The organism is Rhodoferax sp. SPJ21, assembly GCF_058216335.1.
Genome location: NZ_JBYZMO010000002.1, coordinates 1,127,856 through 1,184,066, shown reverse-complemented (window position 1 = coordinate 1,184,066; position 56,211 = coordinate 1,127,856). Strand labels below are relative to the sequence as shown.

General features: G+C 60.0%; 55 protein-coding genes and 1 tRNA gene (2 of these 56 running past the window's edge). 17 read left to right on the top strand and 39 right to left on the bottom strand.

Going from position 1 to position 56,211, the window contains the following annotated elements:
• Positions 1–1,369, top strand: the 3' portion of a protein-coding gene (gene lysS / locus AC4BBN_RS13435; protein ID WP_490592468.1) for a lysine--tRNA ligase. 182 nt of this gene lie to the left of the window's left edge; the window shows 1,369 of its 1,551 coding nt (coding positions 183–1,551); its start codon lies beyond the left edge, outside the window; the stop codon is at positions 1,367–1,369.
• A gap of 197 nt (positions 1,370–1,566) precedes the next feature.
• On the opposite strand, the gene nagZ is transcribed toward lysS, so the two are convergent.
• The 21 genes from nagZ to AC4BBN_RS13330 form a co-directional block, all read right to left on the bottom strand.
• Positions 1,567–2,628, bottom strand: coding sequence for a beta-N-acetylhexosaminidase (gene nagZ / locus AC4BBN_RS13430; RefSeq protein ID WP_490592467.1), 1,062 nt, complete (start codon positions 2,626–2,628; stop codon positions 1,567–1,569).
• A gap of 79 nt (positions 2,629–2,707) precedes the next feature.
• Positions 2,708–3,106 (bottom strand): holo-ACP synthase, encoded by a 399-nt coding sequence (gene acpS / locus AC4BBN_RS13425; protein WP_490592466.1) that lies wholly within the window; start codon positions 3,104–3,106, stop codon positions 2,708–2,710.
• Positions 3,103–3,870, bottom strand: a complete 768-nt coding sequence (locus AC4BBN_RS13420; RefSeq protein ID WP_490592465.1) for a pyridoxine 5'-phosphate synthase — start codon at positions 3,868–3,870, stop codon at positions 3,103–3,105. The genes acpS and AC4BBN_RS13420 overlap by 4 nt, the downstream gene beginning before the upstream one ends.
• Positions 3,867–4,616 carry a DNA repair protein RecO gene (recO, locus tag AC4BBN_RS13415; protein ID WP_490592464.1) on the bottom strand — a complete coding sequence of 250 codons (750 nt, stop codon included), beginning with the start codon at positions 4,614–4,616 and terminating at the stop codon, positions 3,867–3,869. Before recO ends, AC4BBN_RS13420 begins: the two co-directional genes overlap by 4 nt.
• Before the next feature lie 3 nt (positions 4,617–4,619).
• The gene (era, locus tag AC4BBN_RS13410; RefSeq protein ID WP_490592876.1) at positions 4,620–5,564 is read right to left on the bottom strand and encodes a GTPase Era; all 945 of its coding nucleotides are present in this window, start codon (positions 5,562–5,564) and stop codon (positions 4,620–4,622) included.
• Between the two features lie 86 nt (positions 5,565–5,650).
• On the bottom strand, positions 5,651–6,352 hold the full coding sequence (rnc, locus tag AC4BBN_RS13405) for a ribonuclease III (protein ID WP_490592463.1): 702 nt from the start codon (positions 6,350–6,352) through the stop codon (positions 5,651–5,653).
• Between the two features lies 1 nt (position 6,353).
• Positions 6,354–6,710, bottom strand: a complete 357-nt coding sequence (locus tag AC4BBN_RS13400; protein ID WP_490592462.1) for a DUF4845 domain-containing protein — start codon at positions 6,708–6,710, stop codon at positions 6,354–6,356.
• Between the two features lie 24 nt (positions 6,711–6,734).
• A complete protein-coding gene (gene lepB, locus AC4BBN_RS13395) occupies positions 6,735–7,700 on the bottom strand; it encodes a signal peptidase I (RefSeq protein ID WP_490592461.1) in 966 nt (321 codons plus the stop codon).
• Entirely contained in the window at positions 7,700–9,508 is a 1,809-nt protein-coding gene (gene lepA, locus AC4BBN_RS13390; RefSeq protein ID WP_490592460.1) for a translation elongation factor 4, read from the bottom strand. The genes lepB and lepA overlap by 1 nt, the downstream gene beginning before the upstream one ends.
• A 507-nt stretch (positions 9,509–10,015) precedes the next feature.
• Positions 10,016–11,443, bottom strand: coding sequence for a DegQ family serine endoprotease (locus AC4BBN_RS13385; protein WP_490592459.1), 1,428 nt, complete (start codon positions 11,441–11,443; stop codon positions 10,016–10,018).
• A gap of 90 nt (positions 11,444–11,533) precedes the next feature.
• Positions 11,534–12,565 (bottom strand): MucB/RseB C-terminal domain-containing protein, encoded by a 1,032-nt coding sequence (locus AC4BBN_RS13380; protein ID WP_490592458.1) that lies wholly within the window; start codon positions 12,563–12,565, stop codon positions 11,534–11,536.
• A gap of 25 nt (positions 12,566–12,590) precedes the next feature.
• Positions 12,591–13,259 (bottom strand): sigma-E factor negative regulatory protein, encoded by a 669-nt coding sequence (locus AC4BBN_RS13375; protein ID WP_490592457.1) that lies wholly within the window; start codon positions 13,257–13,259, stop codon positions 12,591–12,593.
• Between the two features lie 42 nt (positions 13,260–13,301).
• Positions 13,302–13,946, bottom strand: coding sequence for an RNA polymerase sigma factor RpoE (gene rpoE / locus AC4BBN_RS13370; protein ID WP_490592456.1), 645 nt, complete (start codon positions 13,944–13,946; stop codon positions 13,302–13,304).
• Between the two features lie 500 nt (positions 13,947–14,446).
• A complete protein-coding gene (gene fabF, locus AC4BBN_RS13365; protein ID WP_490592455.1) occupies positions 14,447–15,691 on the bottom strand; it encodes a beta-ketoacyl-ACP synthase II in 1,245 nt (414 codons plus the stop codon).
• A 134-nt stretch (positions 15,692–15,825) separates the two neighbouring features.
• Positions 15,826–16,065, bottom strand: a complete 240-nt coding sequence (gene acpP, locus AC4BBN_RS13360) for an acyl carrier protein (RefSeq protein ID WP_490592454.1) — start codon at positions 16,063–16,065, stop codon at positions 15,826–15,828.
• 117 nt (positions 16,066–16,182) lie between these two features.
• Positions 16,183–16,929, bottom strand: coding sequence for a 3-oxoacyl-ACP reductase FabG (fabG, locus tag AC4BBN_RS13355; RefSeq protein ID WP_490592453.1), 747 nt, complete (start codon positions 16,927–16,929; stop codon positions 16,183–16,185).
• A complete protein-coding gene (gene fabD, locus AC4BBN_RS13350; RefSeq protein WP_490592452.1) occupies positions 16,926–17,900 on the bottom strand; it encodes an ACP S-malonyltransferase in 975 nt (324 codons plus the stop codon). The genes fabG and fabD overlap by 4 nt, the downstream gene beginning before the upstream one ends.
• 51 nt (positions 17,901–17,951) lie before the next feature.
• The gene (locus AC4BBN_RS13345) at positions 17,952–18,932 is read right to left on the bottom strand and encodes a beta-ketoacyl-ACP synthase III (protein WP_490592451.1); all 981 of its coding nucleotides are present in this window, start codon (positions 18,930–18,932) and stop codon (positions 17,952–17,954) included.
• Positions 18,929–19,981 (bottom strand): phosphate acyltransferase PlsX, encoded by a 1,053-nt coding sequence (gene plsX / locus AC4BBN_RS13340; RefSeq protein WP_490592450.1) that lies wholly within the window; start codon positions 19,979–19,981, stop codon positions 18,929–18,931. The genes AC4BBN_RS13345 and plsX overlap by 4 nt, the downstream gene beginning before the upstream one ends.
• 107 nt (positions 19,982–20,088) lie before the next feature.
• Positions 20,089–20,271: a 50S ribosomal protein L32 gene (gene rpmF / locus AC4BBN_RS13335; RefSeq protein WP_005794249.1), complete on the bottom strand. Its 183-nt coding sequence runs from the start codon at positions 20,269–20,271 to the stop codon at positions 20,089–20,091.
• A gap of 222 nt (positions 20,272–20,493) precedes the next feature.
• Positions 20,494–21,042 (bottom strand): YceD family protein, encoded by a 549-nt coding sequence (locus tag AC4BBN_RS13330; protein WP_490592449.1) that lies wholly within the window; start codon positions 21,040–21,042, stop codon positions 20,494–20,496.
• Between the two features lie 26 nt (positions 21,043–21,068).
• On the opposite strand from AC4BBN_RS13330, the gene AC4BBN_RS13325 reads away from it, so the two are divergent.
• Positions 21,069–21,674, top strand: coding sequence for a Maf family nucleotide pyrophosphatase (locus AC4BBN_RS13325; RefSeq protein ID WP_490592448.1), 606 nt, complete (start codon positions 21,069–21,071; stop codon positions 21,672–21,674).
• Positions 21,671–22,432 (top strand): SAM-dependent methyltransferase, encoded by a 762-nt coding sequence (locus AC4BBN_RS13320; protein WP_490592447.1) that lies wholly within the window; start codon positions 21,671–21,673, stop codon positions 22,430–22,432. The genes AC4BBN_RS13325 and AC4BBN_RS13320 overlap by 4 nt, the downstream gene beginning before the upstream one ends.
• Positions 22,433–22,438: 6 nt before the next feature.
• Here the strand turns inward: AC4BBN_RS13320 and AC4BBN_RS13315 are convergent, their stop codons facing one another.
• The 5 genes from AC4BBN_RS13315 to ppc all read right to left on the bottom strand — a co-directional run bounded on the left by AC4BBN_RS13315 (position 22,439) and on the right by ppc (position 28,935).
• Positions 22,439–23,431: a S49 family peptidase gene (locus tag AC4BBN_RS13315; protein ID WP_490592446.1), complete on the bottom strand. Its 993-nt coding sequence runs from the start codon at positions 23,429–23,431 to the stop codon at positions 22,439–22,441.
• A gap of 2 nt (positions 23,432–23,433) precedes the next feature.
• A complete protein-coding gene (locus AC4BBN_RS13310; protein WP_490592445.1) occupies positions 23,434–23,796 on the bottom strand; it encodes a Rieske (2Fe-2S) protein in 363 nt (120 codons plus the stop codon).
• A 19-nt stretch (positions 23,797–23,815) separates the two neighbouring features.
• Positions 23,816–24,475, bottom strand: coding sequence for an HAD family hydrolase (locus AC4BBN_RS13305; protein WP_490592444.1), 660 nt, complete (start codon positions 24,473–24,475; stop codon positions 23,816–23,818).
• Complete coding sequence (locus tag AC4BBN_RS13300) at positions 24,465–25,901, bottom strand: mannose-1-phosphate guanylyltransferase/mannose-6-phosphate isomerase (protein ID WP_490592443.1); 1,437 nt, start codon at positions 25,899–25,901, stop codon at positions 24,465–24,467. The genes AC4BBN_RS13305 and AC4BBN_RS13300 overlap by 11 nt, the downstream gene beginning before the upstream one ends.
• Before the next feature lie 91 nt (positions 25,902–25,992).
• On the bottom strand, positions 25,993–28,935 hold the full coding sequence (gene ppc, locus AC4BBN_RS13295; RefSeq protein WP_490592442.1) for a phosphoenolpyruvate carboxylase: 2,943 nt from the start codon (positions 28,933–28,935) through the stop codon (positions 25,993–25,995).
• Positions 28,936–28,992: 57 nt separating this feature from the next.
• On the opposite strand from ppc, the gene hemC reads away from it, so the two are divergent.
• Genes hemC through AC4BBN_RS13275 form a run of 4 tightly spaced genes read left to right on the top strand, consistent with a single transcriptional unit; the run spans position 28,993 to position 33,036 of the window.
• Positions 28,993–29,916, top strand: a complete 924-nt coding sequence (gene hemC / locus AC4BBN_RS13290; protein ID WP_490592441.1) for a hydroxymethylbilane synthase — start codon at positions 28,993–28,995, stop codon at positions 29,914–29,916.
• Positions 29,913–30,719, top strand: a complete 807-nt coding sequence (locus AC4BBN_RS13285; protein WP_490592440.1) for a uroporphyrinogen-III synthase — start codon at positions 29,913–29,915, stop codon at positions 30,717–30,719. The genes hemC and AC4BBN_RS13285 overlap by 4 nt, the downstream gene beginning before the upstream one ends.
• A complete protein-coding gene (locus AC4BBN_RS13280; RefSeq protein WP_490592439.1) occupies positions 30,716–31,759 on the top strand; it encodes a uroporphyrinogen-III C-methyltransferase in 1,044 nt (347 codons plus the stop codon). Before AC4BBN_RS13285 ends, AC4BBN_RS13280 begins: the two co-directional genes overlap by 4 nt.
• 2 nt (positions 31,760–31,761) lie before the next feature.
• Positions 31,762–33,036 (top strand): heme biosynthesis HemY N-terminal domain-containing protein, encoded by a 1,275-nt coding sequence (locus AC4BBN_RS13275; protein ID WP_490592438.1) that lies wholly within the window; start codon positions 31,762–31,764, stop codon positions 33,034–33,036.
• A gap of 198 nt (positions 33,037–33,234) precedes the next feature.
• Here AC4BBN_RS13275 and AC4BBN_RS13270 read toward each other — a convergent pair whose 3' ends face one another.
• On the bottom strand, positions 33,235–36,291 hold the full coding sequence (locus AC4BBN_RS13270; protein WP_490592437.1) for an Rne/Rng family ribonuclease: 3,057 nt from the start codon (positions 36,289–36,291) through the stop codon (positions 33,235–33,237).
• 556 nt (positions 36,292–36,847) lie between these two features.
• Here AC4BBN_RS13270 and AC4BBN_RS13265 point away from each other — a divergent pair.
• From AC4BBN_RS13265 to AC4BBN_RS13235, 7 genes are all read left to right on the top strand, one after another.
• Positions 36,848–37,843 (top strand): RluA family pseudouridine synthase, encoded by a 996-nt coding sequence (locus tag AC4BBN_RS13265; RefSeq protein WP_490592875.1) that lies wholly within the window; start codon positions 36,848–36,850, stop codon positions 37,841–37,843.
• An 82-nt stretch (positions 37,844–37,925) separates the two neighbouring features.
• Positions 37,926–39,659 carry a type IV-A pilus assembly ATPase PilB gene (gene pilB, locus AC4BBN_RS13260; RefSeq protein WP_490592436.1) on the top strand — a complete coding sequence of 578 codons (1,734 nt, stop codon included), beginning with the start codon at positions 37,926–37,928 and terminating at the stop codon, positions 39,657–39,659.
• Positions 39,660–39,694: 35 nt separating this feature from the next.
• Entirely contained in the window at positions 39,695–40,912 is a 1,218-nt protein-coding gene (locus AC4BBN_RS13255; RefSeq protein ID WP_490592435.1) for a type II secretion system F family protein, read from the top strand.
• Positions 40,912–41,754, top strand: a complete 843-nt coding sequence (locus AC4BBN_RS13250; protein WP_490592434.1) for a prepilin peptidase — start codon at positions 40,912–40,914, stop codon at positions 41,752–41,754. The genes AC4BBN_RS13255 and AC4BBN_RS13250 overlap by 1 nt, the downstream gene beginning before the upstream one ends.
• A gap of 4 nt (positions 41,755–41,758) precedes the next feature.
• Positions 41,759–42,367: a dephospho-CoA kinase gene (gene coaE / locus AC4BBN_RS13245; RefSeq protein WP_490592433.1), complete on the top strand. Its 609-nt coding sequence runs from the start codon at positions 41,759–41,761 to the stop codon at positions 42,365–42,367.
• A gap of 21 nt (positions 42,368–42,388) precedes the next feature.
• Positions 42,389–43,144 (top strand): cell division protein ZapD, encoded by a 756-nt coding sequence (zapD, locus tag AC4BBN_RS13240; RefSeq protein ID WP_490592432.1) that lies wholly within the window; start codon positions 42,389–42,391, stop codon positions 43,142–43,144.
• A 2-nt stretch (positions 43,145–43,146) separates the two neighbouring features.
• Positions 43,147–43,359: a DNA gyrase inhibitor YacG gene (locus AC4BBN_RS13235; protein WP_490592431.1), complete on the top strand. Its 213-nt coding sequence runs from the start codon at positions 43,147–43,149 to the stop codon at positions 43,357–43,359.
• Positions 43,360–43,401: 42 nt separating this feature from the next.
• Here the strand turns inward: AC4BBN_RS13235 and AC4BBN_RS13230 are convergent, their stop codons facing one another.
• From AC4BBN_RS13230 to secA, 4 genes are all read right to left on the bottom strand, one after another.
• Entirely contained in the window at positions 43,402–43,878 is a 477-nt protein-coding gene (locus AC4BBN_RS13230; protein ID WP_490592430.1) for an NUDIX domain-containing protein, read from the bottom strand.
• Positions 43,875–44,753, bottom strand: coding sequence for an ATP-binding protein (locus AC4BBN_RS13225; RefSeq protein WP_490592429.1), 879 nt, complete (start codon positions 44,751–44,753; stop codon positions 43,875–43,877). The genes AC4BBN_RS13230 and AC4BBN_RS13225 overlap by 4 nt, the downstream gene beginning before the upstream one ends.
• Positions 44,750–45,979 (bottom strand): bifunctional glutamate N-acetyltransferase/amino-acid acetyltransferase ArgJ, encoded by a 1,230-nt coding sequence (argJ, locus tag AC4BBN_RS13220; protein WP_490592428.1) that lies wholly within the window; start codon positions 45,977–45,979, stop codon positions 44,750–44,752. The genes AC4BBN_RS13225 and argJ overlap by 4 nt, the downstream gene beginning before the upstream one ends.
• An 81-nt stretch (positions 45,980–46,060) precedes the next feature.
• The gene (secA, locus tag AC4BBN_RS13215; protein WP_490592427.1) at positions 46,061–48,808 is read right to left on the bottom strand and encodes a preprotein translocase subunit SecA; all 2,748 of its coding nucleotides are present in this window, start codon (positions 48,806–48,808) and stop codon (positions 46,061–46,063) included.
• 215 nt (positions 48,809–49,023) lie between these two features.
• Here secA and AC4BBN_RS13210 point away from each other — a divergent pair, with 215 nt between their 5' ends.
• Positions 49,024–49,335, top strand: coding sequence for a hypothetical protein (locus AC4BBN_RS13210; RefSeq protein ID WP_490592426.1), 312 nt, complete (start codon positions 49,024–49,026; stop codon positions 49,333–49,335).
• Positions 49,336–49,339: 4 nt separating this feature from the next.
• Here AC4BBN_RS13210 and AC4BBN_RS13205 read toward each other — a convergent pair.
• The 6 genes from AC4BBN_RS13205 to petA all read right to left on the bottom strand — a co-directional run bounded on the left by AC4BBN_RS13205 (position 49,340) and on the right by petA (position 53,480).
• A tRNA-Thr gene (locus AC4BBN_RS13205) sits at positions 49,340–49,415 on the bottom strand.
• Between the two features lie 51 nt (positions 49,416–49,466).
• Positions 49,467–49,949 carry a ClpXP protease specificity-enhancing factor gene (locus AC4BBN_RS13200; RefSeq protein ID WP_490592874.1) on the bottom strand — a complete coding sequence of 161 codons (483 nt, stop codon included), beginning with the start codon at positions 49,947–49,949 and terminating at the stop codon, positions 49,467–49,469.
• A gap of 22 nt (positions 49,950–49,971) precedes the next feature.
• On the bottom strand, positions 49,972–50,583 hold the full coding sequence (locus AC4BBN_RS13195; protein WP_490592425.1) for a glutathione S-transferase N-terminal domain-containing protein: 612 nt from the start codon (positions 50,581–50,583) through the stop codon (positions 49,972–49,974).
• A gap of 101 nt (positions 50,584–50,684) precedes the next feature.
• A complete protein-coding gene (locus AC4BBN_RS13190; protein ID WP_490592424.1) occupies positions 50,685–51,443 on the bottom strand; it encodes a cytochrome c1 in 759 nt (252 codons plus the stop codon).
• Between the two features lie 16 nt (positions 51,444–51,459).
• The gene (locus AC4BBN_RS13185; protein ID WP_490592423.1) at positions 51,460–52,869 is read right to left on the bottom strand and encodes a cytochrome b; all 1,410 of its coding nucleotides are present in this window, start codon (positions 52,867–52,869) and stop codon (positions 51,460–51,462) included.
• 11 nt (positions 52,870–52,880) lie between these two features.
• The gene (gene petA, locus AC4BBN_RS13180) at positions 52,881–53,480 is read right to left on the bottom strand and encodes a ubiquinol-cytochrome c reductase iron-sulfur subunit (RefSeq protein WP_490592422.1); all 600 of its coding nucleotides are present in this window, start codon (positions 53,478–53,480) and stop codon (positions 52,881–52,883) included.
• Between the two features lie 150 nt (positions 53,481–53,630).
• Between petA and mscL the strand changes: the two genes are divergently transcribed.
• Complete coding sequence (gene mscL / locus AC4BBN_RS13175) at positions 53,631–54,059, top strand: large conductance mechanosensitive channel protein MscL (protein ID WP_490592873.1); 429 nt, start codon at positions 53,631–53,633, stop codon at positions 54,057–54,059.
• 86 nt (positions 54,060–54,145) lie between these two features.
• Here mscL and pdxA read toward each other — a convergent pair whose 3' ends face one another.
• Together pdxA and AC4BBN_RS13165 are read right to left on the bottom strand one after the other, a co-directional pair.
• Positions 54,146–55,195: a 4-hydroxythreonine-4-phosphate dehydrogenase PdxA gene (gene pdxA / locus AC4BBN_RS13170; RefSeq protein WP_490592421.1), complete on the bottom strand. Its 1,050-nt coding sequence runs from the start codon at positions 55,193–55,195 to the stop codon at positions 54,146–54,148.
• Positions 55,192–55,953, bottom strand: a complete 762-nt coding sequence (locus AC4BBN_RS13165) for a Nif3-like dinuclear metal center hexameric protein (protein ID WP_490592420.1) — start codon at positions 55,951–55,953, stop codon at positions 55,192–55,194. The genes pdxA and AC4BBN_RS13165 overlap by 4 nt, the downstream gene beginning before the upstream one ends.
• Positions 55,954–56,130: 177 nt before the next feature.
• On the opposite strand from AC4BBN_RS13165, the gene AC4BBN_RS13160 reads away from it, so the two are divergent.
• On the top strand, positions 56,131–56,211 hold the start of the coding sequence (locus tag AC4BBN_RS13160; protein WP_490592419.1) for a S1C family serine protease. The gene runs 1,062 nt beyond the window's last position; the window shows 81 of its 1,143 coding nt (coding positions 1–81); it begins with the start codon at positions 56,131–56,133; its stop codon lies off the right edge, out of view.

Sequence of the window (56,211 nt, the reverse complement as noted above, 5' to 3'; positions counted from 1 at the left end):
CAAGACCGCAGAAGAGCTGCTGCCCCTGGGTGCCACCGCCAAGGTCGCCGGCCGCATGATGCTCAAGCGCGTGATGGGCAAGGCCAGCTTCTGCACGTTGCAGGATGCGTCGCTGGGCGGCACCGGTGGCCGTATCCAGATCTACGTCAAGGGTGAGGACGTGGGTGCCGAGCTATACGCCAGCTTCAAGCACTGGGATCTGGGCGACATCGTCGCCGCCGAGGGCACGGTGTTCAAGACCAAGACGGGTGAGCTGTCTATCCACGCGACCAGCGTGCGCCTGCTGACCAAGAGCCTGCGCCCCATGCCCGACAAGTTCCACGGCATGGCCGACCAGGAAACCAAGTACCGCCAACGCTATGTCGATCTGATGACCGACGTGGAGGCCCGCCAGCGTTTCATGGCGCGCAGCAAGGCCGTCAGCGCATTGCGCGAATTCATGGTGGCCAACGACTTCCTGGAAGTCGAAACGCCCATGCTGCACCCGATTCCCGGTGGCGCCAATGCCAAGCCCTTCAAGACGCACCACAACGCACTGGACCAGGAAATGTTCCTGCGCATTGCGCCCGAGCTGTACCTGAAGCGCCTGATCGTCGGCGGCTTTGAGCGCGTGTTTGAAATCAACCGCAGCTACCGCAACGAAGGCATCTCGGTGCGCCACAACCCCGAGTTCACCATGATGGAGTTCTACGCGGCCTACTGGAATTACCAGGACCTGATGGACTACACCGAGAAGCTGATCCGTGACGCCGCCCAGCGCGCCACCGGCTCCTTGCAGCTGACCTACGCCGGCAAGCCCGTCGATCTGAGCCAGCCGTTTGAACGCCTGACCATCGTCGAAGCCATCCAGAAGTACACCGAAGCCGGCGACAACGTGTTCGACGCCACCTGGCTGACCAACGCAGTGAAGAAGCTCGGCCTGACGGAAGCCAAGAACAAGCTCGCCGGCCGCAGCCTGGCCAGCCTGCAGGTGCTGTACTTTGAAGAAACCGTGGAAGAAAAGCTCTGGCAGCCGACCTTCATCATGGAACACCCCACCGAAATTTCGCCGCTGGCCCGCGCAAACGACGACCGCCCGGAGGTGACGGAGCGCTTCGAGCTGTACATCACCGGCCGCGAATTCGGCAACGGCTTCAGCGAGCTGAACGATGCCGAGGACCAGGCCGCGCGCTTCCAGGCCCAGGTGAATGCCAAGGACAGTGGCGACGACGAAGCCATGCACTTCGACCACGACTTTGTGCGCGCCCTGGAATACGGCATGCCCCCCACCGGAGGCTGCGGCATCGGCATAGACCGCCTGATGATGCTGCTAACCGACAGCGCCAGCATCCGTGATGTGATCCTGTTCCCTGCCCTGCGCAGAGAGTAAAAAGTTCCCCCCCCAGGCTACAGCGCTGCGCGCTTTCCGCCCACCCCCTGCAGGGGGCGATACCAGTGGACCGGCGGAGCCGGATCCACGGTATTTCTGGAAGGGGCGTGTCTTTCGTGGATTTATGCCGTTTAGGCCGCTAGCGCTTATAAATTCTGCGGGGGCAGCTATCAAAAGCGTAGCGGGCTAGATTTTCCTCAAGGCACCAGCCAAAGCGCCTGCATATAAGCCGGGTGGGTCATCAGCTTGTCCCAGTCCAGCGTGGGCGTGGTGGGCAGCAGGCTTTGGCGACGGTCTTCGCTGGCTTCGTTGGGTTCCCACTGACCCTTGAGCTGGGCCTCGGTCAGGCCTTGCAGCAGGGCATCCACGGCCAGGCCCTTGTCGACCAGGCTTTGATTGCACAGCAGCACCATATCGCAACCGGCCTCCAGAGCAGCCACGGCTGCTGCGGTATAGCTCACGTCCTTACCGTCGATGCGACGCGCGCCGGCCATGCTCAGGTCGTCGCTGAAGATCGCGCCATGGAAGTCCAGCTGGCCACGCAACACGTATTGCAGCCACTTGCTGGAGAAGCCCGCGGGCCGGCTGTCCACCTTGGGGTAGATCACATGGGCCGGCATGACGCTGGACAAGCTGGTGTTCAGGCTGGCGTAGGGCAAGGCGTCTTCGGCCAGGATGGCTTTCAGGCTGCGCTTGTCCACCGGGATCTCGGTGTGCGAATCGGCTTTCACAAAGCCGTGACCAGGGAAGTGCTTGCCGCAGTTCGCCATACCGGCCTGCAGCAGGCCGTGCATCAGGCTCTTGGCCAGCAGGCTGACCACACGCGCGTCGCTGTGGAAGGCACGGTCGCCAATCACGCTGCTCTCGCCAAAGTCCAGGTCCAGCACCGGGGTGAAGCTGAAGTCCACGCCGCAGGCGCGCAACTCGGTAGCCAGCACATAGCCGCAGGCGGTGGCGACATTGGTGGCCTGCAGCGCGTCGCCCATCCACATTTCGCCCAGCACGCGCATGGGTGGCAGGTGGGTGAAGCCATCGGTCTTGAACCGCTGGACCCGGCCACCTTCATGGTCCACGCAGATCAGCAGGTCTTTGCGGACCTTTTTGATGTCCTGGCACAGGGCGGTGAGCTGGGTCCGGTCTTGCCAGTTGCGCGCAAACAGGATGATGCCGCCGGTCAGCGGGTGTTTCAGGCGCTGGCGGTCGGTGCGGGTCAGCGTGGTACCGGCAATGTCAATGATCAGGGGGGCGTGTTGGGACATAGGAAGAATTTATAAAACAAATGGCCCTGGCGCAGGTAATACGTGCGCGAGCAGCTATTAATACTATAGCGGCTACCAATCAAGCTGGCAAACGCTCTACGACCACAAAGCTGGCGGCGTAGTCGGTTTCGTCGGTCACGGTGACGTGGGCAGTCAGCCCCTGCCCTTCAAACCAGGTTTTCAGTGCCGCGTGCAAAACAATGCTGGGCTGGCCGCTGGGCAAATTGACGATCTCGCACGAGCGCCAGGTCATAGGCATGCGCATGCCCATGCCTATGGCCTTGCTGAACGCCTCCTTGGCGCTGAAGCGCGTGGCCAGGTAGCGCACGCCCCGCTCGGGCCAGCGCGTGCCGCGCTTGCGCCAGATCTCCAGCTCGGCATCGCTCAGCACCTTCTCGGCAAAACGGTCACCGTGGCGCTCCAGGCTGGCGCGGATACGGCGCACGTCACAGATGTCGGTGCCTATGCCGTAAATCATGGCCGGGCGGCGTCGGCGATACAGCGCAGGTAGTCGCGCACCGTGGCGGCGTAGCCCAGCTCCAGCGCGTCTGCCACCAGCGCGTGGCCTATGGACACTTCTTGCACCTGCGGGCAGGCACGCAGAAAGGCTGTGAGGTTGTCACGGCTCAGGTCGTGGCCGGCGTTCACTCCTAAATCGATAGCTGCCGCCGCTTGTGTTGTCTGCGCGAACTGGCTTAAAACCTCTTGAAACTGGGGCTTTCCGTAGGCGCTGGCGTAGCTCTCGGTATAGAGCTCGACGCGGTCTGCACCCACAGCCTTGGCCAGGGCCATGGCCTCGAGCACCGGGTCCATGAACAGGCTGACGCGCACGCCCAGGCTCTGCGCCTCGGCGATCAGCGGCCGCAGGCGGTCGCCGTCCTGGGCCAGGTTCCATCCGTGGTCGCTGGTGAACTGGTCTTCGCCGTCGGGCACAAAGGTGCACTGGTGGGGGCGGCAGCGGCGCACAAAGTCCATCAGGTTCTGGAACGGGTTGCCTTCGATGTTGAACTCGCGGTCGGGCCAGGCAGTCAGCAGGTCGGACAGCTCGTATACGTCTTCGGTGCGGATGTGCCGCGCGTCGGGCCGCGGGTGCACGGTAATGCCCTGGGCACCGGCCTCCAGGCAAAGGGTGGCGGCACGGGCTACGCTGGGGATGCCCAGATGCCGGGTGTTACGCACCAGTGCGACCTTGTTGACGTTGACCGAGAGGGCGGTTCGCACCGCAGCGTGGGGGGAAGTCATAGGGCTTGCAGGTCCATCATCAGTTGCCGCGTATGCAGCGTTGCCATGCCGCAATGGTAGTGCAGCACGGCACGCAGTTGCGGCTTCAGTCCATTCAATACCTCGGCGCAGGCGCGCAGGGTGGCGGTGAAATGCGTGCCCGGTTGCAGCGACTGCTGCAGGGCCATCCATTGCGCGCCGCTCAGGCTGGCACGGTCCTCGGCCTGGCTCTGGCGCAGTCCGCCCTCGGCCACCAGGCTGTAACGGCCCTCGGGCTGCAGCGGGGTGAAAGTCATGGTCTGCACGTCCAGCAGCGGCAGCAAGCCCACCTCGCGCAGCAAAACCAATTCAAACGCACGCAGCGCCGGCTGCAGGGCTTCCCCGTGCTCGGAGGCCAGCACCTGTACCGCCACCGCATAGGCGTCAAACAAGGCCTGGTGCGGGTCGTCACGCGCCAGCAGGCGCATCAAAAGCTCATTCAGGTAGTAGCCCGACAGCAAGGCGTCGCCGGTAGGCATTACATGCCCGCCCACCCATTCCGCAGCCTTGAGGGTGCGGATCTCCGCCTCGCCACCAAACGCGATGCGCAAGGGCTGCAACGGCAGTAGGATGGGACGGAAATTGGAGGTCGGCTTCTTCACCCCCTTGGCCACGATTGCCATGCGGCCATGGTGGCGGGTAAACACCTCCAGGATCAGGCTGGACTCGCTCCAGTCGTAGCGATGCAAAACATATGCAGGCTCGTCATGGAACCGTTTTGGAGCCACGAATCACTCGTAGCCAAAGGAGCGGACTCTTGCCTCGTCGTCGGCCCAGCCGGAGCGCACTTTCACCCAGACTTCGATGAACACCTTGGCATCCATCAGCTTTTCCAGTTCGACACGGGTTTCCATGCCAATGCGCTTGATGCGCTCGCCCTTGTCGCCGATCACCATGGCCTTGTGGCCATCGCGCTCGACCACGATGGTGGCGGCAATCTTCAGCAGGCGCTTCTGGCCCTTGCGCGTAGGCGGCTCTTCCTCGAACTTGTCGATGATGACGGTAGAGGTATAGGGCAGCTCGTCGCCGGTCAAACGGAACAGCTTTTCGCGCACGGTTTCGGCGGCCTGGAACTTCTCGCTGCGGTCGGTCAGCTCGTCTTCGTCGTACCACCAGGCCTGCTCGGGCAGGTATTTGGCGCAGATGCCGAACAGACGCTCGATGTCCTTGGCGTTCTTGGCCGACATGGGCACGAACTCGGCAAACGGATGGCGCTCCTGCATGCTTTGCAGCCAGGGCGCGATCTCGGCACGGCGGTGCACGTTGTCCAGCTTGTTAGCAATCAGCAGAACAGGGATGTTGGGCTTGAGCAAAGACAGCACCTTGGCATCGGCCAGGGTAAAGCTGCCGGCTTCGACCACGAACAGCACCAGGTCCACATCGCTCACGGCGCCCTGCACCGTCTTGTTCAAAGAACGGTTCAGCGCGTTGTTGTGCAGGGTCTGGAAACCGGGCGTATCGACAAACACGAACTGCGTGTTGTCGCGCGTGCGGATGCCGGTAATGCGGTGGCGCGTGGTCTGGGCCTTGCGCGAAGTGATGCTGATCTTCTGGCCTACCACCGCGTTAAGCAAGGTGGACTTGCCCACGTTGGGCTTGCCGACGATGGCCACGAGACCGCAGCGCTGGCCGGTCGTTGGCACATCAGAAGAGGCTTTTTTCAAATCGGCCAGCATGCCCTCCAGGGACGCCAAGGCATCGTCTGGTGCGTCTGTGGGCTCGGTGGAGGACTCAGGAGGATTGGGAGGGATAGAGCTTGCTGTCATTTGGAGGCTTTCACGGCGACGGCTTTGGATTCAAGTTTGACCAGCATGGCAGCGGCCGCCGCCTGTTCGCCAGCACGGCGCGAGCCGCCAATGCCGCGCTCGGCCAGGCCCAGCTCAACAATTTCACATTCCACATCAAAGGTCTGCCGGTGGGCCGCCCCCAAGGTGCTGACCACGCGGTAAGCGGGTAACTTCATTTTGCGGCCTTGCAGCCACTCCTGCAACTCGGTCTTGGGGTCCTTGCCAATCGCCTGCATCTGCGGGTTGATTTCTACCGTCTTGAACAGGCGGTGCACCAAGGCCTCGGCAGCGCCGTAGCCGGCATCGAGAAACACCGCGCCAATCACCGCTTCCAGCGCATCGGCCAAAATGGACGGGCGTTTTTGCCCACCCGAACGGGCCTCGCCCTCACCCAGGCGCAGCACGCCGGGCAGGTCCAACACCACCGCCAGTTGGTACAGCGTGTCCTGCTTGACCATGTTGGCGCGCACGCGCGACAAATCACCTTCGGGCAAGGCACTCAAACGGGTATAGAGCAGGCCGGCAACGGCCAGATTCAATACCGAGTCGCCCAGAAATTCCAGACGTTCGTTGTGGTCCGCCGAAAAGCTGCGGTGCGTGGTGGCACGTACCAGCAGTTTTTCATCAGAAAACACATGTTGCAGACGTTGCTGCAACGCAAGGAGACCATCGTTCACGCTATTTGCTGGAGCCAGAGTACTTGATCAATAAAAATGCCGGACCAAAGAGTTCGATCTCTTTGTTGTAGGCCACCGAGACGACAACCTTGTCGCCGTTTTTGCTGACTTCCAGGTCCTTGGCCGTGACCGAGGAGATCAAATCAATGCTGGCTGCCTTGTCAAAAATGACGCGCACTTCCGACACGGTGTTGCCTTCTTTGGCCTTGTTCAGGGCTTTCAGAATAGTCTGGTATTCGATCACGGTTGGCACCACTTTGGCGCCGACGATGAATACCGAAATCACCAGCGCCATCGTGAGAACCAGCCCGATAAAGGACAGGCCACGTTGCTTGGATTTGAATGCAGATGTGTTCATACGGTAACTTTGCATCGATTACGGTTAATGGAACGAGCCAATGCGCTTGGGACTACTGAAATTCATCCATACGAAGAAGGCCTTGCCGACGATATTCTTGTCCGGCACAAAGCCCCAGTAGCGCGAATCGGCCGAATTGTCGCGGTTGTCACCCATCATGAAATACTGGCCTTCAGGAACCTTGCACACTACGCCTTCAACGCTGTACTGGCAGTTTTCCTTGAAGGGGAAGTCGTCTGTGCCCTGCACAAAAGCTGGGCGGCTGTCGTCATTCAGCAAACGGTGGGGTTGGTCACCCAGGTTTTCTTCGAATTGCTTGAAGTAACGCATCTGGTCTTCGTCAAAGAAGTCTGCGGTGGGTTTGGTGGCAATTTCCTTGCCGTTGATGGTCAGGCGCTTGTTGACGTAAGCCACCTCGTCACCGGGCACGCCCACCACACGCTTGATGTAGTCCATGCTGGGCTTGGGTGGGTAACGGAACACCATCACATCGCCACGCTGGGGTGGCGTACCGGCGGTAATCTTGGTGTTCAGCACCGGCAAGCGAATGCCGTAATGGAATTTGTTCACCAAAATCAAGTCGCCCACCAACAGGGTTGGAATCATGGAACCGGACGGAATCTTGAAGGGCTCGAACAAAAACGAGCGCAACAAAAAGACAGCAATGATCACTGGGAACAAGCCAGCAGTCCAGTCCAGCCACCAGGGCTGCATCAACAGCCGAGCCTTGGCATCCGGCACTACCTGGTCCACTTGGGTGATGCCCATCTTGTTCAATTCAGCCAAACGCTGGGTGGAGGCCTCTTCCAGTCGCACCACGGCCAACTTGCGTTGCGGCAGAAAATAAAACCGTTCAGCCAACCAGTACAAACCGGTCACCAGGGTTGCCAAAAACAAGAGCAGCGCAAAGTTGCCTTCGACCACACCCATGTACCAGGCACCGCAGTAGCCTACAAAGGCCGCCAAAATTACCGAAGTCAGAGCTTGCATCAATCTTCCACCTGCAGAATTGCCAGAAAAGCCTCTTGCGGGACTTCTACCGAGCCGATTTGCTTCATACGTTTTTTACCGGCTTTTTGTTTTTCGAGGAGTTTCTTTTTGCGCGAAATATCTCCGCCGTAGCACTTGGCGATCACGTTCTTGCGCAGCGCTTTGATTGTCTCACGCGCAATAATGCCGGACCCAATGGCAGCCTGGATCGCCACGTCAAACTGCTGGCGCGAAATGATCTCGCGCATTTTGGCCACCACTGCACGGCCACGGTACTGCGACTGGCTGCGGTGCACGATGATCGACAAGGCATCGACCTTTTCGCTGTTCAGCAAGATGTCCACCTTCACCACATCCGCAGCGCGGTACTCTTTGAACTCGTAGTCCATAGAGGCATAGCCGCGGCTCACCGATTTGAGCTTGTCAAAGAAGTCGAGCACGATCTCGGCCAGCGGCATCTCGTAGGTAAGAACGACCTGGCGCCCCTTGTAGGCCATGTTCATTTGCACGCCGCGCTTCTGGTTCGCCAGCGTCATCACCACGCCCACGTACTCTTGCGGCATGTACAGGTGCACGGTCACGATGGGTTCGCGAATTTCCTCCATGCGGCTGGAGTCCGGCATCTTAGAGGGATTCTCCACCATGGTGATGGTGCCGTCAGAACGCGCAACTTGGTACACCACGCTGGGTGCGGTGGTGATCAGATCCTGGTCGAACTCGCGCTCCAGGCGCTCTTGCACGATTTCCATGTGCAGCAGCCCCAGGAAGCCGCAGCGGAAGCCAAAGCCCAGCGCCTGCGACACCTCGGGCTCGTAGTGCAGCGATGCGTCATTAAGCTTGAGCTTTTCCAGCGCGTCACGCAGCGAGTCGTACTCGCTGGCCTCGGTCGGATACAGACCGGCAAACACCTGGGGCTGGATTTCCTTGAAACCCGGCAAGGCCTCGGCAGCAGGACCCGCATTGTTGGGCAGCTTTTTCTCCAGGGTGACGGTGTCGCCCACCTTGGCCGCTTGCAGCTCCTTGATACCAGCAATGATGAAGCCCACCTCGCCAGCCTCCAGCGATTGGCGCACTTCAGTAGCCGGCGTGAACACGCCCAGGTTATCGGCGTTATAGACCGCGCCCGATGCCATCATGCGGATGCGCTCACCCTTGCCCAGCCGGCCATCGACAACGCGCACCAGCATCACCACACCGACGTAAGAGTCAAACCAGCTATCGATGATCATGGCGCGCAACGGTGCATCGGGGTTGCCCTTGGGGGCTGGCACCCGGGCCACAATCGCTTCCAGAATCTCGTCAATGCCCAGGCCCGTTTTCGCCGAACAAGGGATGGCATCGGTCGCATCAATACCGATCACGTCCTCGATTTCAGCCCGGGCGTTGTCGGGGTCTGCATTCGGCAAATCGATCTTGTTCAGCACAGGCACCACCTCCACGCCAAGGTCCAGCGCGGTGTAGCAATTGGCCACGGTTTGCGCTTCCACACCCTGGCTGGCATCGACCACCAGCAACGCGCCTTCGCATGCAGATAGGGAGCGGCTCACCTCGTACGAGAAATCGACATGGCCGGGCGTGTCAATCAGATTCAGGTTGTAAACCTGACCGTCCTTGGCCTTGTAGTGCAGCGCTGCCGTCTGCGCCTTGATAGTTATCCCTCGCTCTTTTTCGATATCCATCGAATCGAGCACCTGGGCCTCCATTTCGCGCTCGGCCAACCCGCCGCAGCGTTGGATCAAGCGGTCTGCCAACGTTGATTTACCGTGGTCAATATGCGCGATGATGGAAAAATTTCTGATGTGATTCATCAACGGGAAGCTTTAAGTGATTGAATTAAAAGACACGGAAATGAAAAAAGGGCGCGTCGATGACGAACGCGCCCTGAACCAACAATCTTTGGCAACTGCGATAGCTGGAGCTTCATTGTAGGTAAAAAGGCGAATCAGCACAGCCCACACACCGGCACCACGCAAACGTTGCAAGGCCACAACAGGCAGCTTATTCACAACTTATCAACAGATCTTGTGGATGGTTTTCTGGACAACTTGTGGGCGATCTGTGGATCGCCGGTGTTCCACAAGGCTTCGTACCGCATCGTGGTTTCCACCATTTTTGATATGTCCAAAACCTATAGAGCTAGCCGTTGATTCTATCCAAAATCGTTGTTAGCACTTTTTTGAAGTTAGTAGCTACAAACATCAAAAGAACCCAAAAGGCAAACAAGAATTTTTTGTGACAGCTCGTTTGCAGGTTTTCGGCAACAAAAAAGCCCCAAACCCTAGTTGGGAAGGGGGGCTTTTAGGCGTTTCTGACGCTTACTTGCCGGGACGTATCAGTGCGTACTGCGCCCACTCACCACGCCTGAACAACAGGTTTACAGGCTTGGATTTGTCCATCTTGGCCACCGCCGCCTCAAAGTCCTTAACCGTGTTGACCTCCACATTAGCAATTGCCACGATCACATCCCCCTCACGCATGCCGGCCCTGGCTGCACCATCGGTGGCGCTGTCCACCTTGACGCCGCCTTTGAGCTTCAGCTCCTTCTTCTGAGCATCGCTCAACTCGCTAACGGCCAGCCCCAGCAATTGGCCAGCCGAAGAGGCCTTGGGCTTTTCTTCCTTGGTGGATGCCTTCTTCGCGGGTTTGTCGTCTTCTATCTCGGCAATCACCACCGACAAGTCCTTGTACGCGCCGCGTCGGAAAACCGTCAGGCTGCTCTTCGTGCCCGGCTTGGTATTGCCCACCAGACGCGGCAGATCCGAAGACTTGTCGATCGCCTTGCCGTCGAACTTGGTAATGATGTCGCCCGCCTCTACACCAGCCTTTTCAGCAGGCGCACCCGCCTCCACGCCCCGCACAAATGCACCTTGCGCTTTGCCCAGACCAACAGACTCCGCCACATCCTTGGAAACCTGCTCAATCTGCACGCCAATGCGGCCACGCGATACGCGCCCGGAAGCCCGGAGCTGATCGCCCACACGGGCCGCTTCATCAATCGGTATCGCAAACGAAATGCCCATGAAACCGCCCGAGCGCGAATAGATCTGGCTGTTGATGCCCACCACCTCGCCACGCATATTGATCAACGGACCGCCCGAATTGCCTGGATTAATGGCCACGTCGGTCTGGATGAAGGAAAGGTAATCGCCTGTATCACGTTGCTTGGCGCTGACAATGCCGGCCGTCACGGTGTTCTCCAAGCCGAATGGCGAGCCGATGGCCATGACCCATTCGCCGACCTTAAGACGGTTCACATCTCCAACTTTTACTGCAGGCAAACCGGTGGCATCAATCTTGACCAGGGCCACATCGCTGCGCTTGTCATAGCCGATGATCTTGGCCTTGAATTCCCGTTTGTCAGTCAGAGTGACCATCACGTCGTCGGCGCCCTCGACCACATGGGCGTTGGTCATGATGAAGCCATCCGAGCTGAGGATGAACCCAGAGCCGACGCCGCGCGGAGTTTCTTCATCCGGGTCCTGCTGCGGCTTCTGCTGACGCGGCGTCTGGCGCGGCGTGTTCGGAATCGGCACGCCAAAGCGCCGGAAAAACTCCTGCATGTCCTCGTCCATACCGTTGTTTGCCGCGGCACGGGACGACACCTTCTCCAGTGTGCGGATATTCACGACCGAAGGCCCAACCTGCTCCACCAGGTCGGTGAAGTCGGGCAAGGTCCGGGTCTGGGCCAGCGCTGGGGCGACAGGCAATAAAGCCACGGTCGATGCCACAACTACTGTCCACATTACGGCAAGCAAACGTACATTTTTCAAACTGAGCGGCAACATCGTCATGCTTTCTTTCAAAAATCAAAGGTCCAACGGATGAATCCAGCGCTATTTCTTGCGCTCCAGCCCTTGCGCAAAAGCCTTCAGCGTTTGCAATGGCACCTCGCCCACCACCGTCAACCACCAGGCGCCTATGCGGCGCGTCAGAGACTGGGTGGACCCCATGGCCAAGACACCCTCCTTGACGTGGCGCTGCGCGTCAAAAGGCTCTACAAAAAGAGACACCGATGCCAACCCGTCAGAGAAGACCCATTGCAAAGTACTCTCGGCAGCAATGGCCGTTGCGCCCGCAGCGGAGCGGCGGAAACAGCTCATGGACTTAAAGCCCGGCACCGTATTTTTCAAGACCCAGCCCTCGGACAAGGCTGTGGTTTTGTGCATTGCACTGCTCTCCACACGGTAGCCCGCTGTATTGGCCATCATCTGGCCCAGCTTCTCCATCTTTACCGGGGCATCCAGCTGCAACTCGGAGAACGCGGCCTGCTCCAGCACCTTGCCATCTGCGTCTAGCGTCTGCAACTTGACGACCAAGCCCGTCTTCTTCTCACTCCAAATCCGGTAGCCGTAGCGCAGCGCGTCTTTGGGACGCAGCACAACCATATCGGCATCAAATCCGGCCACACGCTCACTGCCATCCTGCTTGGCACCGTAAAACTCCGCGATCGCAGAATCACCGGTTTGCAGCAGGTGCGGGAAGAGTCCCAAAGACTCGCGTTTTTCCGCATAAGCAAGCTTGCTCTCGGGCAATAGCGTCAACACCTGGTCGTTGCGGCGGAAAGTCGTGCGCGGAGGCCCGGTCAAGGATTCCACACGCTCCATTTGCTGCTCGCCGTCGCATACATGCCAGATGCGTGCGCTGGACAGACTGCCCGTGCCTGACGACACCACGAATGTCCCCGCATAGGCACGCTTGCGCGAGGCCTCGTGCATGCGCATCAGCCATTCGTTGACCGTACGCTCACTGCCGGCCGTCTCCGCCGTCGCAGCCACTGCGCTGGGAGTCTGCCCGCCCGCCCACGACAGCCCGCCCAAGGCACAGGCCGCCGCCAACACTACTTTCCTGCAGATCCTCACTTGCATGTCGCTGGTTTCCTGTCAACAGCCTTTAACGGGCTGGACTTTCAAAGGTCGCATTGCGTAAAAAGCCAGCTGGCATCTGTAGCGCGGATGTGCCGCCAAATTGCTTGTGTTCGGCCATCAACTCATCCAGACGGGCATCGCGCAGCATGACCTGGGGCGCGCCATCTGCCAACGTCACGGCTTGCTGTACTTGGGTGGAGGGCTGGGCCTGGACATCTGCCTGCGCCAACTGCGGCCCCGTGGGTGCAGCGCCAGAGCCGCTGAGAACGCCCCAACTGACCGCCATAACTGCCACAACGGACGCGAGGCCGGCCACCAGCTTCCAGCCAAAGAAACGCTCGTTACTGGCCTCCTTAGAAGCAGCAGATTCAACATACAAATGGGCCTCTGCGCCCGCTTTATAAGCGTCTATAGCTATCAAATTCGCAGCACTCACAGTGGGCGTCAGTGCGGGTTCCTGGGCCAAGCGACTTTGCAACCGGGCCAGAAACGCCTGGTCATCGGAACAGAACGCCAATTCGTCCGAGCGCAGCACGTCACCCACCACATGGTAGGCATGCCAGGTCGCTTGCGCATTGGCGTCTTGCTCCACCCGCTCGACAGCCTGCGCAAAAGCCGCGCCGCGCAGCTGACCATCGGCCAGTGCCGACAGTGCGTCCAGGGGATTGTTCGCGTGTTCCGTGCCCATTTGCATCACCTTGTTTCCTGTTAGCGCATCTTCAAAATCGTGCTTCACTTACCAACGCTTGCCTGACTGGTTTTCCAGCAAGGGCTTGACCCGTGCCGAAATCGCCTCACGGGCCCGGAATATGCGCGAGCGCACCGTGCCGATCGGACACTGCATCATTTCTGCAATGTCCTCATAGCTCATGCCTTCAATCTCGCGCAAAGTCACGGCTTGCCGCAAATCCGCCGGCAAGGCATCCATGGCATCGTTCACTGCCGAGGAAATCTGCTTGGCGGCAAGCACTGTATCCGGGGTGTCCGGACTGGTTGGTTCGTTTTCCCGGTAGTAAGTTTCATCGTCGTTGTCAGAAGGACGCATGGCCGCCTCTGACACCGTGGGATCACGCTTGAAATCCATCAAGGTCTTCTTGGCGGTATTGATCGCAATGCGGTACAGCCAGGTATAGAACTGCGCATCGCCACGGAATTTGGGCAGTGCACGGTAGGCGCGGATGAAGGTTTCCTGGGCAATGTCTTCAACCAAGTCCACATCGCGCACCATGCGGCCAATCAAGCGCTGGATGCGACGCTGGTACTTCATGACCAGCAGGCCATAAGCCCTCTGGTCGCCCGCTACCGTGCGCTCCACCAGCATCAGGTCGCTATCAGTAGCCGTGGGAGGTGTCGTCAAAATAGGCGGTGGAAGTGAAGTCATGGTTCAGACCCAAACACAGCCGATACATCGGCCTTTGGTCCGGCGGGCGAATATACAGCACGGCGCAGGTCATGCCAGCGTTCTGGATGCTGGGCATAAGCCACCCAGCACCACAATGATCGGCCCGACTGGAGGCGCAACTGCAACAACAGATGCCGCTGCAAGTCCAACCTACAAGCCACCACAACCGCCATAGGCTCGCCAGCAGCCGCCCAAAACCACTGCTGCCCGTCCCAGCGAAGGACTCCTGCCGGCATCTGGCTCCAGCCCTTCGCAGCCGCAGCCCCAGCCCCTAGAACGGCCGCCAATGCGAGGTACTGCCGCCAACCAACCACATCTGCCTGCCAGCACCAGCCCAACACCGTAGCCAGGCTCAATAGCCACAAACACAGCGTCAGCCAGCCCTGGATACCAGAACGCCCCACCGGATAGCTCACCGATGGGGCGTTGTGCATGGAATAGCGGAAGTCAGGTGGACTATCGCATCAGGATGGACTGGCTCAGACGCGCTTAAAAACCAAGCTGCCGTTGGTGCCGCCAAACCCGAAATTATTCTTCACCGCCACGTCAATATGCATATCGCGTGCGGTGTTGGCGCAGTAATCCAGATCGCACTCTGGGTCCTGGTTGAAAATATTGATGGTCGGCGGACTCTTCTGGTTATGCAAAGCCAGCACGGTAAATACGCTTTCAATACCGCCTGCACCACCAAGCAGGTGACCGGTCATGGACTTCGTGGAGTTCACCACCAGCTTCTTGGAATGGTCACCAAAAGCCAGCTTGATGGCATTGGTCTCGTTCGCATCACCCAGAGGCGTGGAAGTGCCGTGGGCATTCAGGTATTGCACCTGGTCCGCATTCACACCCGCGTTCTTCAGTGCCATCTGCATGGAGCGGCGGGGGCCATCCACGTTCGGAGCGGTCATGTGAAAACCATCACCGCTCATGCCAAAACCAACGATCTCGGCGTAAATTTTGGCGCCACGGGCCTTGGCGTGCTCGTATTCTTCGAGCACCATCACACCGGCACCCTCGCCCAGCACAAAGCCGTCACGGTCTTTGTCCCAGGGGCGGGACGCGGTACGGGGGTCGTCATTGCGCGTGCTCAAAGCCCGCGCTGCTGCGAACCCGCCCAGGCCCAACGGCGACATGGTGGACTCGGCTCCGCCGGCCACCATCACGTCGCAATCGCCGTACTCGATCATGCGGGCCGACGTGCCAATGGCATGCAAACCCGTGGTACAGGCAGTCGCCACGGCGATGTTCGGGCCTTTGAAGCCGAATTTGATCGAGACATGTCCCGAAATCATGTTGACGATGGACGCCGGCACAAAAAACGGCGAAATCCGCCGTGCACCCCGGTTTACCAACTCGGAATGCGTCTCCTCGATCATGGGCAAGCCACCGATACCGGAGCCGATATTGCAACCTATGCGCGAGGCCTCGTCTTCATTCAATGCGTCGCCGGTACGCAGTCCCGCGTCCGCCACCGCTTCTATCGCAGCCGCCAGTCCCAGATGGATAAAGCGGTCCATATGGCGCGCTTCCTTCTCGGGAATCAGGGTAGTGATATCAAAACCCTTGACCTCACCGCCAAATTTGCAGGAGAAAGGGCTGGCATCAAATGCGCGGATCATGTCGATGCCTGACTGGCCGGCCAGCAAAGCCGACCACGAATCAGCCACCGTGTTACCCACGGGACTTATGCATCCTAAACCTGTGACAACGACGCGACGACGGGACATAAATTAAAGAGGTCTGGTTAACAGCAAAAGAGTTGCACAGTGCGCTATCGCGAACTGGGCAGACAGCGAGAAACGGGGATGTACACCGCGCATTCCCGGTCTGTGTGCAACACACGGGCCATGTGCAGCCTGATTTAGGCTTTTTGGTGGCTGGTGGCGTAGTCGATCGCGTTTTGCACCGTAGTGATTTTTTCCGCGTCTTCGTCCGGGATCTCGATGCCGAACTCGTCTTCCAGTGCCATCACCAGTTCCACGGTGTCCAGGGAGTCTGCGCCCAGGTCAGCCACAAAAGACTTTTCGCTGGTCACTTGGGCTTCTTCAACGCCAAGTTGTTCGGCAATAATTTTTTTAACGCGTGCTTCGATATCGCTCATAGTTCCCTCTGAGTGTTGTAAAAGAATCCGTGATTTTAGCCGGGCTGCTGAAGATCCCCTGCCCAGGCTACCGTACGGATAGAACGGTTGGATTTGGTCGTATGCGGCAGATACCGCTTACATGTACATGCCGCCGTTGACGTGCAGCTCCTGCCCCGTCACATAGCTAGCCTGCGGCGATGCCAGATAGGCCACGGCGTGCGCCACATCCGCAGGTGCGCCCAGATGGCCCAGCGGAATCTGGCCCAGCAGGGCGGCTTGTTGTTCGGGCGGCAGGCTGGCCGTCATATCGGTGTGGATAAAACCAGGCGCTACACAGTTAACTGTTATGCCACGCGAGCCCAGCTCTCGGGCCAAGGCACGGGTCATACCGGCCACCCCCGCCTTGGCAGCCGCGTAGTTGGCCTGACCAGGGTTGCCAGAAGCTCCCACCACCGAGGTGATGCTGATCATGCGTCCGTAGCGCTGCTTCATCATGGTCCGCATCACGGCGCGGCTCATGCGAAATACGGCCTTGAGGTTGGTGTCCAGCACCGCATCCCAGTCGTCATCCTTCATGCGCATGGCCAAGGTGTCGCGGGTGATGCCAGCATTGTTGACCAGCACCTGCAAACCGCCATATTCCTTGGCAATGCCATCGACCACGGCAGTCACTTCATCCGCGTCGTTGACATCCAGCTTCTTGCCGGCGCAACCGGGAAAAGCCGCCAGCGCCTGGCTGATAGCAGCGGCACCGGCTTCGCTGGTGGCTGTACCAATGACCTTCAGGCCGCGTTGCGCCAACTCCAGGGCGATAGAGGCTCCAATACCGCGCGAGGCGCCAGTCACCAGGGCCACCTGGCCCGCAAATTCCACGGCGCTCATGCAGCAGCTCCCAAAACAGTGGATTGGACCTCGGCCAGGCTGGCCGGGTCGAACAGGGGCAGGCCCGTCAGGCTGCCATCGATGCGTTTGACCATGCCGGCCAGCACCTTACCCGGCCCACACTCCACCAAGGTGGAGACACCGCGCGCCTTGATGGCCGCGACGCATTCAACCCAGCGCACCGGACCAAAGGCCTGGCGCACCAGAGCGTCGCGAATGCGGTCTGCATCGGTTTCAACCGACACATCAATATTGTTGACTACGGGAATCTGGGGCGCGGCAAAAGTGGTCGTAGCCAACTTCTCGCGCAGCTTGTCAGCAGCAGGCCGCATCAGGCTGGAGTGGAACGGCGCCGACACCGGCAAAGGCAAAGCGCGCTTGGCACCGTTGGCCTTGAGCATTTCACAGGCTTTTTCAACCGCAGCCTTGCTGCCTGCGATCACGGTCTGACCGGGATCATTGAAATTGACAGCCTCCACCACCTCAGCTGCAAATTCAGCACCCAAAGCACGTGTCGCGCTGGTAGCTTCTGCGCAGCCAGCTATCACTTTTGCAGCATCCATGCCCAAAATGGCAGCCATTGCACCCATGCCCACGGGCACGGCATCCTGCATGGCCTGGGCGCGAAAGCGCACCAGGGGTGCAGCCTGGGCCAGCGTCAGCACGCCAGAGGCAACCAAGGCGGAATATTCCCCCAGAGAATGGCCGGCCACCACCGATGGTGCGGCACCTGTCTCGGCCATCCATACCCGGTAGGCGGCCACACCAGCCACCAGCATGACGGGCTGGGTATTGGTGGTCAGGGCCAGCGCCTCTTTCGGGCCTTGCTGGATCAGTTGGGCAATATGTTCACCCAAAGCATCGGATGCCTCTTGCAGGGTCTGGACCACCACGGGGTGGGTCCCCCAGGCATCCAGCATGCCCACGGACTGGGAGCCCTGGCCCGGAAATACAAATGCAAAATTGTTCATAGAGTTAACTATCAAAACTGCCTATAGCGCAGATATTGCCTGCGCAAGCAGCTATAGATTTAAGAGTACTGCACCCCAGGTGAAACCGCCGCCCACGCCTTCCAGCATGAGGGTGTCACCCTTTTTGACTTTACCGCTGCGTACGCCGGCATCCAGGGCCAACGGGATCGATGCGGCCGAGGTATTGCCATGCTGGTCGACAGTGACGATCACCTTGTCCATAGAGAGCTTCAGGCGCTTGGCCGTGCTCTGCATGATGCGGATATTTGCCTGGTGCGGAATCAGCCAATCGATGTCAGCCTCGGTCTTGCCGGCCTTGGCCAGGGTGGCGCGAGCGGCTTCTTCCAAAACACCCACGGCCAGCTTGAACACCGCCGGACCATCCATCTTGAGCATGGCATGGCCAGCCACCACGCCACCCGACACCTGGCCGGGCACGCAAAGAATGCCCACATGCTTGCCATCGGCGTGCAAATCACTGGCCAGAATGCCCGGGGTTTCCGAGGCTTCTAGCACCACGGCACCCGCGCCGTCGCCGAACAGCACACAAGTCGTGCGGTCCGAGAAATCCAGAATGCGGGAGAACACCTCGGCGCCAACGACCAGCGCCTTGTGGGCTGTGCCGGTGCGGATCATAGCGTCGGCCACGGTCAACGCGTAGACAAAACCGCTGCACACCGCCTGCACGTCAAATGCGGGGCAGCCGGCGATGCCAAGCTTGTTCTGCAAAATGCAGGCTGCGGATGGGAAGACCATGTCTGGCGTAGAGGTCGCCACCACGATCAGGTCGATATCCTTGGCCTCCAGGCCTGCAGCTTCCAGGGCCTGGCGGGCTGCGTGCAGGGCCAGATCACTGGTAGAGACACCTGCGCCTGCAAAGTGGCGCGCCCGGATGCCGGTGCGTTCCACGATCCAATCGTCTGAAGTTTCTACGCCTTGGGTTGCCAACTCGGCGACGAGGTCGGCATTGGTCAAACGGCGGGGGGGAAGGTAGCTACCGGTACCGGTAATACGGGAATAGGTTCTCGTCATGCGCTCATGGGTGCGGCGGCTTCCAGCACGGGCGCTACTGCCACCACCAAAAGCGGTGCTGCGTGCGCGATGCGTGCCTGGACCCGTTCCAGCAGGTTGTTTCGGGCTGCATCATACGCCCGGTTCAAGGCCTGTTCGAAAGCAAACGCATCCGCCGAACCATGGCTCTTGAACACCAATCCACGCAAACCCAACAAGGCTGCGCCGTTGTAGCGACGGTGATCCATGCGCTTTTTAAGCGCCGATAGAACCGGGTTTGCCAAAATTGCCGTGAATTTAGTGAAGATACTGCGAGAGAACTCCGCACGCAAAAAACCGACAATCATTGCAGCCAGCCCTTCACTGGTCTTCAGCGCCACATTGCCGACAAAGCCGTCGCAGACCACGATATCAGTGGTACCCACGAAGATGTCGTTACCTTCCACATTGCCGTAGAAGTTCAGATCACCCGAACTGGCAGCTGCGCGCAGCAACTCCCCAGCTTGCTTGATGGTTTCATTGCCCTTGATGGCTTCTTCACCAATGTTCAACAGACCTACTGACGGGCTGGCGTTGTCGCTGAGCGCCGAGAGCAAGGCCGAACCCATGACAGCAAATTGCAGCAAATGTTCAGCCTGGCAGTCCACATTGGCACCCAGGTCCAACACCATGGTGGCGCCACCCTTGGCGTTGGGAATTTGCCCGGCAATCGCGGGACGGTCTATGCCGTCCAGGGTCTTCAGCAGATAACGTGCAATCGCCATCAGCGCGCCGGTATTGCCCGCAGACACGGCAGCCTGGGCATCACCCTGCTTGACCTGGGCAATCGCCACCCGCATGGACGAGTCTTTTTTCTTGCGCAGCGCGATTTCGATGGGATCATCCATGCCCACCACCTCGCTGGCTGCTACCAAGCTTGCACGCGGATGGCTAAAACCCGCCAGCCGGTCGGGTAGACCGACCAATAACAGCTTGGCCTCGGGATGTTTATCCAGAAATTGGCGACACGCAGGCAAGGTCACACCCGGTCCGTGGTCGCCACCCATGCAATCAACAGCCAGAGTGATCATGCCGAACCCGTGCCGCCTGCAGCGGTGAAATCAAAAGTGACAAACATCAAGACAAAGGCCCGAAGCTACGGGTTACGTAGCGCCGGGCCTTGTATTTAAAGCGCAGATTAGGCTTCAGATTTGTTCTTCAGCACCTGGCGACCACGGTAGAAACCGTTGGGGCTGATGTGGTGACGCAAATGGGTTTCGCCGGTGGTGGGCTCCACAGCAATACCAGGCACGTTCAGTGCGTTGTGCGAACGGTGCATACCGCGCTTGGAAGGGGACTTTTTGTTTTGTTGGACGGCCATGGTCGGCTCCTGGTAAATGCGTTTAAATCTAAACGCTTAAATAAGATTACAAACACGAAAACGGAAGGAGGCGCGAAACAGTCAAAACCGAGGCACCCTCGGCCGTCCATAAAGATGGGTCAAAACGGTCTATATAGAACCCATCCGAACCACCAAAAGCACATAGGCTTTTTCGCGCGAAGCCTTAGATTATAGCCCAAGCCGGCATATGGACACCAGCGGTCAATCAGAACCGCCCTTGCGCAGCTGCGCCAAGGCGGCAAACGGCTTGGGCTTTTCGGCCAGCGCAGCCTCGAAATCAGGGTCCACGACTTCAAGCTTGACTGCCACCGGGCACACATCGTGGCGCGGCACCAGGGGGATCTCCATCAGCAGCTCGTCTTCGATCAGATTGGCCAGATCGAATTCCTGGTCCAGCGCCAGCACGTCGTCTTCGGACTCGTCGTCCAAAGCAGCAGCGGTTTCCTCGTCGGCCACGAAACGGAACGATCGATCAACCGCCAGTGGCACCTCCACCGGCGTCAGGCAGCGCTGGCAGGTCAAGGGCAAACTGGTGTCGGCTTGCACATGCAGCCAGATTTCAGGCGCCTCGCCGGGCACCGGGCGCGCTTCGCCCTGTATGCTCCAATTCACCATCAAATCGGGCGCTGGCGCAGATACTTCCTGCGCAAGGCGCTCGTATTTTTGTAGCGAATCTTGGGCTGTGCGCGATCCCGCAGCTTGCGCAAACGCGCGTACATCAAAGGGAGTGGCGGGGTTCTCGGTTTTCATGGTGTGCAGTGTAAGAGAATCCCGCCATGCATTCTTCTTCGCCCCCCTCCTCCCCACGTAGCCTGGTGCTGGGCTCGACCTCGCGCTACCGGCAAGAGCTGCTGCAGCGCCTGCGCATTCCCTTCGAAGTATCGGCGCCCGATGTAGATGAAACCCCGCGCGCGGGCGAAGCCCCGCGCGATCTGGCGCTGCGCCTGTCGTTGGACAAAGCACGGGCGGTAGCTGCGCGCTTTCCGCATGCGGTAGTCATAGGCTCCGACCAGGTTGCCGACCTGCACGGTCAACCTCTGGGCAAACCGGGCAACCATGTACGGGCCGTTGCACAATTGCGACAAATGCGCGGCCAGACCGTGGTATTCCAGACCGCCGTGTCGGTGGTTTGCCTGGAAACCGGCTTTGAACAAACCACCCTGGCGCCCGTGCGGGTGCAGTTCCGCCAGCTGGACGACGCGGAAATCGAAGCCTATTTGCTGGCCGAACAACCCTATGACTGTGCAGGCAGCGCCAAAAGCGAGGGCCTGGGCATCAGCCTGTTGGACGCCATCGACAGCGACGACCCGACCGCGTTGATTGGCCTGCCGCTGATCCGCACCTGCCAATTGCTGCGCGCGGCCGGGGTCCGCCTGCTATGACGCCGGGCAAGCTCTACCTGGTGCCTGCGCCACTGGACTTTGGCTGCAAAACACAAACGCCGCTGGACGAGGTCATGCCCGCCGGCACGCTGCGTGTAGCCGCGCGCCTGCAGCACTGGGTCTGCGAAAACGCCAAGACGACCCGCGCCTACTTGAAGCGGGTAGACAGCCTGTACCCGCTGACCCAGCCGATCCAGGCGCTACAGATCCAGGAGTTGCCGCGCGAGGTCCATAAAAAAGGCGACCACCAGGCGGGCTTTGACGCCAAGCCCATGCTGGCTGCAGCTCTGCAAGGATTTGACATCGGCTTGGTCAGTGAAGCCGGCATGCCCGCCGTGGCCGACCCAGGGTCGTCGGTGGTGCGCGCTGCCCACGAGCTCGGCATGGAGGTGGTGCCGCTGGTCGGGCCGGTGTCGCTGCTGCTGGCTTTGGCAGCCAGCGGCTTGAACGGGCAGAACTTCGCATTTGTGGGCTATGTGCCCCAGGCAGAACCGGAGCGCGGCCAGCGCATACGCGAGTTGGAGGCCTTGGCGCTGAAAACCGGGCAGACCCAGATTTTTATAGAAACGCCCTACCGCAACGCGCAACTACTACAGGGGCTGCTACAAACTTTACAGCACAACACGCGGCTGGCAGTCAGCAGTGGCCTAACCCTGGAACAGGGCCGCACGCTGAGCGACACGGTCAAAAGCTGGCGCCAAAAAAACACGGCGGCCCTGGTCCCAGACCAACCCGCCGTGTTTGCCATCGGGCGCTGAAGTCGTTCAGCGCAGAACGGGCAGACCCTTGAGGGCGCGCACGGACCCATCGCCCACGGCGGCACCGAAGCGCTTGGCCAAGCGCTCGGCCACGTTGTCACGACGGGTGTAGTCCACCAGCTCTTCGGCCTTAACCACTTCGCGCGCCACATAGTCCAGGTTGCCGAGGTGGTCGGCCAGACCCATCTCCACGGCCTGCTGGCCGGTCCAGAACAGGCCACTAAAGGTTTCGGGGGTTTCTTTCAGGCGTTTGCCGCGGCCGGTCTTCACGGCGTCAATAAACTGTGCGTGTATTTGGTCCAGCATGCTCTGGGCAAATGCGCGCTGCTTTTCGGTTTGCGGACTGAACGGGTCCATGAAGCCCTTGTTCTCTCCGGCGGTCATCAGGCGGCGCTCTACGCCGAGCTTGTCCATCAGGCCAGTGAAGCCGAAACCATCCATCAACACACCGATGCTGCCGACGATGCTGGCCTTGTCCACATAAATATCGTCGGCCGCAACCGCGATGTAGTACGCGGCCGAGGCGCAGGTTTCTTCCACCACGGCATACACCGGCTTCTTGTACTTTTCCTTCAGGCGGCGAATTTCGTCGTTGATGATGCCGGCCTGTACCGGGCTGCCGCCGGGCGAATTGATCAGCAGCACCACGGCCTGCGCGCCCTCATCTTCAAAGGCACTGCGCATGGCAGCCACCACGAACTCGGCACTGGCATCGGCGCCAGCGGCAATCTCGCCCTTGATCTCCACCACTGCGGTGTGGGCGGTGGTCTTGTCGGGGGTGGGTGCAGCACGGTCCAGGCCAATCCAGACCATGGCAATCAAAAACACCAGCCAGGCCAGACGCACGAAATTTCGCCAGCGGCGGGCGGATTTTTGCTCGGCCAGGGAAGCGAATGCCAGCTTCTCCAGGGTAGCGCGCTCCCATCCAGACGCGTCCGCAGAGCGTTCACGCGGCGTGGGCGGTGTATCGGGTCCACCGGGGAGATTCGGGTCGGTCATATTCAGAATTCAACAGTATTTAATTGGGGGGCAGTATGCCAGCGCACCTTGCCATCGGCTTCCGAAAGGACAATCTTCACCAAGCCGCCCCGGCAAGGACCACCCATGCAGTCGCCGGTGGCGGGCTGGTAGGCCGCACCATGGGTGGCACATAGCAGCCACTGGCCGGAGTCGTCGAAGATACGGTTGGGCTGGTAGTCCATCTCCATAGGCACATGGGTGCAGCGGTTCAGATAGGCGTGGACCTGGCCTTCATAACGGATAGCGAAGGCACGACAGGTTTGCCCCAGGTAGACAACATCAAATGGCACAGCGTCACCGCCCTCGACCAGGTCGGGGCTATTGCACAGGGGAATGGCTTGCATGGAAATCTGCTTGTGAAAATCAGCCGTTGGCAAGCAACCAATCGTGCAGCTCGACCACAGAATGGGCAATGGCCAAGGGATTGAGAACCGAAAACCCATCCACCGCATGGGCGCCGTAGCTGACAGCTACACTGGCGCAGCCGGCATTCAGCGCCAGCTGCAGGTCGTGGGTGGTATCACCGATCATCAGCGTGCGCTCCGGCGCGACGCCAAACTCGCGCATCAGCTCATGCAGCATGCGGGGATGCGGCTTGCCCTGGGTTTCGTCAGCGGTACGCGAGCCATCAAACATGCCCACCAACTCCACCGATTGCAACGCTTCGTCCAGCCCCCGGCGCGACTTACCGGTGGCCACGGCCAGGGTGTGCTGGCGCGCCTTGAGCTCGGTCAACATGGGCAGCACACCGGCAAACAGCGTGATGTCATGCTGGTGCTGCAGATAGTGGTGGCGGTAACGCTCGCCCAGCTCAGCATGCTTGGATGCTGGAACATCCGGCGCGGCATGGGCCAGGGCCGGCATCAAGGCCATGCCGATCACATAGGCTGCGGCGGTATCGCTGGGCACGGTGCCACCCACATCGCGCACCGCCTCCTGGATGCTGCGCGTAATGATGGCGGTGGAATCGAACAGCGTTCCATCCCAGTCAAACGCGATCAGATCAAAGCGTCTAGCGGCCATACATATCTTCGAAGCGCACGATGTCGTCCTCGCCCAGATAGCTGCCAGACTGCACTTCGATCATTTCCAGCTCTACCCGGCCCGGGTTTTCCAGGCGGTGGGTGGTGCCCAGGGGGATGTAGGTGGATTCGTTTTCGGTCACCAGGAAGCTGTCTTCGCCGCGCGTGACCTTGGCGGTGCCGGACACCACGATCCAGTGTTCGGCGCGGTGGTGGTGCATCTGCAGCGACAAGATGCCGCCCGGCTTGACCACGATGCGCTTGACCTGGAAGCGCTTGCCCATGTCCACGCTGTCGTACCAGCCCCAGGGACGGTAAACCTTGCGGTGCAGCTGACCTTCGGAGCGGCCCTGCTTCTTCAAGCTGTCGACGATTTTCTTCACGTCTTGGGTCTTATCCTTGTGGGCTACCAGAATGGCGTCGGCGGTTTCCACCACCACCACGTTCTCAATGCCCACGCAGGCAATCAGCCGGCCTTCGGACAGGGCCAGGGTGTTGCGGCAATCCTGCAACAGCACATCGCCCTGGGCCACATTGCCCTGGTCGTCCTTGGGCAAGACCTGCCACAGAGCATCCCACGCGCCCACATCCGACCAGCCGGCAGCTAGCGGGATCACCACGCCGGGCGGCAAACCAGCCTGGCCCGAAGCTATGCGCTCCATCACCGCGTAATCAATAGAGTCGCTGGGGCAGGCACTGAACAGTTCCTTGCCTACGCGCACAAATTCGCCGTCGGTCTTGCCTGCGTCCCAGGCCCCCTGGCAGGACGCCAGGATGTCGGCTCGGCAAACAGCCATGGCCGCCAGCCAAACGGATGCCTTGACCATGAACAGGCCGCTGTTCCAGGAATAAGTCCCGGCATCCAGATAGCTCTGCGCGGTGGCCAGATCGGGCTTTTCCACAAAACGCGAAATCACCGCAGCGCCGCCAGCACCAAAGGGCGCACCGGCCTGGATATAGCCATAACCAGTCTCCGGACTGTCCGGCGTGATGCCAAAGGTAACGATGGCGCCATCGGCCGCCAGCGCCGCACCCTGGCGCACCACGGCCTGGAAACCGGGCTTGTCTACGATCACATGGTCGGCCGGCATGACCAGCAGCACCGGGTCGGCACCGTCACGCTGGGCGGCCAAGGCGGCCAAGGTCAGCGCGGGTGCAGTGTTGCGTCCGGTGGGCTCCAGCACAATGCTGCCGGGCTGGCCCATCAGGCGCAGCTGCTCTGCGATCACGAACCGGTATTCCTCGTTGCACACCACCATAGGCGGAGCCAGCGTGCCGGTGCCCAGGCCTTCTACGCGGCGCACCGTAGCCTGCAGCAGCGAATCCTCGCCCACCAGGGACAGCAGCTGCTTAGGGTATTTTTCACGAGATAGCGGCCACAGGCGCGTGCCTGAGCCACCGGACAGGACAACGGGTTGGATCAACATCAAAAAACTCCCTGGAAATAAACAAGCCATGGCGCCGCAAAAGCGCCTTGATTTGATTATTGCAGAGCAACCCGTATGCCAGCGAGGCCGCTTAGCCCGTATTGCGTAAGGCGGCGGCAATCCCGTTGATGGAAATGTGGATACCGGTTTGCACACGCTCGTCGCCCTGGCCGGCACGGTAGCGGCGCACCAGCTCGACCTGCAGATGGTGCAGCGGATCGATGTAGGGGAAGCGGTGGCGGATGGAGCGCTGCAGGGCCGCATTGCCCGACAGGCGCTGCTTCTCACCGGTGATCTGCGCCAGGGCGCCGGCAGTACGGTGCCATTCGGACTCGATGCTGGCGAAGATACGCTTGCGCATGCGCGCGTCGCTGACCATCTCGGCATAGCGCGAAGCCAGGGCCAGGTCGCTCTTGGCCAGAACCATGTCCATATTGCTCAGCAGCGTACGGAAGAATGGCCATTGGCGGTACATTTTTTGTAGCACACCCAGCGCGTCCTTCCTGCCTGCGGCACCGCTTTCATTCAAAAACGCTTCCACGGCAGAGCCAAAGCCGTACCAGCCTGGCAGCGTCAGGCGGCATTGGCCCCAGCTAAAGCCCCAGGGGATGGCACGCAGGTCTTCGATCTTCTGGCTGGCCTTGCGCGAGGCCGGACGGGAGCCGATATTGAGCTCGGCGATCTCGCGGATCGGAGTTGAATCAAAGAAGTAAGAAGTGAAACCAGGGGTTTCATAGACCAGATTGCGGTAGGCCGCCATGCTGGTTTCAGACAGCTTGGCCGCCGCCTTCAAGAAAGCCGGGGTAGCCGACTTGGTGGGCTGCAGCAAGGTGGCTTCCAGCGTGGCCGCCACCAGGGTTTCCAGATTGCGCCGGCCGATTTCGGGGTTGGCGTATTTGGAGCCGATCACCTCGCCCTGCTCGGTCAAGCGGATCTGACCGCGCACCGTGCCGGGTGGCTGGGCCAGGATGGCCTGGTAGCTCGGACCACCACCACGCCCCACCGTGCCGCCACGGCCGTGGAACATGCGCAGGGTGATGTTGTGGCTATTGGCCAATTGGTCGAACAAGTCCACCAGCGCGATCTCGGCGCGGTACAGCTCCCAGTTGCTGGTGAAGATGCCGCCATCCTTGTTGCTGTCCGAATAGCCCAGCATGATGTCCTGTTCGGCGCCGCTGCGCTGCAGCAGCTCGGCCACGCCCGGCAGGGCATAGAACTCACGCATGATGGGCGCGGCATTGCGCAGGTCTTCGATCGTCTCGAACAACGGCACCACGATCAGATCCACCGTGGCCTTGGCATCCAGCGTGCCGTGCATCAAGCCAACTTCCTTCTGCAGCAGCAGCACTTCCAGCAGGTCGCTCACCGTTTCAGTGTGGCTGATGATGTAGTGGCGTATGGCCTGGAAGCCAAAGCGGGCGCGGCTAGCGCGGGCCATCTCGAAAATCGCGATTTCTTTGCAGGCGTGCTCGGAATACTGGGCGCCGACCACGCGCAGAGGCCGTGCGTCATTCAACAAGCCCAGCAGCAGCGTGCGCTTGGCCGCCTCGTCCAGAGCCGAATAGCCCGACTCGATACGCGCCACCGACAGCAGCTCGGCAACCACTTCCTCGTGCTTGTCGGAACTCTGGCGCAAGTCCACGGTGGCCAGATGGAAGCCAAACACCTCCACCGCACGGATCAGTGGGTGCAGACGCTGCGCCGCCAGGGGTGCGCCATGGTTGGCCAGCAAGGAGGCTTCGATAGTGCGCAGGTCGGCCAAAAAGTCTTCGGCCAGCACATAGGCGTTCTGCGGCGCCACCGCGTGGCGGGCCGCTTCGCCGCCGGTCAAGTCCTTCAAAGTGGCGGCCAAACGCGCATACATGCCAGTCAAGGCTAGGCGGTAGGGCTCGTCCTGGCGGTGCACATTGGCGTCGGGCGAGCTCTTGGCAAGGGCCCGCAGCTCAGGCGACATGGAGACCAGGCTGCCGGACTGGGACAGCTCGCCGCCCAGGTAATGCACCTCGGTCAGGTAATGGCGCAGTGCGACCTCGGACTGGCGGCGCAGCGCGTAGTCCAGGGTTTGGGCGCTGACGTTGGGGTTGCCATCGCGGTCGCCGCCTATCCACTGGCCCATGCGCAGAAAGCTGTGCACCGGGTGGCTGCCCAAGGCCTCCTCCAGCTCGGCATACAGTTTGGGAATCTCGCGCAGAAAGGTGGACTCGTAGTAGCTGAGGGCGTTTTCCACCTCGTCCGCCACAGTCAGCTTGGACTTGCGCAGCAAACGGGTCTGCCACAGCTGCGTGACACGGGCGCGCAGCTGGACTTCATTCAGGGCCAACTCGCGCGGCGCCAGGGCGTCCTTGGCATTGGCGACCATTCGTTCGCGTGTCTCATCGCGCACCGTCAGCAGCTTGGCAATGTCACGCTCGGCATCCAGAATGCTCTTGCGCTGGACTTCGGTGGGGTGGGCGGTCAGCACCGGGGCAACATAGCTGTTGGCCAGGGTTTGCGCTATTGTTTTAGGAGCTATACCCGCCCAGCGCAAACGCGCCAGAGCCACTTCTATGCTGCCTTCCTGGGTGTCACCCGCGCGCTCGTGCACGGCGCGGCGGCGGATGTGGTGGCGGTCTTCGGCCAGGTTGGCCAAGTGGCTGAAATAGGTGAAGGCGCGGATCACGCTGACCGTCTGGTCGCCTGTCAGGCCTTTGAGCAGCTTCTTCAGGGCCTTGTCGGCCTCGGTGTCAGCGTCGCGGCGAAAGGCCACCGACAGCTTGCGGACCTGCTCGATCAATTCGTAGGCGGCAACGCCTTCCTGCTCGCGGATGACGTCGCCCAGAATACGGCCCAACAGCCGAATGTCCTCCACCAACGGGCGTTCATTGTCTTTGTCCCGGCTGGCCGAACGCGTCACGGGCGTGGGGCTGGGCGGGGTGCGCTTGGCGGCGCTGGCGGGGGAGGAATCTGCCGAGGTCATGCGTGAACTTTCGAATGGTGCGGTAAAAGATCGAGGGGAAAGAACGGGAGAATACGCGGGCAGGCCCCATGCTAGCATCGACCTCCCCCGGAAACGACGCCAATCGCCTCCAAAAATTACCAACAGGTTACCGGTTTGAGCCACACACCCACCTCCCCCCTGCACATCGTCATCGCTACACGCGAAAGCCGCCTGGCTTTGTGGCAGGCTGAACACGTCAAAACCCTGCTAGAGCAACGTGGCCACCTGGTCAGCCTGCTGGGCATGACCACCCGGGGCGACCAGATCCTGGACCGCTCGCTAAGCAAGGTCGGCGGCAAGGGCCTGTTCGTCAAGGAGCTGGAGATCGCCCTGGAAGAAGGCCGCGCCGACATTGCCGTGCATTCGCTCAAAGACGTGCCCATGGAGCTACCGGACGGCTTCTGCCTGGCCTGTGTGCTGGAGCGTGAAGACCCCAGCGACGCCCTGGTATCGCCCCGCTACACCCGCCTGGACGATGTACCGCAGGGCGGCGTGGTGGGCACCTCCAGCTTGCGCCGCACCGTGCTGCTGCGCGCGCTGCGCCCCGACCTGCGGATCGAGCCCCTGCGTGGCAACCTGGACACCCGGCTGCGCAAGCTCGACGAAGGCCAATTCGACGCCATCGTGCTGGCCAGCGCCGGCCTGGTACGCCTGGGCCTGGCGGAGCGCATACGCCAACGCTTTGCCCCCGGCACCATGCTGCCCGCCGCCGGCCAAGGCGCGCTGGGCATCGAGATTCGGGGCAATCGCAGCGACCTGCTGGCCGCTTTGGCACCGCTGGCCCATATGCCCACTTGGCAGGCCGTGGCGGCAGAGCGCGCCGTCAGCCGCAGCCTGGGCGGCAGCTGCTCCATGCCGCTGGCAGCATTTGCCACCTGGCAGGGCACTGAACTGCACATTGCTGCCGCCTGGGGCGATGCCGAACGGCCTGCGCCACTGGTTACCAGCGCGTTACAAGCCCCCGTGAGCGATCTGGCCAGCGCCACTGCCCTGGGCGAACAGGTTGCGGCCCAACTACGCGCCGGTGGCGCACATTGAAGCAGCCCACGGCACCGCTACCCCGCGTCATCGTCACCCGGCCCGCGCAGGACGCGCAGCGCTGGGTGCGCGATCTGCAAACCCACGGCCTGCAGGCCGACGCCCTGCCTCTGATTGAGATCGCCGCCGCCACCCAGCTGCAGCCGGTACACAGGGCATGGAAAGAGCTGGCGAGCTACCAGGCCGCCATGTTTGTGAGCGCCAATGCAGTGCGCCACTTTTATGCATCCAACCAGGCTCCAGCGCATATAGAACCTGCGCAATCAGCTATCAAAACAAGAGCATGGGCCACAGGCCCAGGAACCGTCAGCGCCTTGCGCCAGGCGGGCCTGACGGGCCACCAAATTGATGCGCCAGACGCGTCGGCCGGCCAGTTCGACTCCGAAGCCCTGTGGCAGGTCGTGGCGCCCAGTGTGCATGCGGGCAGCCGGGTGCTGGTCGTGCGCGGCAGCGACCACACCGGGGAAAGTGCGGGCCGCAGCTGGCTCAGCGAGCAATTGGCGGCAGCCGGCGCACAGGTGGATACCGTGGTGGCCTATGAGCGACGGGCACCAACCTTTAGTGCGGCACAAATCGCGCTGGCTCAGGAGGCCTGCGGCGATGGATCGGTATGGCTGTTCAGCAGCTCTGAAGCAGTAGCCCATCTGCAAGCCCTGCTGCCGCCCGCATGCCTCGGCACGGCGCGCGCGCTGGCCACCCACCCCCGTATCGCCCAGGCAGCGCGCCAGGCGGGCTTTGCCGTGGTGGGGGAAACCAGTCCGACATTGAATGCCATAGTGGCCTCGATAGAATCGCAGGCATGAATGCCGAGCTGCCCTCAGAACCCATCCCTGTAACCGCCGCTCCCACCGCGCCGGCCCCCGCCAAAGGCTCGCGCGCCCTGGTGCTGATCGTGGGTGGCGTAGCCCTCGGGGCTTTGCTAAGCAGCGGCCTGCTATGGCAGAAGCTGGTCAACATCCAGGAACACCTGGCCCGCCAGAGCGCCGACGCCGGCACCCAGTCGCTAGAGGCCCGCACCATCGCCAAACAGGCCCAGGACCTGGCCCGCGAAACCGCCGCGCGCCAGGCAGTCACCGATGCCCGCGTCAGCGAAACCAGCCTGCAGCGCAGCCAGTTGGAAGACCTGATGCAAAGCCTGTCGCGTTCACGTGACGAAAACCTGGTGGTGGACATTGAATCCGCCGTGCGCCTGGCACAGCAGCAAGCCCAGCTGACCGGCAGCACCGAGCCCCTGCTGGCCGCCCTGAAAACCGCCGACGACCGCGTCTCACGCGCCTCCCATCCGCGCCTGGCGCCCTTGCAGCGCGCCATTGCCCATGACACGGAACGCATCAAATCCGCCAACACCACCGACACACCCGGCCTGCTGGTCAAGCTAGATGAGCTGGTGCGCCAGGTCGATGAGCTGCCAGCCGTCAACGCCGTCGCTAGCGGCAGCCTGGTCAGCAATACCGCACAAGCCGCAAACCCCGCTGCTGCGCAGTGGTGGCAACGCTGGCTGAACGTGGTCTACCAGGAAGCCCGCAAGCTGGTGCGCGTCAGCCGCATCGAGCAACCTGAAGCCGCCCTGCTGTCGCCAGAGCAAACCTTCTTTTTGCGCGAGAACCTCAAACTCAAGCTGCTGAATGCCCGCCTGGGCTTGTTAGCTAGACAGATGGAATCGGCCCGTGCCGATCTGGCCGCCGCGAATATGGCGCTGAACAAGTATTTCGACCCGGCTTCGCGCAAGACCCAATCCATGGCAGGCCTGTTGCAACAGGTTCAGGGCCAGATGAAAACCGCCGAGCTGCCCCAGGTCAATGAAACTCTGGCGGCCCTGGCCACCGCAGCGGCAGGAAACTGAGCATGCGCGCAATCATCTGGCTGCTGACCCTGTTTGCGGTGGCTGTGGCTATCGCCCTACTGGCGGGCAATAACCAGGGCACGGTGACCGTGTACTGGCCGCCGTACCGGGTAGACATCTCGCTAAATCTGCTGCTTCTGTTGATCGCAGCCAGCTTCACCGTACTGCACCTGGCCCTGAAGGCGCTGTCCGCGCTGTTCGCCATGCCCCAACAGGCCCAGCGCTGGCGCCTGCAACAACGCGAACGCGCCACCCACACCGCCCTGCTGGACGCCTTCTCGCACATGCTGGCCGGCCGCTTTCTGCGCGCGCGCAAGGCCGCCGAAGCCGCGCTGCGCCAGGAAAAGGCCCTGCTGGACAGTGGCCATGCCCTGGCCCATGCCGACAAGCTGCGCGCGCTGTCCCACCTGGTCACCGCCGAAAGCGCCCAGGCACTGCAAGACGCCGCCACCCGCGACAAGCATCTGCAACTGGCACTGGAGAACACGGCCCACCGCGACGCCCAGGAAACCCGCGAAGGCGTGCAACTGCGCGCTGCCCGATGGGCACTGGAAGATCGCGACGCAGATGCTGCGCTGCAATGGCTGGACGCCCTATCCCTGGGCGCCGCGCGCCGCACCCTGGCTCTGCGCATACGTCTCAAAGCCGCACGACTGGCCCGCCAGACCCTGCCTGCGCTGGAAACCGCCCGTCTACTGACCAAGCACCGTGCCTTCTCGGCATCTGCAGCGCAAAGCATTCTGCGCGGCCTGGCACTGGAGCTGGTGAATGCCGCACACGACCCGGCACAGCTACAGCGGGCCTGGGCCCAGTTGGAAGCCACAGAGCAACTCATGCCCGACGTGGCCGTGCATGCCGCCCACCGCCTGGTGCAACTGCAAGGCGATGTAGGTCTGGCCCGGCAGTGGCTGCTGCCCATCTGGGAGCAGTTCATCGCCCAGCCCGAACAGGCACACAGCCACGCCATCAAACTGATACGCGCCGTCGAAAGCGGATTTTCGCAAGCAGACAGCGCACTGGACCTGGGCTGGCTGCACCGCGTGGAAGCCGCGCAGCAGCACAACCCCCGAGACCCGAATCTGCAGTACCTGGCGGGCATGGCCTGCCTGCGCCACCAGCTTTGGGGCAAGGCCCAGCAATTGCTAAACCAGTCCATCCACAAGCTGGACGATGCCAACCTGCGCCGCAGTGCCTGGCGTGCCATGGCCGTCCTGGCCGAACAACGCGGCGACAGTGCTGCTGCCCAAGACGCCTACCGGCAGGCAGCTACGGTGTAACGGGCAACCCTGGTGAGGGGCAGGCGCTACCCCCCTCCATCCTTTCACGCATCTCAAGCCAATCACTAGCCCGCCGGCCCGCCTGAAGTCAGAGCAGCCGCTCGCGTCAACCCTCCTCCAGCCATGGGAGCCACGCGCCGCTCAAGGGGCAAAAAAAATGGACCCGAAGGTCCATTTTTTTGGGCACAGAGCCTGCCTTTAGAAGGGCAGATCCATATTGCGTAGATCGCGCTTGGTCTCCACCAGCACCAAAGGCTCATTCGAGACCTCGACCACTGGCGGGCGTTCACGCGGTACATGCGCCTGCACGGGCTCTGCGGCAATCGCAGCCTGCACAGCAGCCACACGGTCCGGGTTGCTACCAACCCATTCCAGGCCGGAGTTCTGCGCCAATGCCACCAAATCAGCGGTCGGCAATGAGAACGCTGGCATGGCTGGCAGGGCCTTTTTGCTCACCGAAACAGGAGCGGCAGCCACTGGTACAACCACTGCAGCGGGCGGCTCGACAACCACAGGCACTACCGGGGCCACAGCCACCACTTCCACGGAAGCAGCTTCTGCTACGACCGGTGCAGCCACCAGGCTGGCAGCCGGGGCCACTGCACGCTCGACCAGAGATTGGGCCTGCGGCTCTACCGGGTTAGGGACAAAAGCGGTGGGCTCTGCCGATGGATCACGCGGCGTGCGGTCCTTGCGGTCACGGCCATAACGGTCGCGAGAACGCTTCTCACGGCGCTGTGGCTCCTCGCCTTCTGGACGGGCCTCTTCAGCCTGCGCGGATGCGGGTGCAGCGCTTGCATCGCCTTCTTCTGCGGCCGACTTGGCAGCAGCGAAGTAGGACGGACGCTCTGGGCGCTCGACCGGCTCACGGTCCATACGCGACGACTCACGCGGCGCACGGCCAGGACGGCCGGCATCGGCTGTAGCGTCTGCTAAAGGTGCTTCACCCGCTTCGGCACGCGGTTCCTGGCGTTCACGGCCCGCCTCTTCCCGGTTACCGCGACCGCCACGGCCACGTGGGCCACGCTCACCACGCTCGCCCGCCTGGCGGGGAGCACGGGGCTCCTGGCCGGACTGCTCGGTAACTGCGGCAGCGTCCAGGCTCACACCTTCAGCTGCCGGCACCTGGAGAGACTGCACATCCGCCTCAACACGCTCACGCGGAGCTTGGCGCTCACCACGGCCACGGCCGCCGCGACCACCACGGGCAGCGCCTTCCGAAGCACCTTCGGTGCGCGGGGCAGCATCGCTGCGTTCAAAACGCTCAGCGCCATTACGTGGGGCACGCTCGGGGCGAGCCTCCTGGCCTTCACGACCTTCGCGACCTTCACTGTTGCGCGGGCCACGGCCATTGCGACCTTGACCTTCGCTGCGGCCTTCAGGGGACTCATCACGGCGGCCACCACGGCCACCACGGTTTGCGCCTTCGCCGCGTGGGCCACGGCCTTCACGGCGCTCTTCGGTCTTTGCCGCAGCAGGTGCGGGGGCTGGAGCGACGACCACAGGCGCCACCACCGGTGCGGGAGCAGCACCAAACAAGCCCTTCAGCCAGCCAAAGAAACCTTTCTCCACAGGCGCTGCCACAGGTGCAGCCACTGGAACCACGGGGGCAGGCTGGGGCGCAACCGCCTTGGGCACAGCCACTGGAGCGGGTGCGTCTGGCAACACGCCCTTGATCACCGGCGTTTGCTTATTGGTGGGCTCCTGCGAACGGCGCGTCACCGAGGTGGCGTCGTCGATTTCGTCGGCCATTTTGTAGCTGGCTTCGATATGGTCCAGGCGCGGGTCATCGTGCTTCAAGCGTTCCAGCCTGTAGTTCGGTGTTTCCAGTGTCTTGTTTGGCACCATCAGCACATTGATGCGCTGCTTGAGCTCGATCTTGGCGATTTCGGTACGCTTCTCGTTCAGCAGGAACGAGGCCACATCGACCGGCACCTGGCACATCACCGAGGCGGTGTTGTCCTTCAGCGACTCTTCCTGGATGATGCGCAAGATCTGCAATGCCGAGCTTTCGGTATCGCGGATGTGGCCAGAGCCACCGCAGCGCGGGCAAGGAATCGAAGCACCTTCGCTCAGCGCCGGGCGCAGGCGCTGGCGGCTCATTTCCATCAGGCCGAATTTGCTGATGGTGCCGAACTGCACACGGGCGCGGTCTTGGCGCAACGCATCGCGCAGGCGGTTTTCCACGTCGCGGCGGTTGCGGCTTTCTTCCATGTCGATAAAGTCGATCACGATCAGGCCACCCAAGTCACGCAAACGCATCTGGCGCGCCACTTCTTCGGCAGCTTCCAGGTTGGTACGGGTGGCGGTCTCTTCGATATCGCCGCCACGTATGGAGCGGGCCGAGTTCACGTCCACCGACACCAAAGCCTCGGTGTGGTCAATCACGATGGCGCCGCCGCTAGGCAACTGCACGGTGCGGGCGTAGGCCGATTCAATCTGGTGTTCGATCTGGAAGCGGCTGAACAGCGGCGCGTCGTCACGGTAGCGCTTCACGCGCGCTGCGTGCTCTGGCATGACGTGGGCCATGAACTGCTGGGCCTGCTCGTACACGTCGTCGGTGTCGATCAGGATGTCACCGATATCGTGGTTGAAATAGTCGCGGATGGCGCGAATGACGAGGCTGGATTCCTGGTAAATCAGGAAAGCGCCCTTGCCGCCCTTGCCAGCACCGTCAATCGCGGTCCACAGCTTGAGCAGGTAGTTCAAGTCCCATTGCAGCTCAGGGGCGCTGCGGCCGATGCCGGCGGTGCGCGCAATGATGGACATGCCGTTGGGGTATTCCAACTGGTCCATGTTTTCTTTGAGCTCGGCGCGGTCTTCACCCTCGATACGGCGGCTGACGCCACCGCCACGCGGGTTATTGGGCATCAGCACCACATAACGGCCAGCCAACGACACAAAAGTGGTCAGGGCCGCGCCCTTGTTGCCGCGCTCTTCTTTTTCGACCTGGACCAGCAGTTCCTGGCCTTCGCGGATCACATCACTGATGCGCGCCTGGTTGACCGGCACGCCTTGCGTGAAATATTGCTTGGAGATTTCTTTGAAAGGCAGAAAACCGTGGCGGTCTTCACCATAGTCGACAAAGCAGGCTTCCAGTGAAGGCTCGACGCGGGTGACGACAGCCTTGTAGATATTGCCCTTGCGCTGCTCGCGCCCTTCGATTTCAATTTCATAGTCGAGCAGTTTCTGCCCGTCCACAATCGCTAGCCGACGTTCTTCCGACTGCGTTGCATTAATCAGCATCCGTTTCATGGTGCGTTTCCTTTGACTGGACCATAAGAGGTCCAGAAATATTGTTCAATTCAATACGGCTCAAACCGAGCCTTTGATGCCTGAACAGACGCATGGAAACTAGCGGAACTACCGACATGACTGCACTAGGTAAGCGTTGGCTTACAGGGTGACAGAGGGGGTTGGTGGACGAAAGCGAGGTGGAAGATGGGCTGAGAAGCTATTAAATTTATAGCTGGTTGCGCATATTGTGCGTGCGCTACAGGCGATTCCATGCCAACGGCCGGGGCTATGAGCCACCGCCAGAGGGTTTGAACCATCACCATCAACACAAGAATTCTCGTTTCGATCCGTTGAGCAACCTGCGCACTCAGCATAAAGCTGTGCACAGGTCGACAAGTTGGGGTATTCCGTATCCGTATTTCCATTGCGTCAGCCCCTCCCAAAACCGTTTACCGCCACCGGCGCAAGACTCGCACGGGCTGGCGGCAGATCGCCTCGGGTGGCATCGACCTCGCAGCGCTGTCGGTGTTGTGCTCTAAACTGTGGTGAATCAAGCACTTACGACACAACGCTGGTGAAAAATATTATAGGTGCTAACACAGCCCCCCCCATGCCCGAAGTCAAATTCATTACAGTGGACGCAGAAGACGCGGGCCAACGACTCGACAACTTCCTGATGCGCCGCCTCAAGGGCGTACCCAAAACCCACATCTATCGCATCATCCGCAGCGGCGAAGTGCGGGTCAACAAGGGCCGGGCAGCAGCAGATACACGCATCTCTGACGGCGACGTTATACGGTTGCCGCCAACCCGCTTATCTGAACGTGCCGCAGAAAAAGCCCTGGCCATGGAAACCCATGCCCCGGCACGCGAATTCCCCATACTGTGGGAAGACGAACATCTGCTGGCTATAAATAAACCTGCTGGCGTGGCCGTGCATGGCGGCAGTGGCGTCAGTTTCGGCGTCATTGAACAACTGCGCAAAGCCCGACCCCAAGCTGCCTTTCTGGAGTTGGTGCACAGGCTAGACAGGGAAACGTCCGGTATTTTGCTGCTGGCCAAAAAACGCAGCGCCCTGAAAAACGTGCAGGACCAGTTCCGGGAACGAGAAACCGGAAAAACTTATTTAGCCCTGGTCATCGGGCATTGGCCGAGCAACAAAAAGGTGCTGGACAAATCTTTACACAAGTATCTACTACCCAACGGCGAACGGCGGGTCAAGGTGGTGGCCAAAGATGACCCGGACGGCATGCGCTCACTGACGCTGGTCAAGGTCGCCCAGCACTTCGACGGATTCAGCCTGCTGGAGGTCACCATCAAAACAGGGCGCACCCACCAGATCCGTGTGCACCTTGCCAGTGAGGGCTTCCCGATTGCGGGGGATGACAAATACGGTGACTTCGAGGCCAATAAGGATTTGGCCAAGACGGGCCTAAAGCGCATGTTTCTGCATGCATGGCGCCTGCAGCTAATGCATCCCGCCAAGCCAGAAACACTGGCTCTGATAGCGGCACTGCCGGAAGAATTGCAGCAGTTTTTGCCCTCAGCCACAGTGTCAGGCGGCAACTGAACAGGCCACGCTCGGCGTTTACATCGGTCGGCAATTCACCGATGATGCGTCCACCCTCCGCTACCTGCTACATTTTGGTCTTATGGCCGCTGTCGAACCGTTCAACAAAGAAGCATCTACCGTAGCACTCCCTGGCTTGGGGAGGGTTTTGATCTCCGCCGGAAAGCTGGGCCAAAAGGCTGCAGAAGACATATTCCGCAAGGCCCAAGCCAACCGCAATAGCTTTATCGCCGAGTTGATGGCCGCAGGCGCCGTATCGCCCTCGGACCTAGCCCACACCATGTCCACAGCATTTGCTGCGCCCTTGCTGGACATGGATGCCGTGGACCGCGACAGATTGCCCAAGGACCTGCTAGACGCCAAGATCTGCCAGGCCTACCGCGTGGTAGTACTAAGCAAGCGCAACAACCGCCTGATCGTGGCAACGGCAGACCCGTCCGACCAGGAAGCCGCCGAAAAGATCAAATTCTCCACCCAGCTCGGGGTGGACTGGATCATTGCCGAGTACGACAAGCTTTCACGCCTGGTGGAAGCCAACTCCATGACGGCCAGCGAGGCGATGGACTCCATCATCGGCAACGATTTCGACTTTGACGATACGGCCATGGGGCCGGCAGTTGAAGCAGCCGAAATCAACACGTCGGATGTGGAAGACGCACCGGTGGTGAAGTTTCTGCACAAGATGCTGCTGGATGCATTCGGCATGCGCGCATCGGACCTGCACTTCGAACCTTATGAACACAATTACCGAGTTCGCTTCCGCATCGACGGCGAACTACGTGAAATCGCCTCACCGCCAGTCGCGATCAAGGACAAGCTGGCCTCGCGCATCAAGGTGATCTCTCGGCTGGATATTTCGGAAAAACGAGTGCCGCAAGACGGCAAGATGAAGCTCAAGGTCGGCCCCGACCGCGTGATCGACTTCCGTGTCAGCACGCTGCCTACGTTGTTCGGGGAAAAGATCGTAATCCGGATTCTGGATCCGAGTAGCGCCAAATTGGGCATTGATGCCTTGGGCTATGAACCAGAAGAAAAAGAGCGTGTGCTAACCGCGATCGGCCGCCCCTATGGCATGGTACTGGTCACCGGCCCAACCGGCTCGGGCAAAACCGTGTCGCTCTACACATTTTTGAACCTGCTCAACAAACCTGGCGTGAATATCGCTACGGCTGAGGACCCCTCGGAAATCAACCTTCCGGGTGTGAATCAGGTCAACGTCAACGATAAGGCAGGCCTGACCTTCGCTGTGGCGCTGAAATCTTTTCTGCGGCAGGATCCGGACATCATCATGGTCGGCGAAATCCGGGACTTGGAAACGGCCGACATCTCCATCAAGGCCGCGCAAACCGGCCACTTGGTGTTGTCCACGCTACACACCAACGACGCCCCTACCACCTTGACGCGCATGCGGAACATGGGCATTGCGCCGTTCAACATTGCGTCCAGCGTGATTCTGATCACTGCGCAGCGCCTCGCCCGCCGCCTGTGCGTAACCTGCAAGGCGGTGATCGACATCCCACGCAAGACGATGTTGGAGTCGGGCTTTGAGGAACACGAACTCGACGGATCCTGGAAACCCTACGGACCTGTGGGCTGCAATGCATGCAATAACGGCTATAAAGGGCGCGTTGGCATCTACCAGGTCATGCCGATTTCGGACGAAATTCAGCGCATCATTCTTCGTGACGGCAGCGCAATGGATATTGCCGAACAAGCCAAATCAGAAGGCGTTCGCTCGCTGCGCCAGGCAGGACTGTACAAAGTTAAGCTCGGACTGACTTCGTTGGAAGAAGTGCTCGCTGTGAGTAACGAGTAGACCCATAAGACCCACCTAGAGGCCCCAAACATTCCATGGCAACTGCATCGCCCAGAGACGTAAAGGAGTTTGTCTTCGAATGGGAAGGCAAAGACCGCAACGGAAAGCAAGTCCGTGGCGAAACACGCGCTGCGGGTGAGAACCAGGTCCAGGCATCCTTGCGCCGCCAAGGTGTCTTCCCCACCAAGATCAAGAAGCGCAAAATGCGCTCGGGCAAATCCATCAAGCCCAAGGACATTGCGATCTTCACGCGCCAGTTGGCGACCATGATGAAGGCCGGCGTGCCGCTGCTGCAAGCTTTCGATATCGTGGGCCGAGGCAATGCGAACGCCAGCGTCACCAAGCTGCTGAACGACGTGCGCATGGATGTGGAAACCGGCAGCTCTCTGAGTGCCGCGTTCCGCAAGTTCCCCATGTACTTCGACAGCCTTTACTGCAACTTGGTAGAAGCAGGTGAAGCCGCCGGTATTTTGGAATCCTTGCTGGACCGGCTGGCGGTCTACATGGAAAAAACCGAAGCCATCAAGTCCAAAATCAAGTCAGCGCTGATGTACCCAGCCTCGGTCGTAGTGGTCGCATTTGTAGTGGTGGCCGTGATCATGATTTTCGTGATCCCAGCCTTCAAGGAGGTGTTCAGCAGCTTTGGCGCCAACCTGCCAGCACCTACATTGTTCGTGATTGCCTTGAGTGAATTTTTCGTCAAGTACTGGTGGCTGATATTTGGCAGCATCGGCGGCGGCGGCTATTTCTTTATGCAGGCTTGGCGGCGTAACGAAAAAATGCAGCACTTTATGGATCGGTTATTGCTGCGCGTCCCCGTGTTCGGCGCCCTGATTGAGAAGTCCTGTATTGCGCGCTGGACACGCACCCTTTCCACCATGTTCGCTGCGGGCGTGCCCCTGGTGGAGGCGCTGGACTCGGTCGGCGGCGCATCCGGTAACTCGGTGTTTGAAATCGCAACCGGCAAAATCCAGCAGGAAGTCTCTACCGGCACAAGCCTGACGGTGGCCATGACAAATGCGCACATCTTCCCGTCCATGGTGTTGCAAATGTGCTCGATTGGCGAAGAGTCCGGCTCTATTGACCATATGCTGGGCAAGGCTGCGGATTTTTATGAGGCTGAGGTGGATGACATGGTCGCCGGCCTTTCCAGCCTGATGGAGCCCATCATCATCGTGTTCCTGGGTACCTTGATTGGCGGCATTGTGGTGTCCATGTACCTGCCCATCTTCAAGTTGGGCCAAGTTGTTTGATGCTGGAATTTCAAACAATGGTCGCCCTGGCTGGCGGCATTCTGGGCTTGTTACTGGGTAGTTTTCTCAATGTGGTGGTACACCGCCTGCCCAAGATGATGGAGCAGAGCTGGGCGCAAGAATACGCCGACATGCAGGGCCAGGAACCACCTGCGGTACAGCCGCTAAACTTGCTGGTTCCCCGCTCGCGTTGCCCACACTGCGCACACCAGATACGGTGGTTTGAGAATGTGCCTGTAGTCAGCTATGTGTGCCTGCGCGGTCGATGCTCCGCCTGCCAAGCGCAAATCAGCCCCCGCTATCCCTTGGTAGAACTGGCTACCGGCGGCCTTTTCTTTTTTTGCTTCTGGCATTGGGGCCCGTCCTTCACCGGACTGGCCTGGAGCGGCTTTGCCGCAGCTTTATTGACACTGGCATTGATCGACTGGGACACCACGCTCCTGCCCGACAGCATCACCCTGCCCTTGGTCTGGGCCGGCTTGATTGCATCTTCCCTGCATTGGACGTCCGTGCCCATGTTCGCTTCACTATGGGGTGCCGTAGCCGGCTATCTGTCGCTCTGGAGCATCTACTGGATCTTCAAGCTGCTGACTGGCAAGGAAGGCATGGGCTATGGGGACTTCAAGCTATTTGCGGCGCTGGGCGCCTGGTTTGGCTGGGAGGCGCTGGTGCCCATGGTTCTGATGGCCTCGGTCATCGGTGCAGTAATTGGCATTGCCATGAAATTCAGTACCGGTCTGCGCGAAGGTGGCTATATACCGTTCGGGCCGTTTCTTGCCGGAGCCGGATTGACCTCGATGGTCTTCGGGCCCGAAGCCATTTTGCATTTTGTCGGCCTGTAGAACTGTGCAAGGTGGCCTTCGACTAGGCCTCACAGGAGGCATAGGCAGCGGTAAAAGCACGGTGGCGCAGATGCTGCAGGCACGGGGAGCCGCCCTGATCGATGCCGATGCCATCGCACGCGCCAGCACCGCAGCCGAAGGCGCAGCCATCCCAGCCATAAGCAGGCGTTTTGGCGCGGAATTTCTAACCCCCGCCGGCGCACTGGACCGCGACAAGATGCGCGCCCTGGCCTTCTCCGATGCCAGCGCAAAACACGCACTGGAAGCCATCGTCCACCCCCTCGTAGCCAAGGAAATTGAGAGTCAATTCCAGGCAGCACAGGCTGCTGGTATGGCCTGCGTGGTGTTCGATATTCCCTTGCTGACAGAGTCTGGCCACTGGCGTGGCAAGCTGGACCGTATCCTCGTCATCGACTGCCTGGTCAGCACCCAAATCACCCGTACGGTCACCCGCAGCCAGTTGTCCGAAATAACCGTGCGACAGATCATCCAGGCCCAGGCCAGCCGAGAGCAGCGCCTGGCCCTGGCCGATACCGTGATCTATAACGAAGGCCTATCGCTGGCCCAATTACGCCAGCAGGTCGAGCAAATCGCCCCCTACTTCGGGCTATGATGCCGCCACAGGAAAATCTGCGTGATTCTTTACGAATATCCCTTTAACGAACGTATACGCACCTATCTGCGGCTGGAACATCTCTTCCGGCGGCTGGGTGAACTGGTGCCCCGCGCCCACGCGCTGGACCACCATTACGCACTGACCACGATTTTTGAGATCATGGACGTGGCTGCACGCGCCGACCTCAAGTCAGACGTGATGCGGGATCTGGAAAAACAAAAAAACATACTCAACGGCTACCGTGGCAACCCATCCATCGCGGAAGACGTATTGGACGAGGTCATAGGCCAGCTCGACACCTGCTACACCGCACTGCACGAGCAACCCGGCAAAGCCGGCCACAGCCTGACGGAAAACGACTGGCTGATGGGCTTGCGCAGCCGAGTCAGCATCCCGGGCGGTACCTGCGGCTTCGATCTGCCAGCGTATTACGCATGGCAGCACCAGCCCGCCGATGTGCGCCGCCAAGCGATTGAGAAATGGGCGCACACCCTGGCGCCACTGGCCGAGTCCATCCACCACTTGCTGAAAATGCTGCGCGACTCCGGCGCGCCGCAAAAAGTCATCGCCATTGGCGGACAGTTCCAACAAAACCTGCCCCAGGGCCGCACCTACCAGCTGCTGCGTCTGCGCATAGACCCCGCGCTGAGCTTGATTCCCGAGATCAGTGGCAACCGGCTGATGGTTTCGGTACGCATGATGCGCCACGAGGCAGACGACCATCTGCACTCCTGCAGCGACGACGCCTCGTTCGAACTCACCCTCTGCGCCTGAGCATGTCCGATACCGCCACCCCAGTGCCGAAAAAATGGGTTGTTTGCCCTACCTGCAAAGGTAAAAGCCTGTACGCCGCCAGCAATGCCTACCGTCCGTTTTGCTGCGAACGCTGTAAAAACTTGGACTTTGGCGCCTGGGCCAGTGCCAGCTTCAGCTTGCCTGCTGAAGCACCGCCTGACGACCTCGTCTTTGGTGACGCTCGCTTGCAATAAATTTATAAGAAATACGGCTGCAGCGCAGATAAAACCTGCGCGTTAAGCTACAGAATGTGTAGCACCCTGGAAATCCCGCTCCTGGGCCAACCAAGCCAGTACCGGCACGGTACCGGGTAGCACCGGTGTCACCTGTAGAGGCAGTAACTGCCAGGCATGGGTTTGGCCTTCGCGCATTTCTAGCGTACCCACCCAGTCAAAAACCTTGCAAAAGTGCAGACGCACCAAGGCGTGCGGGTAATCCACCAGTTCCACCTTCCAGGCTTGTGCGGCGCCTATGGTGATACCCAGTTCTTCCTGCAACTCCCGGCGCAGAGCCTGCTCCACCGTTTCGCCCTGCTCCAGCTTGCCACCTGGAAATTCCCAGTAGCCTGCATACACCTTGCCTTCAGGCCGGGATGTCACCAGAAAGTGGCCGTCCGACTGCACCAGCACGCCCACCGCAACCTCGACGATGGCGCGCTCCGGGCCACCTTCACGCGGCCGGTCCGCGTCGGCTACCAGGGGCTGCCCGCTCATGCCGCACGCATGTGCTGGCCCGCGTAGTCACGCGCGAACTGGTATGCCACACGCCCGCTGCGGGAGCCACGCTCCAACGCCCACACCAGGGATGCCGGACGCGCCGCGGCAACCGCCTCTGCATCCACGCCGAAAGACTGCAGCCACTGGGCCACAATGGCCAGATATTCGTCCTGCGAGAACGGATAGAAGCTGACCCACAGTCCGAAACGCTCGGACAGGGAAATCTTTTCCTCCACCACTTCACCCGGATGCACCTCGCCATCCTCCGTGTGCGTGTAGCTAAGGTTTTCCTTCATGTACTCAGGCAGCAAATGGCGACGGTTGCTGGTGGCATAGATCAGCACGTTGGGGCTGGCCGCAGCCACCGAGCCATCCAGAATCGACTTCAAGGCCTTGTAGCCGGCTTCACCTTCTTCAAAGCTCAGGTCGTCGCAGAACACGATGAATTTCTCGGGCCGGTCGGCCACCACATCAACGATGTCCGGCAAATCCACCAAGTCGGCCTTGTCCACCTCGATCAGGCGCAGACCGCGTGGCGCGTAAGTATTCAGGCAGGCCTTAATCAAAGAAGACTTGCCCGTCCCGCGCGCACCCGTCAGCAGCACATTATTGGCGGGCTTGCCATCTACAAACTGCAAGGTGTTGCGCTGGATTTTTTTCTTCTGAAGGTCGATTTCTTTCAGGTCGGCCAGCGCCATGCTGCCAATGTGGCGCACCGGCTCCAGCACGCCATGGCCCGAGCCCCGGCGGCGGTAGCGGAAGGCAATTGCTGCATTCCAATCCGGTGCCTGCACCGGCTGGGGCAGGATGGACTCCACGCGCTGCAGCAGCTGCTCAGCCCGCTCGATCAGGCGCTCGAATTTCTCGTTCATGACCGGTAGTCCGCGTTAATGGACACATATTCGTGGCTGAAATCGCAGGTCCACACCGTGTCAGCCGCATTACCGCGGCCCAGTCCCACGCGCACAGTGATTTCGCTCTGCTTCATCACGCGCTGGCCGTCTTCTTCGCGGTACGTGGGGTTGCGCCCACCGTTGACCACCACGTGTACATCATCCAGAAACAGGTCGATACCGGTCTGGTCCAGATCAGTGATACCTGCATAACCCACCGCTGCCAAGATACGGCCCAGGTTGGGATCGCTGGCAAAAAATGCAGTCTTGACCAGGGGCGAATGGGCAATCGCATAAGCCGCCAACCGGCATTCTTCGGACGTCTTGCCGCCCTCAACACGCACCGTGATGAACTTGGTCGCACCCTCGCCATCGCGGACGATGGCCTGGGCCAATTTTTGGGCCACCGACAGCATCGCGGTTTTCAAGGCCTGGCCGTCGGCACTGTCCAGCGTGGTAATTTGCGCATGCGCAGCCTTGTGGGTGGCGATGACGACAAAAGAGTCGTTTGTAGAGGTGTCACCATCGATGGTGATTCGGTTGAACGAGGCATCCGCCAAGTCCTTGGCCAGCTGCGCCAGCAATGACGGATGAACATTCGCATCCGTGGCCATAAAGCCCAGCATGGTGGCCATGTTTGGACGGATCATGCCCGCGCCCTTGCTGATACCCGTCACCGTCACGGTGGCGCCGCCCAGTTGCGCCTGAGCGCTAAAGGCCTTAGGCAGGGTATCGGTGGTCATGATGGCCTCTGCAGCACGGCCCCAGTTGTCCGCACGGGCATCGGCTAAAGCGGCAGGCAAGCCGGCATTGATGCGGTCATGCGGCAGCGACTCCATGATCACGCCGGTGGAAAAAGGCAGGATCTGCTCGGGCGCCAAGTCAAGATACTGAGCCAGCGCGATACAGGTGGACTTGGCACGCATCAGGCCATCCTCGCCTGTGCCGGCATTGGCATTGCCGGTATTCACCAGAATCGCACGGATGCCCAGGCCAGCCGCCAGGTGCTCGCGGCAAATCTGCACGGGCGCTGCACAGAAGCGGTTTTGCGTGAACACGCCAGACACTGAAGCGCCTTCGTCCAACTGCACTACCAGCAAGTCTTTGCGATTAGCCTTGCGCACACCGGCCTCGGCAATGCCCAAAGACACGCCCGGCACGGGGTGTAGATCAGCGGGATTGGGAGCAGACAGATTCACGGGCATAACAGTCTTTCAAAATGACGTTGCAAGCAGGGACATATCATGAAAAAACGGGCCGTAGCCCGTCATCCAGCTGGTTGGCAGTTATACCAACTTGCCGTGGCACAGCTTGTAGCGCTTGCCGCTACCGCAAGGGCAAGGGTCGTTGCGCCCCACGCGCGGCACCTCGGCAGCAGCTTGGGTATTCGCATCCACGCGGGTTTCCACCTCGCCGGTTTCGGTCGGCGCGGTATAGGTCACGTTGGCAATGCTTTCGGCCCGGTTTTCCATGGCCTCGGCCGCTTCGCCAAGTTGCTCGCTGGATTGGACCTTGACCGTCATCAGAACCTTGGTCACATCGTTTTTCACGGTGTCCAGCAACTGGCCAAACAACTCGAAGGCTTCGCGCTTGTATTCCTGCTTGGGCTGCTTTTGCGCGTAGCCGCGCAAATGGATGCCTTGGCGCAGATAGTCCAACGAGCTCAGATGCTCACGCCAGTGGGTATCTATGCTTTGCAGCAGCACCATCCGCTCAAACTGGGTGAAGTTGTCACCGCCCACCTGCTCCACCTTGGCCTGGAAGGAGGCGTTCGCCACGTCCAGCACCTTCTGCACTATATCTTCGTCCGTGATGGCACTGGCTGCCTGCACATACGCGGCCAAAGGCAAGTCCAGCTGCCATTCATCCAGCAAGGCTTTTTCCAGGCCTGGAATATCCCATTGCTCTTCCACCGACTCGGCCGGAACGAATTGGCGCACCAGATCCATCACGCAGCCCTCGCGCAAAGATTCGATCTGCGCCGTCAAATCCGCAGCGTCCAAAATCTCGTTGCGCTGCTGGTAGATGACCTTACGTTGGTCATTGGAAACGTCGTCGTACTCCAACAACTGCTTGCGCACATCGAAGTTGCGCGCTTCCACCTTACGCTGGGCGCTCTCAATGCTGCGCGTCACAATGCCGGCTTCAATGGCTTCACCGTCGGGCATCTTGAGCCGGTCCATGATGGACTTGACGCGGTCGCCGGCAAAAATGCGCATCAGCGGATCGTCCAGGCTCAGGTAGAAACGTGAGGAACCTGGGTCACCCTGGCGGCCCGAACGGCCGCGCAACTGGTTGTCGATTCGGCGCGATTCATGGCGTTCTGTGGCAATGATGCGCAGACCGCCCAGAGCCTTGACGGCTTCGTGGTCCTGGGCCCACTGGGCACGTACGCGCTCAATTTCCGCCTGCTTGGATGCTTCGTCCAAGTCTGGGTTGGCATGGATCGGCTCCAACGCTTTTTCCAAGTTCCCACCCAGCACGATGTCCGTGCCACGCCCTGCCATATTGGTGGCGATGGTGATCATCTTGGCACGCCCTGCCTGGGCCACGATATCGGCCTCGCGGGCATGCTGCTTGGCGTTCAAGACCTGGTGAGGCAAACCGGCTTGGTTGAGCAAGCGATCAATGATTTCCGAATTTTCGATCGAGGTGGTACCAACCAGCACCGGCTGACCGCGCTCGTAGCATTCGCGGATGTCCTTGATGGCAGCTTCGTATTTTTCGCGTGTCGTCTTGTAAACACGGTCCAGTTGGTCCTCGCGGCGGCTCACGCGGTTCGGCGGAATCACCACGGTTTCCAGGCCGTAGATTTCCTGGAACTCGTACGCCTCTGTATCTGCCGTACCGGTCATGCCGGACAACTTGCCATACAGGCGGAAGTAATTTTGAAAGGTGATGGATGCCAGCGTCTGGTTTTCTGCCTGGATCGATACGCCCTCTTTGGCTTCCACTGCCTGGTGCAGGCCCTCGCTCCAGCGGCGCCCCGACATCAAACGCCCGGTGAACTCGTCCACGATGACGATTTCGCCGTCTTGCACCACATAGTGCTGATCGCGGTGGTAAAGGTGATTGGCCCGCAACGCCGCATACACATGGTGCATCAAGGTGATGTTGGCCGGGTCGTACAAGGAGGCGCCCGGCGCGAGCAAACCCTGCTCTGAAAGTATGCGCTCGGCGTTTTCATGCCCGTCTTCGGTTAAAAAGACTTGGTGGGATTTTTCGTCGATAGTGAAGTCGCCCGGCTTGGTAACACCTTCTCCGGTACGCGGATCTGCCTCACCTTCCTGACGCGTGAGGAGGGGAATCACCTTGTTGATCGCGATATAGGTCGCCGTGTGGTCTTCCGCTTGACCGCTGATGATCAGCGGGGTGCGTGCTTCGTCGATCAGGATGGAGTCAACCTCGTCGACGATGGCGTAGTTCAAGCCGCGCTGCACACGGTCGCGCACTTCGTACACCATGTTGTCACGCAGGTAGTCGAAGCCGTACTCGTTATTGGTGCCGTAGGTAATGTCTGCGGCGTAGGCGGCCTGCTTTTCTTCGCGCGGCATGTTCGGCAGATTGACGCCGACGGTTAGGCCCAGAAAGTTGTACAGCCGCTCCATCCAGCGCGCATCACGGTTCGCCAGGTAGTCATTGACGGTGACCACGTGCACACCTTTGCCCGAAAGCGCATTCAGATACACCGGCAATGTAGCGGTCAAGGTCTTGCCTTCACCGGTACGCATTTCTGAGATCTTGCCGTTGTGCAACGACATCCCGCCCAGCATCTGCACATCGAAGTGGCGCATCTTCATGACCCGCTTGGAGCCCTCCCGGACCACCGCAAACGCCTCCGGCAGAATGGAATCCAGCGACTCACCGCCCGCAACCCGCTGCTTGAACGCTAGCGTTTTTTCCCGCAAGGCATCATCTGACAGCTTTTCATACTGGGACTCCAACGCATTGATGCCCTCAAGCGTCTTGCGGTACTGTTTCAGCAAACGTTGATTACGGCTGCCGAAAATTTTGGTCAGGAAATTGGTGGTCATGAATGCGAGACCGGCACAAACACGGTAGCCGCGGTGTGGCGATCGAAATCCCTAAAGTATCTTGGAGTCAGTTGAGGCTTTGGAGAAAGAAGTCAACCCATGGTTTGCAAAACTTCCGATCCACAATCGACGGATTTTAACCATCTGCTGGCGGCCAGATAAAAGCCGGCTATTGCAGCCTAGCATTTGCCGCGCCGGGGATAATCGACGCTTCCATGCGCAAAAGCAACCACTACGTCACGCTGCAGCAGGCAGCCTCAGCATCGCCGACATTGGCACGCCTGACCGCGCTGGCAAAAGATTCGAACGAACGTTTAAAAGCCATCAAGGGACTCATGCCCGAAGCCCTGTGGTCAACCATTCAAGCCGGACCGATCGATGGCGAGAGCTGGTGCCTGCTGGTGAACAACAATGCCGTTTCGGCAAAGCTGAGGCAGTTATCCCCCGCTTTGCTGGCGCATTTAAGAACCAAGGGGTGGGATGTGACTGCCATCCGCCTCAAAGTAAAAATGAAGACAGATGTTTAAGATGTGGTGCCGATTGTCGGAATCGAACTGACGACCTACCGCTTACAAGGCGGTTGCTCTACCAACTGAGCTAAATCGGCAACTTTTCTATTTTAACCAATCGACGGGCGCTTTTTCAGCCACCCAACTTTTTACTTTACACGCTTCAATGCAGGTCGTGCGCCGCCCGATGGCCGTGGCGGCTCGGGAGGCTCTTCACCCTCATTAGCATCCAACGTGACTGCTTTGAGGGACGGGTCCGCCACCACTGCACTTGGCGCACTCTTCAGCACAACATCGGCAGTAGGCGCTGACACCGGCGAAGGAAAAGCCATACCCTGCCCATTTTCGCGTGCATAGATGGCAATCACCCGACCAATCGGCACCAGGATTTCGCGCGGCGTGCCCGCGAAGCGGGCTTTGAACTCGATGAAATCATTCCCCAGCTTGAGCGAGCTGGTCGCATCAAAGCTGATATTGAGAACAATTTCACCGTCTTTCACATACTCCCGCGGAACCTGCACCGAATCGTCGACCAGCACGGCTACGTAGGGCGTAAATCCATTGTCGGTACACCACTCGTACAGCGCCCTGATCAAGTAAGGTCGCGTGGAAGTCGAATCCAAGGCTTGCATGATGGACAACCGATGCTCCTACTTACTTGCGCATCACTTTTTCAGACGGCGTCAATGCCTCGATATAGGCAGGACGGGAGAAAATGCGCTCAGCGTATTTCAGCAGCGGGGCCGCATTCTTGCTCAGGTCGATGCCATAGAAATCCAGACGCCAGAGCAAGGGGGCAATTGCCACATCCAGCATGGAGAAGTTGTCACCCAGCATGTACTTATTCTTCAAGAACACGGGGGCCAATTGGGTCAGGCGATCGCGGATGTGGGCACGGGCTTTTTCCAGGGCTTTTTCATTGCCTTTGGAAGCGCGCGATTCCAGCAGGGCAACGTGCACGAACAATTCCTTTTCGAAATTGAGTAAGAACAGGCGCACACGGGCACGATCGACAGGGTCACCGGGCATCAGCTGGGGATGCGGAAAACGCTCATCAATGTATTCATTGATGATGTTCGATTCGTACAGGATCAGATCCCGCTCCACCAGAATCGGCACCTGGCCATAGGGATTCATGACGCTGATGTCTTCGGGCTTGTTGTAGAGGTCCACATCACGGATTTCGAAGTCCATGCCCTTTTCAAACAATACGAAACGGCAGCGGTGAGAAAACGGGCAGGTCGTTCCTGAATACAAGACCATCATGGCAAGGGGCTCCTAAAAATCAAAAAGAGTGGGGTGCGCAAAGCATGCCCACTCTACAAATCCCGGGCATAAGACCCGGGACACCAAATACTGCAACAGGTCTACTTGACGTCTTTCCAGAACGCCGCGTTGAGCCGCCACGTGAAGAGAGTCAAAACTCCCAAAAACAATAGCACCCAGACACCCACACGCACGCGGCTGTTCTGTGCCGGCTCGCCCATCCACTGGAGATAGCTCACCAAATCACCCACAGCCTGCTCATACTGCAAAGGAGTCATGGTACCGGGAGTAACTTGCTCCCATCCCTTGAACACCTTCACCTCATGCCCATGCTCTTCTACTTCTGCATAAACAGGCTTGCGGCTTCCCTGCAGCTCCCACAGCACATGGGGCATGCCCACATTCGGGAACACCAGATTGTTCCAGCCCGTAGGCTTGGTATCGTCTGGGTAGTAGCTACGCAAATAGGTATACAAGTAGTCCGCACCAGTACCACCGTGACCGGAGCGCGAACGGGTAATCAACGTCAGATCGGGCGGATTGGCGCCAAACCAGTCTTTGGCCTGTCGAGGATCGATGGCCGCCTTCATGGTTTCGCCAACCTTTTCCGTGGTGAACAGCAGATTATCCTTGATCTGCTGATCGGTCAGTCCGATATCCCGTAAACGATTGAAACGCATGAACGCTGCGGAGTGGCAGCTAAGGCAGTAATTGACAAATAACTTGGCTCCGTTTTGCAGGGCGGCCAGGTCGTTGGTTTTGTTGGGCGCCTTGTCCCAATGGACCTCATTGCCTTCCGAAGCCTGCGCACCGAATGACAGTGCGAGCGCCGCGAGCATGCCGAGAATCAGTTTTTTCATATTCAGAATCTCCGGCTTAGTGCGCAGTGAAAATAATGCGACTGGGCACTGGCTTGGGCGTTCCCAAGCGACTCCACCACGGCATCAGCAGGAAGAAACCGAAATAGAACAGCGTGCCAATCTGGGAAACGCGGCCACCGATATCTGATGGTGGCTGCACACCCAAATAACCCAGAACCAGGAAATTCACGACGAACACCGCATACACGTATTTGTGCCAGCTAGGGCGATAACGAATGGACTTCACAGGACTGTGGTCCAGCCAAGGCAGGAAGAACAAGATGATGACTGCGCCACCCATGGCAACCACCCCCCAGAACTTCGCGTCAATCGACATCATCATGGCCACCACGCCCGCGGCCACCACCACAATAGCCGCCTTGACAAAACTGGGCAACTTGAACTTGAACACACCCAGAGCCGCACCACCCACCACGCAAGCGATCAACGCATACATCATCTCGCTGGTAATGGCGCGCAGCATGGAGTAGAACGGGGTGAAATACCATACTGGAGCAATGTGTAGGGGCGTCTTCAGCGAATCGGCTGGAATGAAGTTGTTGTATTCCAAAAAGTAGCCACCAAACTCTGGCGCAAAGAAGATGATGGCCGTGAACACCATCAAGAACACGCTGACACCAAAAATGTCGTGCACTGAGTAGTAAGGATGGAACGGAATTCCGTCCAAAGGATGACCATTCGCATCCTTGGGAGCATTCGGACCCTTGATTTCCACACCGTCGGGGTTGTTGGAGCCGACTTCATGCAGTGCAATGATGTGCGCCGCCACCAGGCCCAGTAAGACCAAGGGCACTGCAATCACGTGGAAGCTGAAGAAGCGGTTCAGAGTCGCATCACCCACTACGTAATCACCACGAATCAACAGGGCCAGATCCGGACCTACGAAGGGAATGGCAGAGAACAGGTTCACGATCACCTGCGCACCCCAATAGCTCATCTGCCCCCAGGGCAGCAAGTAGCCCATGAAAGCCTCGGCCATCAGACACAGAAAGATTGCACAACCGAAGATCCACACGAGTTCACGTGGCTTGCGGTACGAGCCATAGAGCAAGCCTCTGAACATGTGAAGGTACACGACCACGAAGAACGCGGAAGCGCCAGTGGAGTGCATATAGCGTATCAACCAGCCCCAAGGCACATCGCGCATGATGTACTCCACCGAGGCGAATGCCAGGTTGGAATCGGGCTTGTAGTGCATCACCAAAAAGATGCCAGTGACGATTTGCAGCACCAGCACCAGCAGGGACAACGAACCAAAGATGTACCAGAAGTTGAAGTTCTTGGGTGCGTAGTACTCCGACATATGCTCTTTGAAGAGCTTGCTTGCCGGGAAGCGGTTGTCTACCCAATTCAACAGCTTTTCTGGGCCGCTGGCATTGGGGGAGATTTCTTTATATACAGCCATGTGGGGTTCCCTCAAGCCTTCTTGTCTTCACCAATCAGCAGACGCGTATCCGAAAGATACATGTGCGGCGGAACTGGCAAGTTGTCTGGGGCGGGTTTGTTCTTGTAGACGCGGCCGGCCATGTCGAAAGTCGAGCCATGGCATGGGCAGAGGAAGCCACCTGCCCATTCATTGGGCAAAGAGGGCTGAGGACCCGGCGTGAACTTATCCGAAGGCGAGCACCCTAAGTGGGTACATATGCCTACGACCACCAGAAATTCCGGTTTGATGGAACGACCTTCGTTACGGGCGTATTCAGGAGTGAATTCGGAAGGATTGCGCAATGATTTGGGATCGGCCAATTCGGCATCCAGCTTGGGCAACTCGGCGACCTGCTCCGGCGTTCGCCGCAATATCCATACGGGTTTGCCGCGCCATTCCACCGTCATTTTTTCACCCGGCTTGAGGCCCGAAATATCGGCTTCTACCGCAGCACCGGCGGCTTTGGCACGCTCTGAAGGCTGAAAGGTACTTACGAAAGGGATGGCGGTTGCTACGCCACCCACAGCACCGGCACAGCCGGATGCAATCAACCACGTTCGCTTGCTGTTGTCCACTGAAGCATCACTCATGGGGGTCCTCAAATTCATTGCCGTTTGGGATCAACTACCGATTGTATCCGAGCGATATCGTTCACCCCATCCCGGCAAACCCGCTACAGCTGGTCCATGTGGCGGAAATTATGGAGAATAATGACCCTCGTCAAACTACAAGGAAAAGACATGGGAATGCTGCAGGAATTTAAGGAATTCGCCGTAAAAGGCAACGTGATCGACCTCGCAGTCGGTGTCATCATCGGGGGCGCTTTCGGCAAGATCGTGGACTCGGTGGTAGGTGACCTGATCATGCCGGTGGTGGGAACAGTTTTCGGCAAGCTTGATTTTTCCAGCATGTTCGTCGTCCTGGGCACGCCACCTGCGGGCACGGCGATGACTGTGGCCGATCTCAAGAAAGCTGGCGTGCCAGTGTTTGCCTACGGCAACTTCATCACCGTCGCGGTGAACTTCGCCATCCTGGCTTTCATCATCTTCATGATGGTGAAGCAGATCAACCGCTTCAAGAAAGATGCACCAGCACCTGCTGTGGCAGAACCGGTGACTCCCGAAGACATTTTGCTTCTGCGCCAGATCCGCGACAGTCTGAACAAATAGACTCGGCCCGCATCGGCACTCAATTTTTCAGAACAGAAAACACCCGCCAAGCTCGCGCTGGCGGGTGTTTTTTTATATGCCCAATCTCACGGAAAGCGGCACAACTGGCGCGCCATGCGAATAGCGGCCACCAGGCTAGAGGCATCGGCAACACCCGTGCCCGCAATATCGAATGCCGTGCCGTGGTCCGGGCTGGTGCGCACCAGTGGCAGGCCCAGCGTCACATTCACGCCCTGCTCCACACCCAGGTATTTCACGGGGATTAACCCCTGGTCGTGGTACATGGCAACCACCACGTCAAACTCGCCCGGCTCGCCATTTTTGGCGCGGGCGCGCATAAAGATGGTGTCGGGCGCATAGGGCCCGTGGGCGTCTATGCCCTCGGCCTGCGCTGCCGCAATCGCTGGGATGATGGTGTCTATCTCTTCCCTGCCGAACAAGCCCCCTTCGCCCGCATGCGGGTTCAGACCGGCCACGCCGATGCGCGGCGTGCAGCCCAGTGCTGCGCCCACAGACTCGTGGGTGATGCGCAAGGTTTGCAACACGCCATCGAAGGTCACCGCGTCGATTGCCTGGCGCAAGGACATGTGGATGCTGACCAGCACCGTACGCAGTTCGTCGTTGGCCAGCATCATGCGCACCGGCACATCCTGCAACGGCTTGCCGAGAAAGGCTGCAGCCTCGGCCTGCAACAACTCGGTGTGCCCCGGAAACGGCACGCCGGCAGCCGCCAGAGCCTCTTTGTGCAGAGGCGCTGTCACCACCGCCGCCAACTCGCCGCGCAGTGCGGCACGGCCGGCCCAGACTACGCAATCGGCGGCAACCTTGCCCGCTAAAGCACTCACTTGCGCATATGGAATCTGCGTGCGATGCTCTGTTATTTGTAGCACAGGGATGCAGAGCGGCGGTACGGACCAGACCTCCTGCGACGCCGCGATCAGCGCCACCGGCAAGGCAGGCCGGCCAGGACCACTGATCAACTGGGAGGCGCGGCGCATGGTGGCCAGATCGCCGGCCACAAAACAGCCCTGGGCGGCGTCGGGCGCGTCACGAAAAGCCTTGGCGATAGTCTCCGGGCCGATGCCGGCCGGGTCGCCCAAGGTGATGGCAATAGGAAGTTGCAGGGCTTGCATCATGCGGGATTGGGTATGTCAATGAAGGCGTGGGCTACACCCAGTTGCGCCGCCACATGGGCTGCCACCGCAGGTGCGCCGTAGCGCTCGCTGGCATGGTGGCCGCAGGCGATGAAGGCGACACCGCATTCACGCGCGTAGTGGGCCTGGGGCTCGGAAATCTCGCCGGTGATGAAAGCATCGGCTCCGGCGGCGATGGCAGCCTCGAAATAGCCTTGTGCTCCGCCTGTGCACCATGCTATCTTTTTAATAGCACCCTGCACACCAGGAATCTGCACTACCGGCCGATCCAATACTTTTTCTACATGCTGGGCCAAGGCCTGTACCGAGTCAAAAACACCGCCATCGGCGCGCTCACCCAGAAAGCCCAGTTCGTTATCGCCAAACTGCCCCGCCCCCAGCAGCCCCAGGCGCGCCCCCAATTGGGCGTTGTTGCCCAGCGTGGGGTGGGCGTCCAGTGGCAGATGGTAGGCATACAGATTGATGTCATGGGCCAACAGCAAAGCCAGGCGCTGCTTCATCCAACCGGTCACCGTGCCGCTCTGCCCGCGCCAAAACAGGCCGTGGTGCACAAAGATGGCATCGGCCTGCTGGGCCACAGCCGCCTCAATCAGGGCCAGACTGGCGGTGACGCCGGAGACGATGCGTGTGATCTGGGGCTTGCCTTCGACCTGCAGACCGTTGGGCCCGTAGTCCTTGAAGCGCGCGGGTTGTAGCAAGGCATCGAAAGCCTGCAGCAGTGCGGTGCGAGAGGTACTCATAGGGCCATTTTCGCAGCTACGACGCACCCACAGCATTGCCCAACAACAAGATCCCCTCACGGTGGATAAAGTAGATCCGCTAAGGTTGTGACGCCCGTGCAGCTTGGGAGACAATGGCCTATTTGCCCGTGTTTGCGGCCACTCTGCCCGCCGCGCCACTCCACCACATTTCCCACCATGAAGCGCCTCTGGCTCCTGTTTGCCCAAACCGCCACCATTTTGCTGGCCGCCTATTTCGTCGTCACCACGCTCAAACCC

What these genes read in the sequence shown, in the direction of transcription:
- AC4BBN_RS13310 (WP_490592445.1), bottom strand. Translation starts at nt 23,796, where the DNA reads ATGCAAGCCATTCCCCTGTGCAATAGCCCCGACCTGGTCGAGGGCGGT.
- pilB (WP_490592436.1), top strand. Translation starts at nt 37,926, where the DNA reads ATGGCCGCTGTCGAACCGTTCAACAAAGAAGCATCTACCGTAGCACTC.
- argJ (WP_490592428.1), bottom strand. Translation starts at nt 45,979, where the DNA reads ATGCCCGTGAATCTGTCTGCTCCCAATCCCGCTGATCTACACCCCGTG.
- AC4BBN_RS13420 (WP_490592465.1), bottom strand. Translation starts at nt 3,870, where the DNA reads ATGACTTCCCCCCACGCTGCGGTGCGAACCGCCCTCTCGGTCAACGTC.
- nagZ (WP_490592467.1), bottom strand. Translation starts at nt 2,628, where the DNA reads ATGTCCCAACACGCCCCCCTGATCATTGACATTGCCGGTACCACGCTG.
- AC4BBN_RS13400 (WP_490592462.1), bottom strand. Translation starts at nt 6,710, where the DNA reads ATGAACACATCTGCATTCAAATCCAAGCAACGTGGCCTGTCCTTTATC.
- AC4BBN_RS13320 (WP_490592447.1), top strand. Translation starts at nt 21,671, where the DNA reads ATGACGCCGGGCAAGCTCTACCTGGTGCCTGCGCCACTGGACTTTGGC.
- fabD (WP_490592452.1), bottom strand. Translation starts at nt 17,900, where the DNA reads ATGAACAATTTTGCATTTGTATTTCCGGGCCAGGGCTCCCAGTCCGTG.
- AC4BBN_RS13275 (WP_490592438.1), top strand. Translation starts at nt 31,762, where the DNA reads ATGCGCGCAATCATCTGGCTGCTGACCCTGTTTGCGGTGGCTGTGGCT.
- AC4BBN_RS13200 (WP_490592874.1), bottom strand. Translation starts at nt 49,949, where the DNA reads ATGCAAGCCTTGGATTCGACTTCCACGCGACCTTACTTGATCAGGGCG.
- AC4BBN_RS13185 (WP_490592423.1), bottom strand. Translation starts at nt 52,869, where the DNA reads ATGGCTGTATATAAAGAAATCTCCCCCAATGCCAGCGGCCCAGAAAAG.
- AC4BBN_RS13195 (WP_490592425.1), bottom strand. Translation starts at nt 50,583, where the DNA reads ATGATGGTCTTGTATTCAGGAACGACCTGCCCGTTTTCTCACCGCTGC.
- AC4BBN_RS13235 (WP_490592431.1), top strand. Translation starts at nt 43,147, where the DNA reads ATGTCCGATACCGCCACCCCAGTGCCGAAAAAATGGGTTGTTTGCCCT.
- ppc (WP_490592442.1), bottom strand. Translation starts at nt 28,935, where the DNA reads ATGCTAGCATGGGGCCTGCCCGCGTATTCTCCCGTTCTTTCCCCTCGA.
- acpS (WP_490592466.1), bottom strand. Translation starts at nt 3,106, where the DNA reads ATGATTTACGGCATAGGCACCGACATCTGTGACGTGCGCCGTATCCGC.
- petA (WP_490592422.1), bottom strand. Translation starts at nt 53,480, where the DNA reads ATGAGTGATGCTTCAGTGGACAACAGCAAGCGAACGTGGTTGATTGCA.
- pdxA (WP_490592421.1), bottom strand. Translation starts at nt 55,195, where the DNA reads ATGATGCAAGCCCTGCAACTTCCTATTGCCATCACCTTGGGCGACCCG.
- AC4BBN_RS13250 (WP_490592434.1), top strand. Translation starts at nt 40,912, where the DNA reads ATGCTGGAATTTCAAACAATGGTCGCCCTGGCTGGCGGCATTCTGGGC.
- AC4BBN_RS13345 (WP_490592451.1), bottom strand. Translation starts at nt 18,932, where the DNA reads ATGACGAGAACCTATTCCCGTATTACCGGTACCGGTAGCTACCTTCCC.
- AC4BBN_RS13380 (WP_490592458.1), bottom strand. Translation starts at nt 12,565, where the DNA reads ATGCAAGTGAGGATCTGCAGGAAAGTAGTGTTGGCGGCGGCCTGTGCC.
- AC4BBN_RS13270 (WP_490592437.1), bottom strand. Translation starts at nt 36,291, where the DNA reads ATGAAACGGATGCTGATTAATGCAACGCAGTCGGAAGAACGTCGGCTA.
- plsX (WP_490592450.1), bottom strand. Translation starts at nt 19,981, where the DNA reads ATGATCACTCTGGCTGTTGATTGCATGGGTGGCGACCACGGACCGGGT.
- AC4BBN_RS13190 (WP_490592424.1), bottom strand. Translation starts at nt 51,443, where the DNA reads ATGAAAAAACTGATTCTCGGCATGCTCGCGGCGCTCGCACTGTCATTC.
- AC4BBN_RS13225 (WP_490592429.1), bottom strand. Translation starts at nt 44,753, where the DNA reads ATGAACGAGAAATTCGAGCGCCTGATCGAGCGGGCTGAGCAGCTGCTG.
- AC4BBN_RS13325 (WP_490592448.1), top strand. Translation starts at nt 21,069, where the DNA reads ATGCATTCTTCTTCGCCCCCCTCCTCCCCACGTAGCCTGGTGCTGGGC.
- AC4BBN_RS13255 (WP_490592435.1), top strand. Translation starts at nt 39,695, where the DNA reads ATGGCAACTGCATCGCCCAGAGACGTAAAGGAGTTTGTCTTCGAATGG.
- AC4BBN_RS13315 (WP_490592446.1), bottom strand. Translation starts at nt 23,431, where the DNA reads ATGACCGACCCGAATCTCCCCGGTGGACCCGATACACCGCCCACGCCG.
- lepA (WP_490592460.1), bottom strand. Translation starts at nt 9,508, where the DNA reads ATGAATCACATCAGAAATTTTTCCATCATCGCGCATATTGACCACGGT.
- rpoE (WP_490592456.1), bottom strand. Translation starts at nt 13,946, where the DNA reads ATGACTTCACTTCCACCGCCTATTTTGACGACACCTCCCACGGCTACT.
- lepB (WP_490592461.1), bottom strand. Translation starts at nt 7,700, where the DNA reads ATGCAAGCTCTGACTTCGGTAATTTTGGCGGCCTTTGTAGGCTACTGC.
- AC4BBN_RS13300 (WP_490592443.1), bottom strand. Translation starts at nt 25,901, where the DNA reads ATGTTGATCCAACCCGTTGTCCTGTCCGGTGGCTCAGGCACGCGCCTG.
- fabG (WP_490592453.1), bottom strand. Translation starts at nt 16,929, where the DNA reads ATGAGCGCCGTGGAATTTGCGGGCCAGGTGGCCCTGGTGACTGGCGCC.
- mscL (WP_490592873.1), top strand. Translation starts at nt 53,631, where the DNA reads ATGGGAATGCTGCAGGAATTTAAGGAATTCGCCGTAAAAGGCAACGTG.
- fabF (WP_490592455.1), bottom strand. Translation starts at nt 15,691, where the DNA reads ATGTCCCGTCGTCGCGTCGTTGTCACAGGTTTAGGATGCATAAGTCCC.
- secA (WP_490592427.1), bottom strand. Translation starts at nt 48,808, where the DNA reads ATGACCACCAATTTCCTGACCAAAATTTTCGGCAGCCGTAATCAACGT.
- AC4BBN_RS13375 (WP_490592457.1), bottom strand. Translation starts at nt 13,259, where the DNA reads ATGCAAATGGGCACGGAACACGCGAACAATCCCCTGGACGCACTGTCG.
- acpP (WP_490592454.1), bottom strand. Translation starts at nt 16,065, where the DNA reads ATGAGCGATATCGAAGCACGCGTTAAAAAAATTATTGCCGAACAACTT.
- AC4BBN_RS13305 (WP_490592444.1), bottom strand. Translation starts at nt 24,475, where the DNA reads ATGGCCGCTAGACGCTTTGATCTGATCGCGTTTGACTGGGATGGAACG.
- AC4BBN_RS13210 (WP_490592426.1), top strand. Translation starts at nt 49,024, where the DNA reads ATGCGCAAAAGCAACCACTACGTCACGCTGCAGCAGGCAGCCTCAGCA.
- AC4BBN_RS13230 (WP_490592430.1), bottom strand. Translation starts at nt 43,878, where the DNA reads ATGAGCGGGCAGCCCCTGGTAGCCGACGCGGACCGGCCGCGTGAAGGT.
- rpmF (WP_005794249.1), bottom strand. Translation starts at nt 20,271, where the DNA reads ATGGCCGTCCAACAAAACAAAAAGTCCCCTTCCAAGCGCGGTATGCAC.
- AC4BBN_RS13165 (WP_490592420.1), bottom strand. Translation starts at nt 55,953, where the DNA reads ATGAGTACCTCTCGCACCGCACTGCTGCAGGCTTTCGATGCCTTGCTA.
- AC4BBN_RS13280 (WP_490592439.1), top strand. Translation starts at nt 30,716, where the DNA reads ATGAATGCCGAGCTGCCCTCAGAACCCATCCCTGTAACCGCCGCTCCC.
- AC4BBN_RS13385 (WP_490592459.1), bottom strand. Translation starts at nt 11,443, where the DNA reads ATGTGGACAGTAGTTGTGGCATCGACCGTGGCTTTATTGCCTGTCGCC.
- AC4BBN_RS13330 (WP_490592449.1), bottom strand. Translation starts at nt 21,042, where the DNA reads ATGAAAACCGAGAACCCCGCCACTCCCTTTGATGTACGCGCGTTTGCG.
- era (WP_490592876.1), bottom strand. Translation starts at nt 5,564, where the DNA reads ATGCTGGCCGATTTGAAAAAAGCCTCTTCTGATGTGCCAACGACCGGC.